The sequence below is a fragment of the Leminorella grimontii ATCC 33999 = DSM 5078 genome, from assembly GCF_000439085.1.
In the GTDB taxonomy this organism is placed as follows: domain Bacteria; phylum Pseudomonadota; class Gammaproteobacteria; order Enterobacterales; family Enterobacteriaceae; genus Leminorella; species Leminorella grimontii.
Window position 1 is genome coordinate 173015 of sequence record NZ_AUUA01000005.1, and the last position, 57409, is coordinate 230423.

Sequence of the window (57409 nt, forward strand, 5' to 3'; positions counted from 1 at the left end):
TGTTCGATGTGCTCCATAATGCCGCCGATAAGCACACGCTCACCGTCGCAGATGGCGTCGACGTCCACTTCGATGGCGTCGTCGAGGAAGCGGTCCAACAGCACCGGCGCATCGTTAGACACGCTGACGGCGGTTTGGAAGTAGCGGCGAAGGTCGCCCTCGTCGTAGACAATCTCCATCGCGCGCCCGCCTAATACGTAGGAGGGGCGAACCACCAGCGGATAACCGATGGTTGCTGCCTTGTCCACCGCCATCTCGATGGTCGATACGGTGGCGTTCGCCGGCTGGCGCAGCCCCAGACGGTTAACCGCCTGCTGGAAGCGCTCGCGGTCTTCGGCGCGGTCGATGGCGTCCGGCGAGGTGCCGATAATCGGTACGCCCGCGGCCTCAAGGGCACGCGCCAGCTTCAGCGGCGTCTGGCCGCCGTACTGAACGATAACGCCCTGCGGCTGCTCGACGCGCACGATTTCCAGCACGTCTTCCAGCGTAACCGGCTCAAAGTAGAGGCGATCGGATGTGTCGTAGTCGGTAGAGACGGTTTCCGGGTTACAGTTAACCATGATGGTTTCAAACCCGTCTTCCCGCAGCGCCATCGCCGCGTGCACGCAGCAGTAGTCAAACTCGATGCCCTGCCCTATGCGATTTGGCCCGCCGCCCAGCACCATCACCTTTGGCCGATCGCTGTTCGGATTGGCTTCACACTCATCTTCGTACGTGGAGTACATATAGGCGGTATCGGTAGCAAACTCGGCAGCGCAGGTGTCGACCCGCTTATAGACCGGGAACAGGTTGAATTTATGGCGCAGCTTACGCACTTCCGCCTCTGAAACGCCGGCAAGCTTGGCCAGACGCGCGTCGGCAAACCCCTTGCGCTTAAGCTGACGCAGGAAGACCTCATCCAGTCCGGTCACGCCAAGCTCCTCCACCTTCGCTTCCAGGTTGACCAGCTCTTCGATTTGAACCAGGAACCAGCGGTCAATGTTGGTCAGGTTGAATATGCCGTCGACCGACATACCGGCGCGGAAGGCGTCAGCGATGTACCAGATTCGCTCCGCGCCCGCCTCTTTCAGCTCGCGGCGAATGCGGGTCAGCGCATCGGCGTCGTCCAGATTCACCTTGGGGTCAAACCCGGCTGCGCCCACTTCCAAACCGCGAAGCGCCTTTTGCAGCGACTCCTGCTGGGTGCGGCCAATCGCCATCACCTCGCCGACCGACTTCATCTGGGTCGTCAGGCGGTCGTTAGCGCCAGCGAATTTTTCAAAGTTGAAGCGGGGAATTTTAGTCACGACGTAGTCGATAGAGGGCTCAAACGAGGCCGGCGTTCTGCCGCCGGTGATGTCGTTCATCAGTTCGTCAAGAGTGTAGCCAACCGCCAGCTTGGCCGCGATCTTGGCGATCGGGAAACCGGTCGCCTTAGAGGCCAGAGCAGAGGAGCGAGACACCCGCGGGTTCATCTCAATGACGATCAGACGTCCATTTTTCGGGTTAACGGCGAACTGGACGTTCGAGCCGCCGGTTTCAACGCCGATTTCGCGCAGCACCGCCATCGAGGCGTTGCGCATGATTTGGTACTCTTTGTCCGTCAGCGTCTGGGCAGGTGCTACGGTAATCGAGTCGCCGGTGTGAATGCCCATTGCGTCAAAGTTTTCGATAGAGCAAACGATGATGCAGTTGTCGTTTTTATCCCGCACCACTTCCATTTCATACTCTTTCCAGCCGATCAGCGATTCGTCAATCAGCAGCTCTTTAGTCGGCGACAGGTCCAGGCCACGCTCACAGATTTCTTCAAACTCTTCCCGGTTGTAGGCGATGCCGCCGCCGGTGCCGCCCATGGTGAACGAAGGGCGGATAATACAGGGGAAACCAACGTCGGCCGCAACGGCGTGCGCCTCTTCCATCGTGTGGGCTATGCCGGAACGGGCGGTTTCCAGCCCGATCTTTTTCATCGCCTTATCGAAGCGCTGGCGGTCTTCGGCTTTATCAATCGCGTCGGCGGTCGCGCCAATCATGGTCACGCCGAACTCGGCCAGCACGCCCTGACGCTCAAGCTCCAGCGCGCAGTTGAGGGCCGTTTGCCCTCCCATGGTGGGCAGCACGGCATCCGGACGCTCTTTTTCAATAATCTTGCGCACCACTTCCCAGTGAATGGGTTCAATATAGGTGGCGTCGGCCATCTCCGGGTCGGTCATGATGGTGGCCGGGTTGGAGTTAACCAGAACGACGCGGTAGCCCTCTTCTCTGAGGGCCTTGCACGCCTGCGCGCCGGAGTAGTCGAACTCGCAGGCCTGACCGATAACGATCGGGCCTGCGCCAAGGATCAGGATACTCTTAATGTCTGTACGTTTTGGCATAGTCAATGGCTCCCGATCTAGTTTGCTTTGTTCACACGGTAGGTCTGAATCAGTTCAATAAAATGGTCAAACAGCGGGGCGGCGTCGTGCGGCCCGGGGCTGGCTTCCGGGTGTCCCTGGAAGCTAAAGGCCGGTTTATCCGTCCTGTGAATCCCCTGCAGCGTTCCGTCAAACAGAGACTTGTGCGTCGGCCGAAGGTTGGCGGGCAGCGTTAACTCATCGACGGCAAAGCCGTGGTTCTGGGCGGTAATCATCACGCGGTTGCCGTCGAGATCCTTGACCGGGTGGTTGCCGCCGTGGTGGCCAAACTTCATCTTTTCGGTTTTAGCGCCGCTGGCAAGCGCCAACAGCTGGTGCCCCAGGCAGATGCCAAAGACCGGAACGTCGGTGGTCAGGAAGTGCGCGATGGCGCTGATGGCGTAGTCGCAGGGCGCCGGATCGCCGGGGCCGTTAGAAAGGAAGATGCCGTCAGGGTTCATCGCCAGCACGGTTTCTGCCGGCGTTTGGGCCGGAACCACCGTCAGGCGACAGCCTCGGTCGACCAGCATACGCAGGATGTTGCGCTTCACGCCGTAGTCGTAGGCCACAACGTGGTAAGGCAGCTCGCTTTCGCCCTTCGCCGTCGGCAAACCGCTCATCAGCGACCAGCTTCCCTGAGTCCAGCTATAGGCTTCTTTGGTTGTGACTTCTTTGGCCAGGTCCATCCCTTTCAGCCCAGGGAAGGCCAGCGCCTTTTCCAGCGCAAGCTTCGCGTCGGGCGAGTCGCCTGCGATAATGCAGCCGTTTTGAGCGCCCTTCTCGCGAAGCAGTCGGGTCAGCTTGCGGGTATCGATATCCGCAATGGCGACGATATTATGACGCTTTAGGTAGTCGGACAGGCTTTCTTGACTGCGAAAGTTGCTGGCTATAAGGGGAAGGTCGCGAATAATCAGCCCCTGCGCATGAACGGCAGAGGACTCCTCGTCGGACGAGTTAGTACCGACGTTGCCGATGTGGGGATAGGTAAGAGTAACGATTTGGCGAGAATAGGATGGGTCTGTCAGAATTTCTTGATAACCGGTCATGGAAGTATTGAATACCACTTCCCCAACCGCCGTGCCTACGGCCCCGATTGCGCGGCCATAAAATTGGGTTCCATCTTCCAGAACCAGTAGCGCAGCTTTACTCAAAGCGTCCTCCCAAATAGAATAAACAGTCACAAATAGTGCATATTAATGCATTTAACTATACCTTCTAAATAGGCACAAAAAAAGCCCCGTTGGCAAATTTTGAGCAAATTGGGCGCATTCTAAAGATCGAACCGCCTTTTGTCCACACAAACACGCATTTTATGTTGTTTTTTTGAGACCTCAACAAGAAATGACAGGATAATCTCAAAAAAAATAAAACAACATCACAATAGAAAACGTTTGGCTATGACTTATTGTGAAAAATAAAGTTAAAAAGAGGAATTAGGGCAAGATGGGGATAATTTAGTTATAAAAACGGGATAAAAAGGAAGATAAATATAAAAAACATCAGTTATATTAAAAAAATAATCCAAACACACATAAAATAAATAAACCAAAACAATTCAATGATATTTAATAAAAAATAAAAAAGGCGAGCACAATAAAATACTCACCTTTAAGTAAAAAAGACGTCAACAATCAGTCATTGAGGGACAAAACGTCTCTCATATTGTACAAACCTGACTTGTACTGACTTACCCACTCGGCGGCACGCACGGCGCCGTTAGCAAACGTCATTCTGCTTGAAGCCTTGTGGGTAATTTCTACGCGCTCGCCAATGTCGGCAAACATAGCCGTATGCTCACCCACGATATCGCCGGCGCGCAGCGTCGCAAAGCCGATAGTTTGTCGGTCCCGCTCGCCGGTATGGCCTTCACGCCCGTACACTGCGCACTTTTTCAGGTCTCTGCCGAGCGTATTGGCAATCGCTTCTCCCATTGCAAGCGCGGTCCCTGAAGGGGCGTCTACCTTATGGCGGTGATGGGCTTCAATAATCTCAATATCGGTATAGTCGCCCATCACTTTCGCCGCCTGCTCAAGCAGCTTCAGTACGAGGTTTACGCCTACGCTAAAGTTGGCGGCGAATACGACGGGGATCTCTTGCGATGCCTGTTCAATAGCGACCTTTCCCGCATCGTCAAAACCGGTCGTGCCGATAACCATTCCTTTACGATGCTGACGGCAAAAGGCCATGTGCGCCAACGTGCCCTCTGGGCGTGTAAAATCGATAAAAATATCAAAATCGTTGGCAACCGCCTCAAGACGGTCGTTAATCTTGACGCCTACGGCGCCGATACCGGCCAGTTCGCCCGCGTCTACGCCAACCAGCGACGATCCCTTGCGCTCCAGCGCTGCGCCCAAAACTACGCCTTCGGCCTGAGATACGGCCTGAATCAGTTGACGCCCCATGCGCCCGCCCGCACCGGCGATGGCAATCCTAACCTGTTTCGTTGACATGCTGTTCCTCTGAATAGTTAACGCCATAGTTATGCGTCAGATTAACGCCCTACCCTACGGCGTGACAAACACATTTATTTATTCTTCAGGCGGTTCGAACAGTTATTCTTATATTTGAACCGCAACGTGTAAAAAAACGGGCTGAAAATTCAGCCCGTCAGGATATCTGTCGTTAAAGCGCTATCGCCTTTCAGTCAACCTGCTTCACCCGCAGCTCTTTCGGCACTTCAAAAACGATGCTTTCTTCGCGCCCTTCCATTTCGACGGCGGGCTGGCCGCCCAGCGCGCGCAGCTTGTCTATCACGGCCTGAACCAGCACGTCAGGCGCCGATGCGCCGGCCGTTACGCCTACAGAAGCAGCGCCCTTAAGCCATGCTTCCTGAATATCGCTCGCCGTGTCGATTAGGTAGGCCGGCTTTCCGACCCTTTGCGCCAGCTCAGCCAGGCGGTTGGAGTTGGAAGAGTTTTTCGAGCCGACGACCAGCACCACGTCTGAACGCTGCGCCAGATTGCGCACCGCCTCTTGGCGGTTAGTGGTGGCATAGCAGATGTCGTCTTTGCGTGGCCCGATGATGTCCGGGAAGCGTTCGCGCAGAGCGTCAATCACATCGGAGGTGTCGTCAACGGAAAGCGTCGTCTGGGTCATAAAGCACAGGTTGTGCTCATTTTTAACGTTAAGCCGCCACACGTCCTCCGGCGACTCGACCAGGTACATACCGCCCTCTTCGTTGCTGTATTGCCCCATCGTGCCTTCTACTTCCGGGTGGCCAGCATGACCTATCAGTATTGCCTCGCGGCCTTTACGGCTGGCCCGAGCGACTTCCATATGCACTTTAGTCACCAGCGGACAGGTCGCGTCGAAAACGGTCAGATCGCGCGCTTTCGCCTCGGCGCGAACCGCCTGGGAAACGCCGTGCGCGGAGAAAATAAGGATCGCGCCGTCCGGTACTTCGCTAAGCTGCTCGATAAACACCGCGCCGCTTTCGCGCAGGCTGTCTACCACATAGCGATTGTGCACCACTTCGTGGCGCACGTAGATAGGCGCGCCGTAAATTTCCAGCGCACGCTCAACAATGCTGATTGCCCGGTCTACCCCGGCGCAAAAACCTCGGGGATTTGCCAACAAGATCTGCATGCCTATTCTCCAAACGGATAACAAAAGCGAGCGCTCAAACGAGGCGCCCGCAGCAAACGCTTCGACGCGGCCGAACGCTATTCGGCCGTTTTCTCTTTTTTAAAGATAAAGCCTTCCAGCACCACCATCACCGCGCCGATGCAAATAGCGCAGTCGGCTACGTTAAACGTCGGATAGTGCCAGTTGCCGATAAAGAAATCGAAAAAGTCGACAACGAATCCATGATACAGGCGGTCGAACAGATTGCCCAACGCGCCGCCAATGATTAACGCAAAAGCGCAGTTGCTCCATTTGGCCGACGCCTGCGAGCGGTACATCATCACGATAAGCACAATGGTTATCGTGACGGCGACCGCCGCCAGCGCCCAGCGCTGCCCCATAAAAGAGCTAAAGGCCGCGCCGTAGTTACGAGCATAGTAAAGATTGAAAAACGGCAGCAGGTCGACGGACTCCCCAAGCCTGAAACGGCTGATAACCACAAACTTGCTGACCAGATCGACAATCACTACGATGACCGCCAGCCAAAGCCAGCGGACTCCCGTCGATAAAAGCGGTGTCTTATTCATCAGGCAAACTTACGCTCTTCGCCCTGACCCACAACGTTGGTCACGCAGCGGCCGCAAAGTTCAGGCTGCTGTGCATTCTGACCGACGTCCTGAGTATAGTGCCAGCAGCGCGGGCACTTACAGCCGGGCGCCTTGGCCAACCCAATCTTAAGCCCCTTGATAACCTCGCTTTGCTGAGCGTCGGCAGAAGCATCCGCCAGCGGCGCGGTCTTAGCGCCGGAGGTCAGCAGCACAAAGCGCAGCTCGTCCTGCAGAGCGTTCAGCTGCCTCTCAAGCTCCGGTTCGACAAACAGCGTAACCGTCGCTTCCAAAGACCCGCCGATAAGCTTATCGCCGCGCGCCTGCTCCAGCACCTTGTTCACCTCACCGCGCACTTTTAACAGCGCATCCCAGTATTCGTCGTTCATCGACTCGCCGTCGGCCAGCCCGAACAGGCCCTGATACCATTCGCCGGTGAAGACGAAGGTATCGCGCTCGCCCGGCAGGTACTGCCAGATTTCATCGGCGGTGAAGGACATCACCGGCGCCATCCAGCGCACCAGCGCTTCGGCGATATGATAAAGCGCCGTTTGGCAGCTGCGACGCGCCAGGCTGTCGCCCTTGGCGGTATACTGTCTGTCTTTAATGATGTCGAGATAGAACGAACCCATTTCTACCGAGCAGAACTGCATCAGGCGCTGGATAACCACGTGAAAATCGTAGTTGTCGTAGCTATAGGCAATCTCTTGCTGCGCCTGCAGCGCCTTACCAACCGCCCAACGGTCCAGCACCACCATCTCTTCCGGCTTCACCATGTCGCGAGCCGGATCGAACCCGTTGAGGTTCGCCAGCAGGAAGCGAGCGGTGTTGCGGATGCGGCGGTAGGCGTCGGCGGAACGCTTGAGGATTTCGTCAGACACGGCGATTTCGCCGGTGTAGTCCGTCGACGCAACCCACAGGCGAAGGATGTCGCCGCCGAGCTTGTTCATCACGTCCTGCGGGCTGACGGTGTTGCCGATAGACTTGGACATCTTGCGCCCTTGGCCGTCGACGGTAAAGCCGTGGGTCAGCACTTCGCGATAGGGCGCTTTGCCCTTCATGGCGGTAGAGATCATCAGCGAAGACATAAACCAGCCGCGGTGCTGATCCGAACCTTCCAAATACATGTCGGCGCTGTGGCCGTGGAATTCAGGGCGTACGTCAACCACCGAGGAGTGCGTTGAACCGGAGTCGAACCAGACGTCCAGCGTGTCCGGCACTTTGACGTAGTCGGCGGCTTCATCGCCAAGCAGATCTTTAGGGTCGAGATCCCACCACGCCTGAATGCCGTGCTCTTCAACGCGCTCCGCTACCTGCTCCATCAGTTCCAGCGCGCGAGGATGCAGCTCATCGGTATCTTTATGGACGAACAGCGACATCGGCATGCCCCAGGTGCGCTGGCGGGAAATACACCAGTCTGGGCGGTTTTCCACCATGCTCTCGATGCGCGCCTGACCCCAGTCCGGGATCCAGCGTACTTTCTTGATCTCCGCCAGGGACTGCTTGCGCAGGCCGTTTTGATCCATGCTGACGAACCACTGCGGCGTCGCGCGGAAGATGATCGGCGACTTGTGGCGCCAGCAGCAGGGGTAGCTGTGCTGCAGTTTTTCAACGTGCAGCAGCGCGCCGCGGGTCTTGAGCAGCTCGACGATAACGTCGTTGGCCTTAAAGACGTTCAGCCCGTCCAGACCCTCGCCGGTGCCGGGCTGGTAGCAGCCGTCCGGCCCGACCGGGTTAGCGACTTCGAGCCCGTACTTCAGGCCGATGGTATAGTCGTCCGGGCCGTGGCCAGGCGCGGTGTGAACGGCGCCGGTACCGGCGTCCAGCGTAACGTGTTCGCCAAGCACGATCGGTACGTCGAAATCGAGGAACGGGTGCTTAAAGCGCATTAGTTCAAGATCCGCGCCCTTGGCGTCGCTTAAAACGATCCAACTGGTAATGCCGGCGCGCGCCATGACGCTCTCTACCAGTTCGGCGGCAAGGATAAGGTACTCGTCGCCGACCTGCACCAGCTGGTAGTCAAACGTTGGATGTAAAGAGATTGCGCGGTTAGCCGGCAGCGTCCACGGGGTTGTCGTCCAGATAACGGCATAAATAGGCCCCTTGACGTTATGAACGTCAAAGGCTTTGGCTACGGCGACCGGGTCTACGGCGGCAAAGCGCACGTCGATAGACGGAGAGGTTTTGTCGTAGTATTCAACCTCGGCTTCCGCCAGAGAAGAACGGCAGTCGATGCACCAGTGAACCGGCTTGGCGCCCTTGTGCAGATGGCCGTTAGAAATAATCTTACCCAGCGCGCGGATGATGTTGGCCTCGGTCTTGTAGGCCATCGTCAGATAGGGGTTATCCCAGTCGCCCAGCACGCCCAGGCGAATAAAGTCTTTCTTTTGCCCTTCTACCTGGCCGGCGGCATAGCTGCGGCAGGCTTTACGAAACTCGGCAGCGCTGATCTTCTCGCCGGGTTTGCCCACCAGCTGCTCGACCTTAAGCTCAATCGGCAGGCCGTGGCAGTCCCAGCCGGGGACGTAAGGCGCGTCGAAACCGGCGAGGCCCTTTGACTTAACGATAATGTCTTTAAGAATCTTGTTGACCGCGTGACCAATGTGAAGATCGCCGTTCGCGTAGGGAGGGCCATCGTGAAGAATAAACGTTTTTTTACCCTTCTTGGCCTGGCGAATCGCACCGTAAAGGTCCGCTTCATACCAACGCTTCAGCATATCCGGTTCGCGCTTGGCGAGATCGCCGCGCATCGGAAAACCGGTTTCCGGCAGGTTCAACGTGTTCTTATAGTCAGTCATTCGATTCTCTGTTCCATTAATCTCGACAAATGTATTAAGTCCGCACCGTCTGCCCAAAAAACCGACGGGCGGTGGCGACATCGTTTTCAATCTGTTGCTTCAACGCCTCCAGCGAGGCGAACCGCTGCTCGTTGCGCAGCTTTTCTCGTATTACGACATTAATATGGCGGCCGTAGAGGTCCATATTGACGTCCAGCAGGTGAACTTCAAGCTGCTGGCGGACGCCGGACACCGTCGGACGCGTGCCTATGTTGGCCACGCCGGGCAGCGGACGCTCCGAAAGGCCCATTACCTCAACGGCGTAAACGCCTTTTATGGGCGCGACCAGCCGCTTCATCGGCAGGTTGGCGGTGGGAAAACCTATCGTACGCCCCAGCTCGTCGCCGTGCACTACGCGGCCGCACATGCCGTAAGGCCTCCCCAGCAGGGATTCGGCCAAAGCCAAATCGTCATCCTGTAGCGCCTGACGAATCATCGTACTGCTGATGCGCTTGCCCGCTTCGCAAAAGCTTTGCGTATTGGCGACAGAAAAACCGCTTCGCTCCCCGGCCTTTTGCAGCAGGGCAAAATCCCCCTGACGACAAGCGCCGAAGCGAAAATCATCACCCACGGTCAAAAACTTAACACCTAGCCTTTCAACCAGCAACCGGGAAATAAAGTCCTCGGCGCTGACGGCGGCGAACGCGTCGTCAAACTTCACGCACAGCAGGTAGTCAATGCCCGCCTCCGCCAGATGAAGGCACTTGTCGCGCAGCCGGGTCAATCTTGCCGGCGCCTTCTCTGGCGCAAACAGTTCCAGAGGCTGCGGCTCAAAGATCATAACCATCGTGGGAAGCCCTAGGCGCTCCCCTTCCCGTTTCAACTGACGCAACAGCGCCTGATGGCCCAGATGGATGCCGTCAAAGTTTCCTATCGTCAGAACGCAGCCATGGTGGCGAGGTCGGACGTTGTGTATGCCGCGAATCAGCTCCATAAATCAGCTCAGGGATTCTGTACAAATCGAAGGCGCCGATTATAGCAACTGCCGCGGCGAAGGTTAACCGGCGATTGCGCGATCGGCTAAAATCTTCTTGTTGCCTGCGGCGACGAAAGCCATTGATAAATCCCATCCAGCGCTCAGTTATTCAGCACCTATGCAAAGAAAACGCGTTAATGACTGTATTCCGGCGCGCAAAGCTGTTAGAATTCTGCGCCATCGATAATCGCGGTGTCGCTCTTTCTTTATTCCTACAAGAATAAAAAAATGGCGGCGCTAATTTGCACAAATCCGTTGACAAAAGAAGGTCGAAAGGGCATATTCCTTCGCCTTTAGAATGTCCTCAAGAAACTATTTGGGAGTTGGACCTTGGCTAATATCAAATCAGCTAAGAAACGCGCCATCCAGTCTGAGAAGCGCCGCAAGCATAACGCAAGCCGCCGCTCTATGATGCGTACCTTCATCAAGAAAGTGCGTATGGCGATCGAATCAGGTGACAAAGCCGCCGCAGTAGCAGCTTTCAGTGAAATGCAACCGATTGTTGACCGTCAGGCAGCAAAAGGTCTGATTCACAAAAACAAAGCAGCGCGTCATAAGTCACACCTGACTGCACAAATCAGCGCAATGCAGTAATGCTCCGCGCTTTTTGAAAAAACCGGCTATGCCGGTTTTTTTATGCCTGAAAAACGGTCAACGGTTCAGCTCAAATTTTGGGCGGATATTCCCAGCGCTCGCTAAATGAAACGCTGGCGCCGTCGCTGAGCGTAACGTTAACCTGCACGCTGTCCCCTCGGCTGGCGCTAAACGTCATTTTCCCCATTTCCCGCTCTTGCCCAGCAGCCAGCGAAACGTTCTGCCGCTGAACGCTTAAACTTTCCCCCTGAGCGCCCCGACGCTTTACTTCGACGACCAGCCGACATTCGCAGGCATTATCAAGCTTGGCCATGGGAACAACCGTAAAGTTCGCGCCGTCCTGCTGGACGTTAAACCAAAGCGGCTGGCTTAGCGCTGCAACTAGCAGTAAAGACATTCTGACGCTCCTCTTAAGCAACGCACATAACAAAACAGGGCTTACGCCCTGTTTTTATACGCAATATGAAACTAGTGCTGGTTGGTATAAGCCACGTTGGCAGTACCAAATTGCTGTACGGTAATCAGGCCGCCGTCATAGGTTTGAGACGCGAAAGAGCGGTTGCCGTTTCCGTTTTGAGAAACGAACACCTGCGCTTTATTGGCGCTTTGGGCTACGCTGCTGCCGTTGTCATTACCAAACTGATCGACAACGATACGGCTATTGTCACCGAGCTGGTTAGTATAAGAGTAGTTGCGGTCTCCGCGCTGCTCTACGTCCGTTAGCGACTTATAGGCGCTGGACTGATTGGCGTCCGCCACGTTGCTATAGCCGCTTTGATAAATCCGAATTTCCGCCGATGCGTCCGTATATTGAGGAACGGCAGGCGGTGTTACGCTCGGCCCGGTGGTATGACGATCGCCGCTGTCGGCCATCGCGCTACTGGAAACAACTAATGCTGATACCGCCAGAATTTTCCACAGTTTCATAATGCTACCCCATCGTATGTAGATACCTTTACGTTGTCAGGAATATGAATTCTTAGTGCTGAGTAATGCGAATCGCCATTCCCGATGAATTTTGCACAATACCGGCGGACCGGTTTATGCCGTTTTGATAAATCTGCGCAACGTTGCCCTTGCCCTTTTGTACAACGTAGGCCGAGTTATCAAATTCTGTCTGTTCTACGGAGGCCACGTTTGCAACGCCCGCCTGCAGAACAACTGCCGTATTGCGTCCGTCAGACTGGCTGACCTCTGCGACGTTGGCCGCCCCCCTTTGGGCCACAATAGCCAAATTGCTTCCCTGTATTTGGTGAATGCGGGCCTGATTGCCCTGTCCCTGCTGTAAGACGACGGCCGCATTGTTGTAGCCGTCCTGAAAAACGTTGGCCCGATTTCCGCCACGAGAATAAAGGTCCCGCTGAGCAAACTCGGACCCGGCGCCAAATTCTGCGCCCGACATGTCGTACTGCGCTGCAACAGCGCAGGGAATAAGGCCCATCGCCAATAGAAATCTTAACTTTGTCATCCCGCTTCCCTCCCCATTTTGCAGCAAAATTCAACGCCGTTATAACAACGCTTTGGATAATGCCGCCAGTTATTCTGAGTATGTCGACCTCGGCGAATAATTAACTCACCTTCATTTCGTATTTTGATTTTTAGAACTAATAAAAATGCATGAAGCCAACATATAAAACTTTAGGCTGTTGATGAGGTTATCTTCAGTTAATAAAAAACAAAAAATAGAAATCCCCGCGAATTAATTCACTAAAAAGAGCGACAGCGTCTTGACCCAAAAGTATTTATGTCCATATAAAACGATTAACCTGTCATTTTTGCGGGGTGAAAAATTCACTTTCATTTCATAGGTGTATTTGTATCATAATGAAATAAATGATATTAATAAGCGAAATAGCACAGTAGAACATAGATGAAACGACACATTTTGCAACACAAATAACACTTGCTTTAGGTTACTCAAATACTAGATTGAATATGTGCCAGCCCAAATGGGAACTGTCTAAATTAATAAAAAACTAACGTTCGGTTATTTAACCAAATCAAAGAAGCTCTATTTATTACGGTATTATTACCGTGATGCATATTTTTATTATCAGGTGAGGACATCATGAATAATGAAGTCAATAATTTACTGTTGCTGGTTACCCAGCCATCGCTGCTCGCTACGGCGTTATTACACCAGCTGGAAACCTCATTTTCCGTTCACGTAAGGCTACAAAATAGTGACAAGCCGTTTGATGAATTTCCCCCACAGGCGGGAACGAGGTTTATCCTGTTCGACCTGCTTGGGCTGGACAAAAAGCGCACGCTTTATTGGCAGGAGGCGTTTAATCGACAACGCGCCAATATAAAAATCCTGCTGCTCAATACGCCGGAAAACTACCGTATTGAAGAAATAGAGCGCTGGCCCCACGTGTATGCCGTTTTTTACCTTTCGACCGACAGAAGCAAGCTGCTTGAAGGCATCAATAGCGTAATGGAAGGGGAATATTATTTTTCGCAACAGTTGACCAGCAGCCTGATTGAGCGTTCCAGACGCTATCACTTTAACCACGGCGACATCACCAGCGGCCTCACACAGCGAGAAAAAGAGATCCTCACCAAGCTCAGCATGGGGGCGTCCAACGTTGAGATAGCCAATCTGCTGTTTATTAGCGAAAACACGGTTAAAACGCACCTCTACAACCTGTTTCGCAAGATTTCCGTCAAAAACAGAACTCAGGCCGCCTCCTGGGCCAATGAACATCTGAGACGATAACCATGAAGCGACGAACTCTCTTCGCTGCTCTGGGCGCGGCGTGGATACTCTCGCCCAGCGTAAAAGGCGTTGAGGTCGAGATCCCCGGTCTGCTCACCGATCATACCGTGTCGTCGATCGGACACGGCTTCTATCGATCGTTCAGCGATAAATGGGATGTGAACTTTAAAGGCAACATCACCATCACCGAAAGGCCCAGCGCCCGTTGGGGAAGCTGGATAATGATAAAAATCGATCAGGACCTGTTGTACCAAACCTTCCTGTTTCCAACCCGCAGAGATTTTGAAAAAAACGTTCAGCTCGCCGTCAACGGCGTAGCGGAAAAGCTGCAAAGAAGACAGATAGACAAAGCGTTACTTAACACCGGCGATTTAACCAGCGATGAATTTTGAGGGGGTACTATGCGAGTCATCTATACGGCGTTGTTCCTATTGGCTTTCTCTCCGGTAGCCTGGAGCGGAAATCTGGTTTTTCAGTTCGTTAACCCCAACTTTGGCGGTAACCCTAACAACGGTTCCTACCTGCTGTCCCAAGCGAATGCTCAAAACTCCTATAAAGATCCTAACGGCTATGACTTTGAGTCTTCTACGCCCAGCGCGCTGGAGAACTTTACCTCTGCAGTTCAGTCGCAGCTTTTAGGCACGCTGATGGGCAACATTAGTCAGGGAAAGCCGGGGCGCTTAGTCACAAAGGACTTTATCGTTGACGTCACCAATACGGACGGACGGCTCCTGATGAACATTCTCGATCGCGCCAGCGGCAAGAGCTCAACGATCGAAGTTGACGGCATTTCCAGCATAAGCACTAACTAAAACGGAAAGACAACTATGCGCCATTACCTTGTACTCATAGGCATTTTTCTTTTAAGCGGCTGTCTGACCGCCCCCCCCAAAGAGGGTGCATCGCCGACGCTTTTACCGCACGCGCAAAGCTATCAGGACCTAACCCACCTTCCCTCCCCTGCGGGAAAAATATTTGTGTCGGTTTATAGCATTCAGGATGAAACCGGGCAGTTTAAAGCTTACCCGGCCAGCAACTTCTCTACCTCTGTGCCTCAAAGCGCCACGGCAATGCTGGTTTCCGCACTGAAGGACTCTAACTGGTTCATTCCTTTAGAAAGGCAGGGGCTGCAAAACCTGCTCAACGAACGAAAGATTATTCGAGCCGCGCAGGAAAACGGCAGGGCCGCTATTAACAACCAGGGGCAGCTCCCTTCGCTGGTAGCCGCCAACGTGATCGTTGAGGGCTCCATTATCGGCTATGAAAGCAACGTCAAGACGGGCGGCATCGGCGCTCGCTACTTCGGCATCGGCGGCAGCACTCAATACCAGCTGGACCAGATTGCGGTAAACCTGCGGGTGGTTAACGTCAACACTGGTGAGATCCTCTCTTCGGTCAACACCAGCAAGACAATCCTATCTTATGAAGTACAGGCCGGCGTTTTCCGCTTCATCGACTACCAGCGCCTGCTGGAGGGGGAAGCCGGGTATACGTCTAACGAGCCGGTTATGCTGTGCCTGATGTCAGCCATTGAAAGCGGCGTTATCTATCTGGTCAATGACGGACTGCGGCGCGGCCTGTGGGATTTGAAGAACAAAGGGGATATCGGCAACCCGATACTTAAACGCTACAACGAGATGAAGTCACCCAACGCGTAGCAAGGCGTTGGCAACGGCGCAAAATAACCATACGGCGGGCCGTGCCCGCCTAAGCCAATAAAAACAATCTACCAACGGCATTATCGGATATTCAAACGCGCTTTTTCGCGTCAGTTCGGCAAAGCGCTCGCTTCAACAGCGCATAGCCCAATACTGCCGCCAGCGTGGAGCCGATGAGGATCCCCAGCCTTGAGTAAGTCATATACTCCTCCCCCATTCCTTCAAATGCCAAAGAAGAAATGAAGATAGACATGGTGAAGCCGATGCCGCACAGCACTGAGACGGGGAAAATCAGCTTAAGGTTAACCGACGGCGGCAGCGAAACCAGCCTGGCCTTTAGCGCCAACCAGCAAAAGCCAAAAATGCCCAACGGCTTTCCTACCACCAAACCAACCATGATACCCAGAGGCAAAACGCCGCCCAGAGAAGAAAGCGTTACGCCGCTTAAAGAAACGCCCGCGTTGGCAAAGGCAAACAGAGGCAGGATCAAAAAGGTCACCCAGGGGTGAAGCTGGTGGATAAGGCTGTCCAACGGCCTGCTGTTTTCCTTACCGCTGAGCGGAATGAAGAACCCGGTAATAACGCCTGCAAGCGTCGCATGCACGCCTGACTTAAGCATAAAGACCCAAAGCACGGCGCCGGCTGCCATATAGGCAACCTTGTTGCCGACGCCGCGTCGGTTCATCAGCACCATTGCGACGATAGTTAGCGCAGCCCCGGCCAGAGCCGCGCCGGACAGCGTTTTAGTATAAAACAGCGCGATGATGACAATAGCGCCCAGGTCGTCAATAATCGCCAGCGCCATTAAAAAAGCCTTCAGGCTGGTAGGCACCCGGCTGCCCAAAAGCGCCATCACGCCCAGTGCGAAAGCGATGTCGGTTGCAGCAGGGATCGCCCAGCCGCTGCGGGTTACCTCATCTCCGGCGTTAAACGCTAAATACAGCAGCGCCGGTAATACCATGCCGCCGACGGCCGCCACAACGGGAAACATCGCTTTATCCCTACCGGCCAGAGAGCCTTCAATCAGCTCCTTTTTCACCTCAAGGCCAATAACCAAAAAGAAGACGGCCATCAGCCCATCGTTAATCCAATGCGCCAGAGAGTTGCTGAGATCTAAAGACGCCACCTCGACGACGACGGGAATATGAAGAAAACTTTCGTAAGCCATTCTCAGAGGCGAATTGGCCATCACCATTGCCACAATGGCGGCAAGAATAAGTAAAATGCCGCCGGAAGCTTCAAGCTTAAGAAATTGACGCAAATAGTGAGTCATTACTCGTAATTCTCCTACGCAGCAAGGCCGAAGCCCGCCAATCAATCGCAATAATCATAGGGATGAATAGTACAAAACAACGCATAAATGAGCAAAGCAGGCAGCTTAATTCAAAACTAACCGTGAAAATAGTGAAATAACTAACTACCATTAAAAATTAGTTTAATATTAGATAATTATGAAAGCAGATTGAAAAAAATGGCCATTATATAGAAGTATGGTAAGAGAAATATTTACACAACTTCACCAAGCGCAGATAAAAACGCCCGGCCAAAAGGCCGGGCGAATCAGGCAGGACACAGTCTAAAAAACGTTAACCGGTTAGATCGTCGAAAAACTTCTTCACGCCGTCGAAGAAAGACTTGGAACGCGGGCTGTTTCTTGAGCCCTTATCGCCGCCCAGAGATTCATCCAGCTCCTTCAGCAGCTCTTTTTGCTTCTCGTTCAGCTTCACCGGCGTTTCAACCACAACCCGGCACAGCAAATCGCCCTGGCTGCCGCCGCGAACGGACTTCACGCCCTTACCGCGCATGCGGAACAGCTTGCCGGTCTGGGTTTCCGCCGGGATCTTCAGGCTCACCCGACCATCGAGGGTCGGAACCTCAATCTCACCGCCCAGCGCGGCCATAGCGAAGCTGATTGGCACTTCACAGTACAGATTGTTGCCGTCCCGTTCAAAGATCGGATGCTGCTTAACCTGTACCTGAACGTACAAGTCTCCTGCTGGAGCGCCGTTCTCACCGGCCTGCCCCTCGCCGGAAAGCCGCACGCGGTCGCCGGTATCCACGCCCGCCGGAATTTTAACCGACAGCGTTTTGGTTTTCTCAACGCGCCCCTGACCGTGGCACTTGGTGCAGGGATCCTTGATTATCTTGCCGCGGCCATGACAGGTCGGACAGGTTTGCTGCACGGCAAAAAAGCCTTGGCGCATCTGCACCTGGCCGCTGCCGTGACAGGTAGAACAGGTCGTGGCCGAGGTTCCTGCCTTCGCGCCGCTGCCGTGGCAAACGTCGCACTCGGCCAGCGTCGGAATGCGGATCTCTTTGGCTACGCCGCGCACGGCCTCTTCCAGCGTCAGCGTCATTGTATACTGCAGGTCCGCTCCGCGGCTTGCGCGCTGACGACGGCCGCCAAAGATATCGCCGAAAACGTCGCCAAAGATATCGTTAAAGTCGGCGCCGCCGCCGAAGCCGCCGCCAAAGCCGCCTCCGCCCATACCGCCTTGCTCAAAGGCCGCGTGTCCGTACTGATCGTAAGCCGCTTTTTTCTGCGGATCGGTCAGAACCTCATAGGCCTCTTTGATTTCCTTGAATTTCTCTTCGGAATCCTTGTCGCCCTGATTTCGGTCGGGGTGATGCTTCATCGCAAGGCGCTTATAGGCCTTCTTGATTTCACGCTCATCCGCGTCGCGGCCTACGCCCAGGATCTCATAATAATCTTTCTTTGCCATCGGTGGACTTTACCCTATATATGCGTGCACGGGCGCAGAGTTTCCTCAACGCCCGTGCCAAGTTCCGTTAACGATCCCCGTTCAGGCATCGTTACCGTGCCCGCTTAGGGCGATTACTTCTTGTCTTTAACTTCTTCAAACTCGGCGTCGACGGCATCGTCATCTTTACCGGAAGCGCCCTGCTGAGCACCTGCGTCAGCAGACGCGCTTTCAGCGTGCTGCTGTTGCGCCATCTCCATCAGCTTGCCGGAAGCCTCTACCAGAGCCTGAATCTTGGCTTCGATGTCCGCCTTGTCTTCGCCCTTCAGAGAGGTTTCCAGTGCGCTTAACGCGCTTTCGATAGCGGCCTTGTCGCCCGCTTCCAGCTTATCGCCCGCTTCGGTTACCTGCTTACGGGTGCTGTGCAGCAGGTGGTCGCCCTGGTTACGAGTTTGAACCAGCTCTTCAAACTTACGGTCGGCGTCGGCGTTAGCTTCAGCTTCGCGCACCATCTTCTGGATTTCATCCTCGTTCAAACCGGAAGAAGCCTTGATGGTAATGTTCTGCTCGCGGCCGCTGTTCTTATCCTTCGCGGATACGTGCAGGATACCGTCAGCGTCGATGTCGAAGGTGACTTCGATTTGCGGCATGCCGCGCGGCGCCGGCTGGATGCCGTCAAGGTTAAACTGGCCCAGAGACTTGTTGTCCATTGCGCGCTTGCGCTCGCCCTGCAGCACGTGGATCGTTACCGCAGACTGGTTGTCTTCCGCCGTTGAGAACACCTGGCTGTGCTTGGTTGGGATGGTGGTGTTCTTGGCAATCAGAGACGTCATCACGCCGCCCATGGTTTCAATACCCAGAGACAGAGGCGTTACGTCCAGCAACAGTACGTCTTTCACGTCGCCGGCCAACACGCCGCCCTGAACCGCAGCGCCGATAGCGACGGCTTCGTCCGGGTTAACGTCTTTACGCGGCTCTTTGCCAAAGAAGTCAGCCACTTTCTTCTGTACCAGAGGCATACGGATCTGGCCGCCGACCAAAATGACGTCCTGTACGTCGCTGACGGACAGGCCTGCGTCTTGCAGAGCAACTTTTACCGGCTCCAGAGAGCGGTTAACCAGATCTTCAACCAGAGACTCAAGCTTTGCGCGAGTCACTTTAATGTTCATGTGCTTAGGACCGGTCGCGTCTGCAGTGATGTACGGCAGGTTAACGTCGGTCTGCTGCGCGGAAGAAAGCTCGATCTTGGCCTTCTCGGCCGCTTCCTTCAGGCGCTGCATCGCCAGCGGGTCATTGCGCAGGTCAAAGCCCTGCTCTTTCTTGAATTCATCGACCAGATAGTTAATCAGGCGCGTATCAAAGTCTTCGCCACCCAAGTGGGTATCACCGTTGGTCGCCAGAACTTCAAAGGTCTTCTCGCCGTCGACTTCGTCGATTTCGATAATAGAGATATCGAAGGTACCGCCGCCCAGGTCGTATACGGCGATAGTGCGGTTACCCACTTCTTTATCCAGACCGTAAGCCAGCGCCGCAGCGGTCGGTTCGTTGATGATGCGCTTAACGTCCAGACCCGCGATACGGCCAGCATCTTTGGTTGCCTGACGCTGGGAGTCGTTAAAGTACGCAGGTACGGTAATAACCGCTTCAGTTACCGGCTCGCCGAGGAAATCTTCCGCGGTCTTTTTCATCTTTTTCAACACTTCGGCTGAGATCTGGGGCGGAGCAATCTTTTGCCCTTTCACTTCAACCCAGGCGTCGCCGTTGTCTGCGCCGATAATGTTAAACGGCATAATGTCGCGGTCACGCTGAACTTCATCATCGCTAAAGCGACGGCCAATCAGGCGCTTAATGGCGAAAAGCGTGTTTTGCGGATTGGTTATCGCCTGACGCTTAGCCGGCTGGCCTACCAGAATTTCGCCGTCTTGGGTATAGGCGATAATTGACGGAGTAGTACGATCTCCTTCAGCGTTTTCAATGACGCGTACCTGCGAACCGTCCATCACGGCGACGCATGAGTTCGTTGTACCCAGGTCAATACCAATAATTTTACCCATTACATGTTCTCCACTTAAAAACTGTCTTCGTTCACATACTCACCTATATGGGGATGCCAAATAACTTTTCAACTGCCGTTTTTAAGTTATGCATCTATAGATGAGCCTTAACCGTTGTTCATAACATGGGGTCAACCCGGCGAGCATCAAGGGGGGAGAAATAAAAAATTTTCTACCTATTTCTGATCTAGACCATTGTTTAACGCTGACACGCTCATTATGATGCGTCGCCCACCCGCAAAGTCTGTGCTTTACGGGCGGCGACGTAAAAAATCACCGCAAGATGCGGGATAAAAAACAAGTTATTAAACAAACGTATTCGACTGAGTACAGAGGATATATGCACTCAATTAAATTAGCGAACCCGGGTCCGTTAGGATTAATGGGGTTTGGTATGACCACCATTTTATTAAACATCCATAACGCGGGATTCTTTCCAGTCATGTCGGCCATCGTTGCCATGGGAATTTTCTACGGCGGCATGGCGCAGGTTATCGCCGGCATTCTGGAGTTTAAGAAAGGGAACACCTTTGGCGTTACCGCCTTTACTTCTTACGGCTTTTTCTGGCTGACGCTGGTCGGCATCTGGTATCTTCCGAGCAACGACCACGTCGCGGCTACCGACGGCGTATTCCTCGGCATCTATCTGGCGCTGTGGGGCGTATTCACGCTGTTTATGTTCTTCGGCACCCTGAAGGGCAACCGCGTGCTGCAGTTCGTTTTCGCAAGCCTGACCGTGCTGTTCTTTATGCTGGCTATCGGCAACATTACCGGTAATAAAGGGCTTTTGAACATTGCCGGTTTCGAAGGCATCGTCTGCGGCGCCAGCGCCATTTATCTGGCCATGGCGGAAGTGCTGAACGAGCAGTTTGGCCGCACCGTACTGCCGATTGGCGCGCCTAAAGGTCAAGCGCACTAAGTCTGTTTCAAAATAAAAATAGAAACCGCTAAACAAAACCGCATTTCAAACGTTGGCCTTACGGCAAATGGAAATGCGGTTTTTTTATCTTCAAGCGCTCAACGGGCTATCTTTTTTCTAATCCGCCAAACAGCCGCTGGCAGTATTCCGTCAGGTATTCCACGCATACGCGCAGCTTGACGCTTTGATAAAGCGGCTCCTGATAGACCGCCCAGATATTGGCGCTTTGTGAATATTCAGGCAGGATCCGCACCAGTTCCCCCCGCTCGAGAAACGGCATAACGTCCCATTCGGAACGCAAAATGACGCCCTTTCCCTCCAGCGCCCAGCGCAAAACGATTTCACCGCTGTTGGAAGAGAGATGACCTGAAATCTTGACGGACTTTTTCTCGCCGCTCCTTTCCAGCTCCCAAATACCGGGCGTGACGTCGCGCTCTTTGGTAATCAGACAATCGTGGCCGGTCAGCTCGCCGAGCGATGCGGGCAACCCGTGTTTTTCAATATAGGCCGGAGAAGCGCACAGGATCCGCTTATTTTCCGCCAGCCGGCGGGCAATATAGTTTTCCGCAATGTCGTCGTTGATGCGGATATCGAGATCGATACCGTCCCGACTTAGGTCAATCTGCCGGTCAAACAGCTCAAAGTGGATTTGCAGCTCGGGGTATTGCCGCATCAGTTCCGTAATTGCCGGAGCAATATGCGTGCGGCCAAAACCGAAGCTGCAGCCTATACGGATCATCCCGGCCGGGCGGGTTTTCATTTGGGTAACGTCGTCTACCAGCGTCTGCATGTGATTGAGCACGTTCAGGGCATGATCGTAGCAGCGCTTGCCGCTTTCCGTCAGCGCAATGCCGTGGGCCGAGCGATTAAGCAGCGTCGTGTTTAACGCAGACTCAAGGATATGTATGCGTTTAGTGACGAAGGCCGGCGTCTGCCCTAGCCTCTCCGCCGCTCCGCTAAAGCTGCCGCTGTGCACAATCTCTACCAAAACCTGAAGATCTTTAGGAAGGGGATACTGATTTAACGCCATTGGCCTGTCCCTCAAATAAGAATCCATACTCGGCAAGGGAATAATGAACTTAACTTCACGCCTCTTCAATCTACATCCCGCCGGAATTTGCCAAGTGCGGCTCCAAAAACCCTTTTATTTATGTGGAATTGCCAGAATCCATCTAATTCCAAGGGTAAATTAACAAAACGCTAATCGATCATTCACGGCGCTAGAAAAAATAAAACCCTACTTTCCATGGTAGTTTCCTCATGACGTTTTCGTTCTTTTTCGTTTTACCCCCAATGAATTCAAGAGCTGGAGTAATGTCCATGAGTACACAAAACAAACAGGAAGCCGTCGGCAAACTGACGCAGATCGTCGCTGACTTTACCGCGATGATCTCAACGCGTATGCCGGATGACGTAGTCGATAAGCTGAAGGCGTTGCGAGACGCTGAAACCTCCCAAATGGGAAAAATCATCTACCACACCATGTTCGACAACATGGAAAAGGCGATAGAGCTCAATAGGCCAGCCTGCCAGGATACCGGCGAAATCATGTTTTTCGTCAAGGTCGGCAGCCGTTTTCCGCTGTTGGGTGAACTGCAGGCCGTATTAAAGCAGGCCGTCGAAGACGCCACGGTGAAAGCGCCGCTGCGCCACAACGCGGTGGAAATCTTTGACGAGGTGAACACTGGCAAAAACACCGGCAGCGGCGTCCCCTGGGTGACCTGGGACATCGTTCCGGACGGCGACGATGCGGAAATTGAAGTCTACATGGCCGGCGGCGGCTGTACCCTGCCCGGCCGCTCAAAAGTGCTTATGCCCTCCGAGGGGTATGAAGGCGTAGTGAAGTTCGTGTTTGAAAACATCTCTACGCTGGCGGTTAACGCCTGCCCTCCCGTGCTGGTCGGCGTTGGGATCGCCACCTCGGTTGAAACCGCCGCGGTGCTGTCGCGCAAAGCGGTTCTGCGCCCCATCGGCACCCGACACCCTAATCCTAAGGCGGCGGAACTCGAGCTGCGCCTGGAAGAAGGCCTCAACAAGATGGGGATTGGCCCGCAGGGACTGACCGGCAACAGCTCCGTGATGGGCGTACACATTGAGTCCGCCGCTCGCCACCCGTCGACGATCGGCGTCGCCGTTTCCACCGGCTGCTGGGCTCACCGCCGCGGAACCCTGCTTGTCCATCCAGACCTGTCGTTTGAAAACATTTCCCACACTCGGAGCACGCTATGAAAAAGATCCTGACTACGCCCATCAGCGCCGACGACCTGAAGGATATCCGCGCAGGAGACGTAATTTACCTGACCGGGACGCTGGTAACCTGCCGTGACGTCTGCCACCGCAGGCTTATCGAGCTCAAGCGCCCTATTCCTTACGATCTGCGCGGCAAGGCGATTTTCCACGCCGGCCCTATCGTGCGTAAAAAAGGCGACGGCTGGGAAATGGTCTCCATCGGCCCGACTACCAGCATGCGTATGGAAGCGTTTGAGAAAGAGTTTATCGAGCAGACCGGCGTGAAGCTTATCGTAGGTAAAGGCGGCATGGGGCCGCTGACCGAAGCCGGCTGTAAAGAGAACAAGGCGCTGCACGTCATTTTCCCTGCCGGATGCGCGGTCGTGGCCGCAACTCAGGTTGAAGAAATTGAAGAAGTGCACTGGACCGAGCTGGGCATGCCTGAATCACTGTGGGTTTGCCGCGTAAAAGAGTTCGGCCCGCTTATCGTCTCTATCGATACGCACGGCAATAACCTGATTTCCGACAATAAAAAGCTGTTCGCCGAGCGCCGCGAACCGATCGTCGAAGAGATCTGTGAGCACGTTCACTACATAAAATAACAACTCGATAAGACAGAAGTAGCGCCTATTTCCATTTCTCTGGGCGCTACGACTCTCTCCTTTTACAGGACACCACAATGGCTACGTTCCGCAACTACTGGCGGTATTTTGTGCCGCCTGTTGTCAGTATTCTTCTTGCCTTAATGCCGGCGCCCGCCGGTCTGGACGCTCACGCCTGGCTTTACTTCGCCGTATTTATGGGCGTGATTGCAGGCCTTATTCTTGAGCCTGTCCCCGGCGCGGTGGTCGCGATGATCGGCATTTCCGTTATCGCGATTTTATCCCCGTGGCTGCTGTTTAGCCCGGAACAGATGTCGCAGGGCGGATTCAAATTTACCTCTAAAGCTCTCTCCTGGGCGGTATCCGGGTTTTCCAACTCGGTTATTTGGCTTATCTTCGCCGCCTTTATGTTCGGCATCGGCTACGAAAAAACCGGCCTCGGCAGGCGCATTGCCCTGATGCTGGTAAAAAAGATGGGGCATAAAACCCTGTTTTTAGGCTACGCGGTGATGCTGTCCGAACTGGTGCTGGCTCCCGTCACTCCGTCCAACACGGCCCGAGGCGCAGGGATAATCTATCCCATCATCCGCAACCTTCCGCCGCTTTACGACTCCAAGCCCGACTCCGCGAGCGCCCGCAGCATCGGCTCTTACGTGATGTGGATGGGCATCAGCGCAGACTGCGTCACCAGCGCGATTTTCCTGACCGCAATGGCGCCGAACCTGCTCCTGGCCGGACTGATGAAGGGCGCGGCAGGCTCTGCGCTGAGCTGGGGCGACTGGTTTTTGGGCATGCTGCCGCTTAGCATCCTCCTGATTCTGCTGGTGCCTTGGCTTGCTTACGTGCTGTATCCGCCGACGCTTAAGGTAGGCGACCAGGAGCCTAAGTGGGCGGGAAAAGAGCTCGAATCGATGGGGCCGCTCTCTCGTCGCGAAAAGTGGATGCTGGCGCTAATGCTCGGCGCGCTGCTGCTGTGGATCTTTGGCGGAGAGTACGTCGACGCGGCAATGGTAGGCTACGGCATCGTCGCGCTGATGCTGGTGATGAAAATCATCAGTTGGGAGGACATCATCAGCAATAAGTCCGCCTGGAGCGTCTTCTTTTGGCTCGCGTCCCTCATTACGCTGGCGACCGGCCTGAACAACACCGGCTTTATCGCCTGGTTCGGCCAGCTTTTGGCTCGAGGGCTAGGCGGGTTCTCGCCGCTGGGAGTTATGGTAGCGCTGATCGCGGCGTTTTACCTGCTGCGCTACTTCTTCGCCAGCGCCACCGCCTATACCTCCGCGCTGGCGCCGATGATGATCGCCGCCGCCATGGCGATGCCGGACATGTCGCTGCCGGTCTTCTGCCTAATGGTAGGCGCAGCTATCGGCCTGGGAAGCATCCTTACGCCCTACGCTACCGGCCCCAGCCCGATTTACTACGGCAGCGGCTATCTGCCCACCGCTGACTACTGGCGGCTCGGCGCCATTTTCGGCGCCGTGTTCCTTGTGCTGCTGATAGCCACCGGCCTGCTCTGGATGCCGCTGGTGCTGGCATAAGGCGCAGTCCGATATCGAAAGCCGGCGTCAGGTCGGCTTTATTCATAACGAGGAGGCTACCGTGGAACTCAATCAACTCCGGTGTTTTATTGCCGTTGCCGACGAACTCCATTTCGGCCACGCGGCGCAAAAGCTGGATATGCTGCCGTCGGCACTGGGTCGCTACGTTAAGCTATTGGAAGAAGAGCTGGGCATCCGGCTTTTGACGCGTTCGACCCGCAACGTTTCCCTGACGCCCCACGGGCGGTTGTTTCTTGATGAAGTCAGAAGCATCGTCAGCGGGACCGACAGCCTGGTACAGCATTTTCAGAAGCTAGGCCGCCAGCAGGGAGGCCGGCTTCGCATCGGCACCATAGACAGCACGGCAGTAAGCCTGATCCCTCCAATTCTGCACGCGTTTCGCAGCGCTCATCCGGACGTCGACATCCAAATCGTAGAAGATAAAACATCAAGGCTACTGCCCAAGCTTCAGTCCGGGCATCTGGATCTTGCCTTCATTCGCCCGGCGGAGCGCCAGAACGAAGGGTTGGAGAGCCGCTTTCTGTTTTATGAAGACATCGTGTTGGCCATCTCCGACCGGCATCCGCTGGCGCGGCTTGACGAAGTTCGCGTTGAGGATCTGGCAGACATTCCGCTTATCGTGCCGCAGCGCAGGGTGCGCCCCCACAGCCACGACCTTACGCTAAACCTGTTCCAAAACGCGAGGCTCAAGCCGCTTCTGATACAAATCGGCGACGAAAAGCAGACCATTATAAACATGGTGGCGGCTGAGATAGGCGGCGCCGTGATGCCCCGCTGGGTAACCCGGATGTCCCTGCCTAACGTCAGCTTTGTCCCTCTGGCGAAGGAGTATGAGCACGTGCGGAAAATGCTGCCCGTCGCCGCCGTCTGGGTGAAGGGGATACGCGATGAAGCGCGGGACAACATGATGTCCATCGTTAGCCGAGAGCTGGAGAAAGTTTCAGCGCGATGCTAGAAGATAGAGAACGGCTAAGCCTTCCGGCCGGGCGAACTGCACCCGGCCGAAATAGCCTCAGCGAGACAGCACCGCCGACAGCGCAGACACCCTGTTCACTAGGCGGCCAATTTTATCAATTTCTACCTCGATGACGTCCCCTTCCTGCATAAACAGAGGCGGGTTGCGCTTTTTACCTACGCCGCCGGGCGAGCCGGTAATAATCACATCGCCGGCCACCAGCGGGCTAAAACGAGAAATGTACTCCACCAGGCAAGCAATAGAGTTAACCATATTGCCCGTTGAGTCGTTTTGAACCTGATTGCCGTTCAAAAACGTTTTGATGGTGAGATCCTGCGGATCGGTGATTTCGTCGCTGGTCACCAGCCACGGCCCGAACGCGCCGGTTTTTCGCCAGTTTTTACCTGAAGTAAACCAGGTAAACTGCATATCGCGCACCGAGCCGTCCATGAAGCAGCTGTAGCCCGCGATGTGTTCCAGCGCGTTTTCACGGGAGACGTTATCCGTATCTTTTCCAATAACGACGGCCAGCTCGCCCTCATAGTCAAACTCATTGCTTTCATCGGGCTTACAGAGCGCTCCGTCGTGAGCGGCAAGTGAATCGGGAAAGCGAATAAACAGCGTCGGCGCGTTGATGGTTTGCTCAAACTCAACGCGCTTTTCCATATAGTTCATGCCCGCGCAAAAGATCTTCTTCGGGTTTTCTATTACGGGTAAAAACTGAATGTCCTCCAGGTTAAAGTCAGCCTGTTCCAGCTTCATTTCTTTGAGTTCTTCTAAAATCCGCCCTGCAATGGCCGACTTAAGATCGGGAAAATAGGCGCTGTAGCGTTTTCCTAAATCATAAACCTGATTACCCTCAACCCGCCCCCAGGTTTTATTTCCCGTCGTCGGATTAATAAAGCTCAATAGCTTCATATTCGTGCCTCGTATAGCCTGTTTGTTAAAAATCTGACTCGTTAATTCATTATGTTTCTACAGTCAATTACCCGCGCACGTACTTGCACACAGCTGCGCATAAATAAGGCGTCGTCATTTTCTTTGAAGAAATAGTTAGCATCAATGTAAATGATTATTTATTTAAATTATTTAATTTGGTTAATTTTCAACATACCCGACACGCCGCTACGTTTGATAATGCCGACGTGCCGGACAGCGCCTCGGGTTTACTTGCTCAGCTCGGGAGAAAGAGACGCCCTCTTCTCCTGCCTTCTGCGGTTAAAATCAACCAGCAGGGTCAGCAGCGCAGATATCACCAGCATTCCGGCAACGCAGTAAAGCGCAGCGGAAAAATCCCCGGTCGTCTCCTTTAGCCAGCCGATAATGGTCGGTCCGGCAAACCCGCCCAGGTTGCCGATAGCGTTGATGGCAGCAAGCCCCGCAGCTGCCGCTGGCCCTGAGAGGAAGAGGGAGGGGATGCTCCAAAGCGGCGGCTTGCATGAAGAAATGCCGATATTCGCCATCACCAGCGCCACAATCGCGACCGGCAAGATCTGAGCCGAGCCCGTCAGGACAAATCCGGCACAGGCCAGCAGGCAGGCGCAAACCACGTGCCAGGTGCGCTCTTTGGTTTTATCCGAATGCCTTGCCCACAGGATCATGGAGATAGCCGCCAGCGCCGAAGGAATGGCGTTAACAAAGCCAATCTGTAGCGTCGTCAGCCCGAAGGACTTGATGAACTGGGGCGACCAGATGTTAAGAGAATAAAGCCCGGCCGAGGTGCCGAAATAAACCACGGCAAGCGTAAGCACGCGAATGTCCGTCAGTCCCTTCCAAACGCTGGTTTTTACCGCCGTTGCCTGATTTTGCTTTTCCGCCGCCAGAGTACCAATCAGCCACTGGGTTTCCTGCTCCGTCAGCCAGCGGTTTTTCTCCGGGCGGTCGTTCACGTAGAAGAGCGTAAACACGCCCATAACGCCGGCGGCAATGGTGCACAGTAAAAACATCAGTTGCCACCCTCGAAGCCCCAGCGCGCCGTCCATGCTGAGAATCGCCCCGGCCAGCGGAGAGCCCAGCATCGCCGACAGCGGCGCCGCCGCCATAAACAGCGCAATCACCTGCGCCCTGCGCTTAACGGGGAACCAGGTGCTCAAATAGAGGATAATGCCTGAGAAAGAGCCCGCTTCCGCAACGCCCAGCAGGAAACGCACAACGTAAAACCCGGTCGCCGTCTCTACATACATCATGCAAGCGGTAATAACGGACCAGCTGATAAGGATCCTCGCCAGCCAAATGCGCGGCCCGACCTTTTGCAAAATAATGTTGGAAGGAACGTCCGAAATAAAGTAGCCGAGAAAAAACAGCCCTGCCCCTAATCCAAAGACCGCGTCTGAAAAGCCGAGATCCTGATTCATGGTCAGCGCCGCAAAGCCAATGTTGATGCGATCGAAGAAGCCGATGAAATAAACCAGCATGACGTAGGGGACGATTCGCCACGTAATTTTCTTCAGCGTTATTTGTTCCATAGAGTTATTCATAGTCATTTCCCGGTGTGGTTGAGAACGCCTTAGTCGCTTTGTTTTTGCCTGTTACGAATAAGATTCAAAACACTGCTCACGGAAAATATGCGCCGCCGCGCCGGGATAATCATCCCATCGGAATTATATAAAAAATTAGAATTATCTATTTAATTAAATATAAGTACGGTAAATACTGAAGAAAAAATACTATCGCAATGAAATACATTGAATTAATTTGTCTACAAAAACGACTTCCTTACCCTTTTTCTCGTCTTTACGGGCCATAATTATCGTTAATAATTGTGATAAAAATCAACATTTGACAAATTTAATACGATAGCCGCCATTAATACTTTTTTTGATAGCGCAATAGAATGAATTTTAACAGGTTAATAATTATAAAAGGCCGAAAGCGGTTAGAGGATTTAAATAACGACCGCGCCCCGGGCAAAGCCCGAGGCGCAGCGTTGAGTAGTAAAATGACGAGAAGCTTAAAGCGAAAGCGCCTTTCTTTTTATCCCACGACGGTAGAGCCTTCCTCCACCTTTGGCGCCGCGCTGACGAGCGGGGCTTCCGTTTCGTTTAAATCGTTGCGCAGATAAACGCCTAACAGAAAGCCCATAATCGACAGCGCCAGAACGTAATAGGCCGGCGCCATCGGCGTGAGCTTCATAATGTAGGTCACGCATACCGGCGTAAGCCCGCCGAAGATAGCGTAAGAAACGTTATAAGAGAAAGAGAGCCCGGAGAAGCGAACCACCGCAGGGAAGGCCCGCACCATCACGAACGGCACCGCCCCAACGACGCCCACGCACAGCCCGGCGATGCCATAGGTGATAAACAGCAGGTCGACGTTGGTCGCCGAGTGGTAGAACACCCAGCTTGCCACCGCCAGCATCAGGCTGCCGCCGATAAAGGTTTTACTGGCGCCGAAGCGGTCCGCCGCCAGCCCTGAGAGCACGCAGCCCACGCACAGCGCGATAATCGCTACGCTGTTAGCCTTCAGAGCGATAACGCGATCGATGCCGAACTGCGTTTGCAGGTAGTTGGGCGTCATCAGAATCACAACCACGATCCCCGCCGACAGCAGCCAGGTCAGCAGCATGGATACTACTACCGCACGCGGATAGTTCATTACGACCGACTTCAGCGGCAGCTCGGCAGCCAGCGCTTTGCGCTGCTGCATTTCAACGAATACCGGCGTCTCTTTCAGCCAGCGGCGCAGATACATGGCCACCAGGCCAAAAATGCCGCCCATGAAGAACGGAATGCGCCAGCCGTATTGATGGATGGTTTCGATGCTCATTGACGAGTTAATCAGCGTGGCGATAAAAGAGCCCAGCAAAATGCCGATCGTAAGCCCAGCGGTCAAAACGCCGCAGGCGATGCCAATGCGCCGATTCGGCACGTGCTCCGCGACGAACACCCACGCGCCCGGCACCTCCCCGCCGATGGCGGCGCCCTGCAGGATGCGCATCAACAGCAGCAGCAGGGGCGCGGCAATGCCGATGGTTTCATAGGTCGGCAGCATGCCCATCGCCAGCGTTGGCAGCGCCATCAGAAGAATGCTCAAGGAAAACATCCGCTTGCGGCCAACCAAATCGCCAAAGTGCGCCATGATGATACCGCCTAGAGGGCGAGCCAGATAGCCAGCGGCAAAGATGCCGTAGGTCTGCATCAGCACCAGCCACTGCGGCATCTCGCTGGGAAAGAACAGCTGGCCGATAACCACGGCGAAGAAGACGAAAATGATGAAGTCGTAAAACTCCAGCGCCCCCCCCAGGGCGGCCAGCGTTAACGTCTTGTAATCCTGCTTGTTCAGAGGGCGATTTTTTTGCTGAATCATAAAAAACCATCTATTGCCATAGGGTGAATAAAAATAATATGAAAATTCATGTAAAATATTTTTTACTATATCGTAATCATAACAATACACCAGCAAAGAACGCAGCTATTTTGTAAAAACGTGAAGAAACCGAGTTAATATTTTGATGAGAAAAGAAAAATAGGTTTTCAGAGAAAAAAAAGCCCAACTGCGGGCTACGCAATCGGGCTTATTTAAAGAGAAGCGCTATGTTATTTAGCGCGAATGGCGCTCTTGGGGCGGAAGGCAGCAACGACGTCGGTATGAGTTTCCACGTAGGGGCCGTCCAGCAGCTGAATGCAGTAAGGAATGCTGGCGAAAATGCCCGATACCAGCACCTTCCCGCTTTCGTCCTTAACGCCTTCCAGCGTCTCTTTTATCGACTTCGGCTGCCCCGGCAGGTTAACGATCAGCGCCTGCTTGCGAATAACGCCGACCTGACGCGAAAGGATCGCCGTCGGCACATAGTGCAGGCTAATCTGACGCATCTGTTCGCCAAACCCCGGCATCAGGCGATCGGCCACCGCCAGCGTCGCGTCCGGCGTAACGTCGCGCCGCGCCGGGCCGGTTCCGCCGGTAGTCAACACCAGGTGACAGCCTCGCTCGTCCACCAGCTCGCAGAGCGCCTCTTCAATCATGGCCTGCTCATCGGGAATAAGGCGGCTTAGGGTTTCAAACTCGCTGCTGACGGCGGCCTGTAGCCACGACTCCAGCGCGGGGATCCCCTGATCCTGATAAATGCCGTTGGAAGCGCGGTCAGACACTGAAACCAGACCGATGCGTAGTTTATTCATAGTTACCTCTGTTGCTCGCTGAACCCTGTTGCTAAACCCTATTTATATGGCGCGTATCATACGCTGATTGTGGCGGTTTTTGCAGTGTTGAGCGGTGAAGGGCGTGATGAGGGGCGAAAAAATACCGGTCAAAAGACCGGTACAGCAATGTAACTGCGAGAAAATGGGATAAATAAAGCAGCCGTGCAATACAGCAATCACCGTCATTGGAATCGCTATCCCTCAAACGGATGACATGGTGCCCTAATGGCCTCCCGCTTTGAGGTAAATATCAACAATCGACGAAGGAATATCATCGGATATTTTCTCAACCCCAAAAACATCCGACTGAAAACCTGCCATATACATGATGACAAACGGCGTTCCAGGCTTCTTCTCGGTGAGATAATTTTGCGATTCAGACGAGACGCTATAAGTTTTATTTTTATCAGAAGGCATTAACAACCCCGCGCCCTTAATGATAACGGTACATTCGGGAAACGACTCCTCTCTGAGCTGCTCTTTTTCCGGCACAATGACAGGCATAAAGTTGGGCTGACGGTTTGCCGACTCAACCATCGCAAGGTAACTGCTATCGCTTTGCTTTTGGATATAAAGATCGGTCTGCCCCTCTATTTTATAACTCCCCTGAAGTTCCGGACAGGCATGAGCAAAAACTGACACCATCAGTAGGAATCCACCCAATATCGCTCTCGGTAGTCGCGTCATAAATTGTCCCTTTTATTAATGACCAGTCGGCAAATCAGAAGGCGTAGCCTCTAATCGTAAAAAAGACGCCCGCAGGCGTCTTCTTGTATTCGGCAGACCAAAGCCAGCACAGATTGTCGATTACATCAGCCCAACAATCATCTTCTCCAGCTTCTCCTGGTCGATAGCAAACTTGCGGATGCCGTCCGCCAGCTTTTCTACCGCCATCGGATCCTGGTTATGCTGCCAGTAGAACTCGGCTTCGGTAATCGCCTGAGGGCGCGCCTTGACTTCGCCCGCGTAGGACAGCTTGCGCTCAACTTCGCCTTGGCTTTCGGACAGCTCTTTAAGCAGCGCCGGTGCGATGGTCAGGCGGTCGCAGCCCGCCAGCTCAAGGATCTCGCCGGAGTTGCGGAAGCTTGCGCCCATCACGACGGTGCTGTAGCCGTGCTGCTTGTAGTATTCATAAATCGCGGCCACGGAAATTACGCCCGGATCTTCTGCCGGCGCGAACTCTTTCTTCTCGCCGTTGGCCTTGTACCAGTCGAGAATGCGGCCAACGAACGGAGAAATCAGGTAGACGCCCGCTTCGGCGCAGGCGCGCGCCTGAGCAAAGGAGAACAGCAGGGTCAGGTTACAGTTAATGCCCTCTTTTTCCAGCTGAGCGGCGGCGCGGATGCCCTGCCAGGTTGAAGCCAGCTTGATAAGAATGCGATCGTTAGTAATGCCCGCATCGTTGTAAAGCTTAATCAGGCGCTTGGCCTTAGCGATGCTAGCCTCGGTGTCGTAGGACAGGCGCGCGTCAACTTCCGTTGAAATACGGCCCGGGATAAGTTTGAGGATCTCAAGACCGATATTCACCGCCAGCTTGTCGGAGGCGTCGATAACCTGCTGCGCACGGTCGCTGCTTTGCCCCTTCGCCCAGGCGATTGCGTCGTCAATCAGCTTACGGTATTCCGGCAGCTGGGCCGCATTCAGAATCAGAGAAGGGTTGGTGGTGGCATCCTGCGGCTTGTACAGCTTCATTGCGGCGATATCGCCTGTGTCCGCTACTACCGTGGTGATTTTACGTAAAGAGGTAAGTTTATCAGTCATGATCGCTCTCGTATTAAGTCGGTGGGCCGTGGTTAATTATCACCGAATGATAATAACATGACTTATTTCGGGCGCAACGATGTCGCTTACGGCTTGCCAAACCAAAGCCTCTGCTAACCCACAGGCTTTGAATTAACTCACTGATAGTAAAAATAAAAAATCATTCACAATTCGGCCTCGCCAATTATCCTATTGAATCTATCGATTTTTTAACGATCGATTTCTGATAAAGTGGCGGATAATCGTATTCTCAGGAGCTGACAATGCTTATCGCTATCTCCCCTGCCAAAACGCTGGACTACACGAGCCCTCTGGTCACGGAGCGCTACACGCAACCCGAAATGCTGGACCAGTCTGAACGACTGATTAAACGCTGTCGTAAACTTACCCCTGCGCAGATCGCAAGCCTGATGGGGATAAGCGACAAGCTCTCCGGCCTTAACGCCGCCCGCTTTGCGGAATGGACGCCCGAATTTACACCAGAGAACGCCCGCCAGGCGCTGCTGGCGTTCAAAGGCGACGTCTATACCGGGCTGCACGTTGAAGACTTCAGCGAGCAGGACTTCGACTTCGCTCAAAGCCATCTGCGCATGCTCTCAGGCCTTTACGGCGTGCTGCGCCCGCTCGACCTGATGCAGGCCTATCGGCTGGAGATGGGAACCAAGCTTGAGAACGAGCGCGGTAAAGACCTCTACGCCTTCTGGGGCAAGCGCATTACTGATAAGCTTAATCAGGCGCTCGACGAACAGGGCGATCGCATATTCATCAATCTGGCCTCCGATGAATACTTTAAGGCGGTGCAGACCGACGCGCTAAATGCGACCCTCATTAAACCGGTGTTTCTCGATGAGAAAAACGGCAAGTACAAAATCATCAGCTTCTACGCCAAAAAGGCGCGGGGCCTGATGAGCCGCTTTATTATCAAAAATCGCCTTACGGATGCGCATCAGCTGATGGACTTTAATCTCGAGGGCTATCAGTTTGACGAAGGCGCCTCTTCCGGCAACGAGCTGGTGTTTAAGCGCCCAGAGCAGTACGCCTAAAAGCGTTTTCCAATAAGCCCTTCAAATGCAAAAGGCTCGCATTAAGCGGGCCTTTGAGATTGCAGACAAAGGTTTTAAAAAGCTAAACGGAGGGAGAGTCTTCCGTTGGGGTCGACTTGGCGCAAGCCAACGAAGCGCCCCTAGGAAGGCTATGCCCGACGCACTCCCATAGCTAATACAAGCGCTCTTCCGACCGGGCACATCGGTGATATCAGCACAATGTAATTACGGTCGGAATATCCACTGAAGCCAATTTAGAATATTTGCTAACACTCTAAAGCCCGCCGATTTCATGAACAAGCGGGCCCTTTGCTTAACAATGTCTTACTTCGGCAGCGCCATCAAAAAACCGCGCAGCGGAGAGAAATCCGCGGGCAGATAGTGAGACAGCAGCGGCAGCTCGGCTCTGTCCGCCAACGCTTTCGGCAGCGGCAGCTCGGTATCCAGAACCTCTTCAACCACTTCCTTAAACTTGGCCGGATGCGCCGTTCCCAAGAACAGGCCGTATTCGCCCTCTTTCAGGCTGTCACGCAGCGCACGATAGGCAATAGCGCCGTGCGGCTCGGAGGTATAGCCCTTCTTCGCCAGTTCACGCATCGTTTCGCGCGTAGTTTCATCACTGACCGCCTCATAGGCTAAAGCGCTTAACGGCCACTCTTTACGGCGGAACAGCTCTTCGATGCGCGGCCAGTTATTGGGCTGGCTGACGTCCATGGCGTTAGAAAGCGTCGCCACCGTCTTGTGCGGTTCCCACTTACCGCTGGAAAGATAGCGCGGCACCGTATCGTTGGCATTGGTCGCGGCGATAAAGCGCTTCACTGGCAGCCCCATCGACTTGGCCAGCAGACCCGCCGTCAGATCGCCGAAGTTGCCGCTGGGAACGGAGATCACCAGCTGATTGCGTTGATCTTGGCTAAGCTGCGCCGCGGCCTCAAAGTAATAACAAATCTGGGCCAGCAGGCGGCTGATGTTGATGGAGTTGGCGGAGTTCAGGCCCAGCGCCGCCTTCAGCTCTTCGTCGTCAAACGCCTGCTTCACCAGCGCCTGGCAGGCGTCGAAGTCGCCATCGATAGCGACGGTGTGGATATTATCGCCAAGCGTACAGAACAGCTTCTCCTGCAGCGGGCTGATTTTTCCGTTCGGGTACAGGATCACCACGCGAACGTTTTTCAGGCCGTAGAAGGCGTGAGCCACCGCTGCGCCGGTATCGCCCGACGTCGCGGTCAGAATGGTAACCGGCTTGTCGCCCGCGACCTCCGCCAGCATCTGCGCCATGATGCGCCCGCCGAAGTCTTTAAACGCCAGCGTCGGGCCATGGAACAGCTCCAGCGTGCCGACGTCCTCTTCAACGCTCACCACCGGAGCGGGGAACTGGAACGCCTTGGCTACGCGCTCGGCGACGGCCTTGGCCGCGATCTCATCGCCGATGTAGGCTGAAAGAATGCGGGCGCTGCGGCTAACGAGATCCATCTCCAGCAGCTCGTTGATTTCCGATGCGTCAAACGACGGCAGCTCCGCAGGGAAAAACAGCCCCTGCTGCTTTCCTAACCCCTGACGCACCGCTTGACCAAAGCTGACCTGTTCGTTGTGATCTTTTAAGTTATACAGTTTCATTGTGTTTGCTAATTTCCGTTAATTAGAGCCTATCTCAGTAGGCGTATATTGGCGCAGTCAGTTTGGGCGCGGACAGCGCGGAGAAACCGGAGCGTACACGTAGTACGTGAGGATTTCGAGCACTGCCCAAGCCAAAACTGGCAAGCAAAATAGCCTAATGGGATAGGCTCTTAATCCAGTCGGCGCGCGCCTGCGGTATCCAGACGACAAACGTGAACGAAGCCTTCTTCATTCTGCACATAGTTTTTCTCAAGCCAAACCTTAAGGCGCTGCGCCGTATCCAAGCGATCGGTGACGGTAAACAGCGTCGGGCCAGACCCGGAAATGCCGCACGCCAGTGCGCCGATGTCCTGAGCGGCCTTGCGCGCCTCGGCGAAGCCGGGCAACAGGCGGGTGCGGTAAGGTTCGGCGATAACGTCCTGCATAAGCTTGGCGGCCAGCAGCGGCTGCTGAGTGTGGCAGGCATGAATAAAGCCGGCCAGATAGCGTCCGTGACGAATGCAGTCCTGCCGCAGATACTGCGCCGGCAAAATGGCGCGCGCCTCGGCGGTAGACACTTTGATGCCCGGATAGGCCATCACCCAATACCATTCGTCAAAGCCCGGCACCGGCTGGCTGATAATGCCGTTTTCCTCCAGCATCAGCTGCATGCCGCCCAAATAGCAGGGCGCCACGTTGTCATAATGAACGCTGCCGGAAATTCTTCCCTCCAGCTCGCCCATCATCGCCAGCAGCGCCGTTTCATCAAACGGCCTGTCGCAGTATTCGTTCAGCGCCATCAGCCCCGCTACGACGGAGCAGGCGCTGGAGCCGAGGCCGGAGCCGATCGGCATGTTTTTCTCCAGCACCATCGCCACCGGCAGCTGGCGGCCGAGGCGTTCGCAAAACAGCTCCCAGCACTGATAAACGATGTTTTCTTTAGGTTCGCTGGGAAGCTTGCCGACGAAACGCCCCCTGTTGCTAAGGCTAAAACTTTCGGCGGCCTCAACGCTCACGCAGTCGCCTAAAAGCGTTCCGTCAACCGGCGATACCGCCGCGCCCAGTACGTCAAAACCGACGCTGACGTTGCCAATTGAGGCAGGCGCATAAATCTTAATCATGTCAAACTCCCAGTTTTCCCGACAGGGTACGCAGAAGGTCGGCGAATACGCCCGCCGCCGTTACGTCATTGCCTGCGCCATAGCCCCGCAGCACCAGCGGCAGAGGCTGATAGTAGCGGGTGTAAAACGCCAGCGCGTTTTCACCGTTTTTCACTTTAAACAGCGGATCGTTATCATCCACCGCGTCAATCTTCACCCGGCATTGGCCGTCTTCAATCATGCCGACGTAGCGCAGAACTTTACCCTCTTTGGCTGCGGCCTGTACGCGCTGGACGAACTCGGCGTCCAGCTGCGGCAGGCGCTGCATAAAGGTCGCGACGTCGCCGCTGGCGTCAAACGAGGCGGGCAGCACCGACTCTACGTCGATCTGGTCCAGCTCCAGCGTATAGCCAGCTTCGCGCGCCAGAATCAAAAGCTTGCGGGCGACGTCCATTCCAGAGAGGTCGTCACGCGGATCCGGCTCGGTGTAGCCCTTCTCCTTGGCCAGCTTGGTCGCGTCGGACAGGCTAAGCCCTTCGTCAAGCTTACCGAAGATAAACGACAGCGAGCCGGACAGGATACCGGAAAAACGCAACAGTTCATCGCCTGCGTTCAGCAGATTTTGCAGGTTTTCAATAACCGGCAGCCCCGCGCCGACGTTAGTATCGTACAGAAACTTGCGGTTGCCCGCACTGGCTGCCTGACGCAGCTGATGATAATAGTTCATCGAGCCGGTATTGGCCTTCTTGTTCGGCGTCACAACGTGGAAGCCGTCGGCCAGGAAGTCGGCATACTGTGAGGCCACCTCTTCGCTTGAGGTGCAGTCGACAATGACCGGATTGAGCAGATGATACTCCTTCACCAGGCGGATCAGTCGCCCGAGATTAAACGGCTCTTCTGCAGAGGCCAGCGCTTCACGCCAGTTTTCCAACGGGATGCCCAGCGTGCTGGTCACCATGCCGCGAGAGTTGGCGATGCCGCAAACGCGAAGGTCGATGTTTTTCTGCTTCAGCCACGGCTGCTGGCGCTGGATCTGATCCAGCAGCGCGCCGCCGACTCCGCCGACGCCAATGACGAAAACGTCCAGCACCTGGTTGGTTTCAAACAGCACCTGATGGCTGGCTCTGACCGCCGTGATCGCCGAGTCGTTGCTGACGACGGCGGAAATGGATCGCTCGGACGACCCTTGCGCAATGGCGACGATGTTGATATTCGCCCTGGCCAATGCGCTGAAAAAGCGTGCCGACATGCCGCGAAGCGTACGCATGTTGTCGCCGATAACCGAGATAATTGCCAGCCGCTCTACGACGTCCAGCGGATCCAGCAGGCCGTCTTTCAGCTCCAGATAGAACTCGTCTTCCAGCGCTCTTTGCGCATGCGCCAGCTCGCCCTGAGGAATACAGAAGCTGATGCTATATTCAGACGAAGACTGGGTGATCAGCACCACCGAAATGCCTGCGCGAGACATCACGGAAAACACGCGCGCCGCCATGCCGACCATGCCTTTCATTCCCGGGCCGGACACGTTTACCATCGCCATGTTGTTAAGGTTAGTAATGCCCTTGACCGGATAGCGGTCGTCGCCGCTTTCACGGCTAATCAGCGTCCCGGGGGCCTGAGGATTAGCGGTATTTTTTATCAGACAGGGAATTTGGAACTGGGCGATGGGAGCGATAGTGCGTGGGTGGAGGACTTTAGCGCCGAAATAGGATAGCTCCATCGCCTCCTGATAGGACATCGACTTAAGCAGCCTGGCGCTCGGTACCGATCTGGGATCACAGGTATAAACCCCGTCGACGTCGGTCCAGATCTCACAGCTGTCCGCGCGCAGGCAGGCGGCCAGCACCGCAGCGGAGTAGTCGGAACCGTTGCGTCCAAGCACGACAAGCTCGCCTTTCTCGTTACCCGCAGTAAAGCCGGCCATCAGGATGACGTGGTTTCCGGGGATCGCCATTTCCTTCAGGCGACGGCTGGACTCGGCGATATCGACGGTAGACTCCAGATAGTGGCCGTGCGCCAGCAGCATCGTCACCGGGTTGATAACCGTGACTTCATAGCCGCGAGCCTTAAATACGGCCTCCATGATGGCAATAGACAGCTTTTCACCGCGGCTAATGATCGAGGCGTTTACGCCGTCGGGACACTGGCCGAGTAGAGAGATACCGTGCAGCACGTGCTTTAGCTGAGCAAACTCCTGCTCGACCAAACGCTTGAGCTCGCCAGCCTCAAACCCAGGCTGGCTTTGCGCTAGGCCGCTCAGCAGTTCTGAAAAGATCTGTTCGGCGTCGCGCATGTTGGTGATGACGTCCTGACCGGCGACGGTTTTTTCAATCATCGCTACCAGGTGGTTGGTTATCTTTGCAGGAGCGGAAAGAACCGTAGCAACCTGGCCTTGACGCGCATTATTTTCGATGATGTCCGCTACGCGCATAAAGCGCTCGGAGTTTGCTACTGATGTACCGCCAAATTTCAGAACTCGCATTTTCGGCCTCTCCTGCCTGTTTAGTATTCGATTTTTTTACTGTGGCTTTTACCCTAGAAAAACCATTAAAAATCAGCCAAAAAAAAGCCCGCACTCGGTTCAACGGTGCGGGCTTTTTTAGATTCTCTTTACGCGTCAGCCCGCTCCGCTACCTGTGGTATCGGTTGTGGTGGTGGTAATAATAGCCAAGCTGATGCTGTACATAATATCGTTTATCTCTGTGATGTGTGCTTTAACTAGCGCCCTATATTGGTTAAAGCAAATGCTTACCAGAGTCAACTTTTTTTTCATTTTTCAACGAAAAAAGCCACTTATCTTAATGACTAGCGCGCTAAAATATCAATATATTACCGATAATAATCATACAATTAAGGATAAATACAATTATTTGTCCATAAAATTATCTTCATTTCAAATGATTACTAATTTATTTAACCAGTTAAATACGTTTTATTAGCATTATTTACTAGTTGGCTGCTGACAGGATTCAGTATCACTATGTTATTTAAATAATTATATTCCACTTTGCGGAAAATGTGGCTTATCGATTATGTGGCAAAAATGATAATGATATGTTAAAATAAAATCATTCTATAAACAAGAATGCAATAAACGGCTAACGGTACAAAAAGTACCAATTTCGCTATGAAAAACAGGGCTTATGTAGGAAAATCATGGCCCCAAAGCGAATGACACACGTTTTGAAATGAGAATAAAATGTGAGAAAAAGGTCAAAAAATAGCGATTCATATGCGCAAAATTTGTAGATTTTTCTCACAAATCGGCTAATGTGCTATAACTATTATTGACATATATCAACAAGCCCCAATTTTGTTGATTGGTAAAAGAGAGACTCCTGTTATATTACGCCGCATAAAACGGCTGCAGGCGATCGGTTTTAACAAATCACGGGTGTGTCAGGTAGTTACTTTTAGCCGAACCAGAGATTGTTGAAATTTGAAATATACCCTAAATAATTCAAGTTGAATGAAGGCGGCTTGAAGTATGACGGGAATAGCATTGGAGGGACTCGTCCCTTACTGTGTGCAGTGGTCTGGGTTAACGATCGCTATCGTACCCTGACGTTAATTCAGATCGCTGTAATATTACAATTTGATTTTGTTGGCAAACTTAGGTAACAGACATGCAAACCCCGCATATCCTGATCGTTGAAGACGAATTAGTAACTCGTAACACGTTAAAAAGCATTTTCGAGGCGGAAGGATACGTTGTCTTTGAAGCCAATGATGGTGCAGAAATGCATCGGATTTTGTCCGACCATAACATCAACCTGGTTATCATGGATATCAACCTACCCGGTAAAAACGGCCTGCTGTTAGCGAGGGAATTACGCGAACAGGCGGCGGTCGCCCTTATGTTCCTGACCGGCAGAGATAACGAAGTCGATAAGATCCTTGGTCTGGAAATTGGCGCTGACGACTATATCACTAAACCGTTTAACCCACGTGAACTGACCATCCGCGCAAGAAACCTGCTTTCTCGCACCATGAACCTTGGCGCGACCGGAAGCGAAGAGCGCCGGCAGGTAGAAAATTACCGCTTCAACGGTTGGACGCTGGACATCAACAGCCGTTCGCTGATTAATCCGGAAGGCGAGATGTTCAAGCTGCCGCGCAGCGAATTCCGTGCCATGCTGCACTTCTGCGAGAATCCGGGCAAAATCCAGTCTCGCGAAGAGCTGCTGAAGAAAATGACCGGCCGTGAGCTCAAGCCGCACGACCGTACGGTTGACGTAACCATTCGCCGCATCCGTAAGCATTTCGAATCCACGCCGGATACGCCGGAAATCATCGCGACGATCCACGGCGAAGGCTACCGTTTCTGCGGCGATCTGGAAGAATAAGCCGATTCGGCCATTGCCAACAAACGCTAAGAGCCTCCGCATTCGGAGGCTTTTTTATTTATCTCGAATGGCCTACTTCTCGCCCTGCGCCCAAGGGATGATCGGCACCGTGCTTAGCGCATTCTTCGGCGAACCGTCCACCAGCTTGTCGGAGTAAACCAGATAAACCAGCGTGTTGCGCTTATCGTCGTAGAAGCGTACGACCTGCATGGACTTAAATACGATAGACGTGCGCTTTTTAAACACCGTCTCGCCGTCAGCCTTGCGGCTTTTTATCTTATCGCTGAGCGCAATAGGACCAACCTGAATGCAGGAAAGCGCGCCGTCGGCGGTGTCCTCCGCAAGCCCAAGCCCTCCCTTGATGCCGCCAGTTTTCGCTCGGCTTAGATAGCAGGTTACGTTTGCAACGTCAGGATCGTCGAACGCTTCTATAACAATCTTATGATCCGGCCCTATCAATTTGAACACGGTGTCCACTGAGCCGATTTGCTCAGCGCTGGCGTAGCCAACGTAGGATAAAGCAAGCAGGCCCACGGCCAGAATCCCTTTCCTCATACGTTTCTCCGATAGATATGATGGTTGACGTTATTAGGAAAAATTATTTTCCAGATTTGAATAAAATCCTAAGCATCAGTATAGCAACACCTTGTTTCATGCCGGGTATTGCGTCAGCATCGCTAACTTGGTAAAAAGTGCTATTCCATATCGGCAACTGTGTCATTACCTAAATAGTTTCGGGAATAGCGACCTTCCCCCAAGCCGATCTGTCACTCTGTAGAACATGCTCTATATTATGAGGAAGTCTTTTTATGGAACAAGCCAGTATTATCCGCGATCTTTTGGACTGGCTGGAAAGTCATCTGGATCAACCTCTTGCACTGGATAACGTTGCAGCAAAGTCAGGTTACTCCAAATGGCACCTACAGAGAATGTTTAAAGACGTAACGGGTCAGGCCATCGGCGCCTACATCCGCGCCCGCCGCCTTTCAAAAGCGGCCGTAGCCCTTCGCCTGACGTCTCGCCCTATTCTGGACGTTGCCTTACAGTATCGCTTTGATTCCCAGCAGACGTTTACTCGCGCGTTCAAAAAGCAGTTTTCTCAAACGCCGGCATTCTATCGCCGTTCGGATACCTGGAGCGCCGTCGGCATTTGCCCGCCAATCAAGCTTTCGGGCAACAACCTGGTGCCGGTCGAATACGTCACTCAGCCGGAAAGGCGCCTGATCGGCATGACGCAGAGCTATACCTGTACGCTTGAAGACTTGATGAAATCCAGAGCGGAAATTCGCACTCAGTTCTGGAAACACTATTTGGGCGATCGACTGGTAGAAATTCCTCCCGTGCTTTACGGGCTGCACCATACTCAACCAAGCCAGGAAAAAGACGACGAGCAGGAGGTGTTCTACACGACCGCGCTTGAAGAACAGCACCTGCCGCCGAACGTTGAGGGCGAGCCGGTTATCATTCCTGAAGGAGAATACGCGCTGTTTCGCTACAACGGCGCGCCGGACGGCTTACAGCAGTTCATTCTCTCTCTTTACGGCACCTGCCTGCCGCTTTTGAAGCTAACCCGCCGCAAAGGGGCCGATATTGAGATCTTCTACCCTAAAAACTTGCGAGTCGTCGACAGAGAACCACCTTCAGTGATTACCGCTGCCTATATGATTCCGATCCAGCGCTAGCGCTGGATCTCATCAAGGCTATCTTCTACGAGGTGTTGGGTATCGCCGGCGAACTCGACTACCCACCCCGGCGCCAGCCACGGGCTGTTTTGGCTTTCCACCAGCGACAGCGAGCAGTTGCGCAGGCGCAGGCGCCGTTCGGCATAGGGCGGCAATCCAATCACGCAGCCAAGCAGGCTTCCTAGCGCGATACCGTGGCTGACCAGCAGCGGGCGGCTCCCCTGAGGTAGGCGGATACACTCATCCAGTGCGGACTTCATGCGTTCAGTAAGCTCGGTGAGAGATTCGCCCTGCGGGATTCGGCCAAGCGGATTTCCGTTCAGGATTTGCAGGCGATGCTGCTCCTCTTCGGCCGTCAGACTATCCACAAAGCGCTGCTCGAGGATCCCCATATTTAATTCACGAAGACGGGCGTCAAAAACCGGCTCAACGTTACAGAATTCGGCAATCAGGTTCGCCGTCTGTCGCGTGCGCCCGAGATCGCTTGCGATAATGTGCGTGATCCCTAAATGCTTCAGCCGCTTACCCGCCTGACGCGCCTGACGCACGCCCTGCGACGTAAGTGGGCTGTCGGTCTGGCCTTGAATTCTGCGAGCAACGTTCCATTCTGTCTCGCCATGTCGAATTAAGTATACCTGTGTCATGCCTCTTATCCGTTATACTGTGAAAATTGTCTTCTTACCGCTTCAAAAGTAATGAGTATGTACCACGTTATTGCAGCTACCACCAATCCAGCAAAAATTAATGCGATAGGCCTGGCCTTTACCGAACTGTTCGGCCCCGACAGCTATAGGCTTGAAAGCGTCGAGGTCGACAGCGGCGTGCCAAATCAGCCTATCGGCGACAAAGAGACGCGCACCGGAGCGCGCCACCGCGTGATGTCCGCCCGTCAGGTTCGCCCCGAAGCCGACTTTTGGATCGGCATTGAAGCCGGCATTGATGATGATATGACATTTGCCTGGATTGTCATCGAAAATAAGCTTTGCCGAGGCGAGGCCCGTTCAGCCAGCCTGAAGCTGCCGCCGATAGTGCTAAAAAGCCTGCAGGAAGGTAAAGAGCTGGGCGATGAAATGTCGCGGCTAAGCGGTATCGAAAACATTGGCCAACAGGGCGGAGCCATCGGCCTGTTCACCGGCGGAAAGCTGTCTCGCACCAGCGTTTATCACCAGGCGCTGCTGCTGGCCTTCGTTCCCTTCCATAATGATATCTATCAGGTATCGCTTGAGTAATGTGAAAAAACCGTCCGCACAGCGGACGGCCTGTCTCTTCGCTTTTATCTAACGGCCGGGAAGCAGCGTCTCTTCCAACCAGGCGCGAAACTCCGGCGCGGCGATTTTAAGGCTGTTCGAACCTCGAGTAATCGTTGCGATCCCCGCACCCAGCTCGCTTTTCAGCTCCCGTTGACTCATTTCGCCACGCATCAGCTCTTCTATAATCCTGACGCGCGTGCCCAGCGCTTCGCGTTCATCCGGCGTTAACAGCAACGTCAGCAAATCCTGCTGGTTACCCTTGGCAAACGACTTTTCCAACAGGTCGACGAACCCTTGCCATTCCTGCTGGCGCTGTGCCTGTGACATATTATGAACCTCTGCTAGTGAACCACATTGCTAGTACAATAGCATAAATGAGACTGAAAGACAGATTTTTACTCTTCCTTCATTGTCAGTACGCCCTGCTCCATTCTGCGTCGGTCATCACTATGCCCGGCTGGCTCATAAAGCTGCGATAAAACAGATCGTAGGCCAGCACGTTTTTAACGTAGCCCCGCGTTTCATTAAACGGAATGCTCTCTACAAAAGCCACAGCGTTAAGGCGGCCAGCGCTGTTATTAAGCCAGGCGCTAACCCGATTTGGCCCCGCGTTATAGGCCGCGGCCGCCAGTATGCGGTTCTGGCCGAACGTCTGGTAGGTATGCTCCAAGTAGGTGGTGCCCAATTGAATGTTGGTTTGCGGATCGAACAGCTGACTCACGTTACTGTAGGTGCTTATATCGTTCTGCTTCGCCGTATGCTTCGCGGTCGCGGGCATCAGCTGCATCAACCCACGAGCGCCTACCGGAGACTGCGCCTGAGGATTCCACGCGCTTTCCTGACGGGCAATCGCCATAGCGAAAGAAACGGATATGTCTTTATCGTTGGTTGAAGCCTTAAACAGCGTCGGATAGGCCAGCGGGAAGCGCTCCTGTAAGTGATCCCACAGCTTGGCGACGATGGTGGCCTGAACGCTCAGGTCAGCCCAGCCCTGATCGTAGGCATATCGGGCCAGCGCCTCCTGATCGGGCTTCGGCAGGCTTGAGATCAGATTGCTCCACTCGCTGCGGGCAAGGTTATCCATCCCCCAGTACATCAGCTCCCTCACACGGTTGACCTCTGGCCGCTGCGTTAGCGCCTTCGTCGGCTTCACTGCCGTTTCCAGCTTCACAACGTAGGGAACGCCAAGACGCTGCGCCGCCACCATGGGGTAAAAGCCGCGCTGGGTCATCAGATCGCGCAAAATAGCTTCGCCTTCGCTGCGCTTACCGCGCTCTATAAGCGCATCGGCACGCCAATAGCGCCATTCATCCTTCGCCGCGGTATCCGCCGACAGGCGATTAACCCACAGCGAGACGCCCTTTTTATCGCCTTCGCTAAGCGCAAGGCGAATGCGCCGCTCAATGAGATCCATGTCCTGACTGCGAGAAATGACGCCATCGCGCCAAACCGCCTGCTGAGCGCTGGCGGAGGTATTTATCAGCCGACCGGCGACGATCTCCTCTAACGCCTGTTTGCTCATCTTTTGCCGCTGGGCGATTTGCGGGATCATCGCCTGCGCCTTGTCGACGTCTTTCCGCGCCGCTCTGGCAAACGCCAGGCGCGTTTCCTCTCGGGTGAAATCAGTCGGGCCAAAATTACGGGCAAACGCGTCCACCGTCATGGGATCTTTTTGCAGTTTGTTGAGCCCTTCCGCTATCGATTTATAGCTGGCGGGGAGTTTTTTCGTCAATGCGCTTACCAGAGACGTATTATTTTCCCTGCTGGCCAGCCGAATGCGCTCCAGAACGCTTTCCGGCGTTTGCAGGCCCGCACTGCGCCAGGCGTCAAACAGCCCCTCACAGGAAGAAGGCAGCGATTTTCCACTTAGCCAGATAGCGCCAGCCTCTTTATACGCCTCTTGCTTAGCGCCGGTGGCCCACTTCGCATAGTAAAAGTTACAGCGAGCCGCGGTGGAGGTCGGCGCCTCCGTGACAAACTGCACGATGCCCTGCCAGTCCTGCCGACGCGCAAGCTCGTTAATAAAGTTGGTTTTCAGATTACGAGAAAGAGGCAGCGTCGGATAGCGCGTAATAAAGCCATTGGCCTGTTTAATCTCAAGCGCCGACAGATCCTGTGTCAGCTGGCGATACTCTAAATAGGGATAGAGCGGATATTCTCTGAGCGTAGGCAGCAGCCGGGCGACTTCATCCATCTGTTGTCCGTCCCAGGCGCTTTTAACCTGCTGATATCGCTCCCGCTGGGCGCTCAGCGAGTCCGCCCATGCGCTCTGCAGCGCCATCGCGGCCACCAGACCTACCGCTACGGAGCCATTTTTCATCAGTTTTTGCCAACTGTCCCTCATTACTACCCTCTCTTTCTTAACCGTTAAACGCGAATCAGTTAGGTCGTGCGTAAACGTATATAGTATAGGCTATCGCATACTCCATGTTTCGCTTTATCTGACGCAGGTTAGAGCGCTTTTTTATCATAGCGTTCAATGCGAAAGGCACTTTTACATTCGCTGCGGTTCCTCTTCTTCTAAGGTGTACCATAAGTTCGCGGATAAAATAGACTTCCCACCGGGAAGCGCTACAATAGGCGGCAATTCTGTACACCACTATTTTATTGGATACCAATAAGGCTATGGCACAATACGTCTATACCATGCACCGCGTTGGGAAGGTTGTTCCGCCCAAGCGGCATATACTAAAAAACATCTCCTTAAGCTTCTTCCCCGGCGCGAAAATCGGCGTACTCGGCCTTAACGGCGCGGGTAAATCTACGCTGCTGCGCATTATGGCCGGAATCGATACTGACATTGAAGGCGAAGCGCGTCCGCAGCCCGGCATCAAGGTCGGCTATCTGCCGCAAGAGCCGAAGCTTAATCCAGAGCAAACCGTACGCGAGGCGGTTGAAGAAGCGGTCAGCGAAGTGAAAAACGCCCTGACCCGTCTGGACGAAATTTACGCCGCCTACGCCGAGCCGGACGCCGACTTTGACAAGCTGGCCAAGCAGCAGGCCGAGATGGAAGCCATCATTCAGTCGCACGACGGCCACAACCTGGACAACCAGCTGGAGCGCGCCGCCGACGCGCTGCGCCTGCCGCAGTGGGATGCCACTATCGAACACCTTTCCGGCGGTGAGCGCCGCCGCGTCGCACTGTGCCGCCTGCTGCTGGAAAAGCCGGACATGCTGCTGCTCGACGAACCGACTAATCACCTTGACGCCGAATCCGTCGCTTGGCTGGAGCGATTCCTGCACGACTACGAAGGCACCGTGGTCGCTATTACCCACGACCGCTACTTCCTCGACAACGTCGCCGGCTGGATCCTGGAGCTGGACCGCGGCGAAGGCATTCCGTGGGAAGGCAACTACTCTTCCTGGCTCGAGCAAAAAGACCAGCGTCTTGCGCAGGAAGCTTCAGCTGAAGCCGCCCGCCGTAAGTCTATCGAGAAAGAATTGGAATGGGTCCGCCAAGGCGCTAAAGGCCGTCAGGCCAAGGGCAAGGCCCGCCTTGCCCGCTTTGAAGAACTTAACAGCGTCGAGTATCAAAAGCGTAACGAAACCAGCGAACTGTTTATTCCACCCGGACCTCGCTTAGGCGACAAGGTGCTGGAAGTGCAGAACCTGACTAAGTCCTACGGCGACCGGGTGCTTATCGACAACCTGTCGTTCTCTATTCCCAAAGGCGCTATCGTCGGGATCATCGGCCCCAACGGCGCGGGTAAATCCACGCTGTTTCGCATGATTAACGGCGCCGAACAGCCGGATTCCGGCACCATCACGCTTGGCGATACGGTAAAAATCGCCTCCGTGGACCAGTTCCGCGACGCGATGAACGACAAGAAAACGGTATGGGAAGAGGTTTCCGGCGGTTTGGACATCATGAAGATCGGTAACTTCGAACTTCCAAGCCGGGCCTACGTGGGGCGTTTCAACTTCAAGGGCACCGATCAGGGCAAGCGCGTCGGCGAGCTGTCCGGCGGTGAGCGCGGACGTCTGCACCTGGCCAAGCTGCTGCAAGTGGGCGGCAACATGCTGCTGCTCGACGAACCGACCAACGACCTTGACGTAGAAACGCTGCGCGCGCTGGAAAATGCCCTGCTGGAGTTCCCCGGCTGCGCAATGGTTATCTCGCACGACCGCTGGTTCCTTGACCGCATCGCGACCCACATTCTGGACTACGGCGATGAAGGCAAAGTGGAGTTCTTTGAAGGTAACTTTACCGAATACGAAGAGTGGAAGAAGCGCACTCTGGGCGCTGACGCCCTTGAACCTCACCGCATCAAGTACAAAAGAATGACAAAATAAGAGAAGCCCGCCGCATTTCTTTATTATGCCCCTGCCCGTCAGGGGCATTTTTTCTCCGGCTGTGCCACAATATGACAACAGTTTCCCCACGCCAAGGGCCGTTTATGCCGATAAACATTCTGCTTTTAGGCGCAACCGGACTTATCGGTAGCCATCTGCTGAAAATACTCACCGCCTCTGAAAACGTCGCGAACGTCTATGCGCCGACGCGCCGCCCTCTGCCCAGTACGGACAAGAAGGTCATAAATCCTTGCGGCAGCGATCTCAAAGCGCTTCTCGATGCGCTAGAGGCCCCGGTAAACGTCGCCTTCTGCTGTCTGGGTACTACCCAGAAAACGGCCGGCAGCAGAGCGGCATTTCGTCACGCCGACGTTACGTTACCGGTATATGGCGGCGCTACGGCGCTCAGATTGGGCGCGACTCACTATCTGGTCGTGAGCGCGCTGGGCGCTAACGCTAACTCATGGTTTTTCTACAACCGCACCAAAGGGGAAATGGAACAGCAGCTAATAGCTCAAGACTGGCCCCATTTAACCCTCGCTCGCCCCTCCATGCTGCTTGGCGAGCGCAAAGAACCAAGAACGACCGAGCTGCTGGCCGCTCCGCTGTTTCACTACTTTCCGGGCAAGTGGAAGTCCATTCCGGCAGGCGACGTCGCTAAAGCGCTTTGGCTTCAGGCACGTTCTTCATCGCCGGATGCCCTGACGATAATCGAATCGGACGCCCTGCGGGCCATCGCCGAACGCTGACGCAAAGCCTCGCTCAATAGGTTTCAGCGGGTTATCGAATGCGCGGCCACCAGAGGATGGCTCAAAATCATCTCTATCAGGCGTTCCAGCGCGGAGGTATTGAGCTTACGTTCCGGATACACCAAATACAGCTCGTTGCTTTGCGCCTGCCAGTCTTCCAAAACGGGAACCAGCGTTCCCTGCTCTATCGCTTCTGTCGCTAAAAAGGACGGCAGCAGCGCGATTCCTCCGCCGGAAATAGCGCACTGGCGCGCGTACAGCAGGTTGTCCGTCACGTGGCGAGAGGAGGCCGACCAAAGAAAAACCGACTTTCCTTTTCTCAGCGTACACTCTGACCACGCCCGATGCGTGATGCATCGATGCCGCTCCAACTCTGACGGATGCGCAATCTCCGCCTCGGTCGACAGGTAGCCGGGAGAAGCAACCAGACGGCGGGGATAGTTCCCTAAGAATCGCCCAATCAGGTTCGAGTCTTTCGGCTTTCCGGTTCTGATACCGATATCAAACCCGGCGGCAACCAGATCGGTCACGACATCAGAGACGTAAACCTCAACGGAGACCTCGGGATAGCGAGCTTGAAAATCCACCACGATTGGCGCCAGCAGCGTGACGGCCAACCCGGCCGGCGCAGTGATCCGCACGCGCCCGCTCACGGACGACTTCAGCTCCTCGACGGCCCGTTCGGCCCGTTCTGCAGCCTGCAGCATTTCACGACAGTGGATTAAATAGCGCTCCCCGGCAAACGTCAGGCTAAGCTGCCGAGTCGTCCTCATCAACAGGCGCAGCCCCAGCTGTTGTTCCAGATGGCTAATACGCTGGCTCACGCTGGACTTGGGCAGCCCCACGCGCTTGGCTGCTACCGTAAAACTTCCCGCCTCTACAACAACGGTAAACAGCGCCATATCCTGTAGTTGTTTAAACACAATTGTTCTCATTTAATGAACATTAAGTTCTTATAATAGCATCTTATCACACCCCATCTGGGCGGATAGACTGAGAAACATCGTCATTACGCTAAGGAATTACGCTATGTCCAGATTCGCTATCGCTGTCGATCCTAAAAATCCTCAGCAATTTATTCGCATTGACCAGCCGGAGCTTTCTCCCGGTCCTTTAGACCTGCTGGTTGAAATTAAAGCCATCGCCATGAACCCGGTCGATACCAAAGTCCATGCGGGATTGAAAAAAAATGGGCTGCCTCAGCCGCGCATTCTCGGCTGGGACGCTGCGGGCGTCGTTATCGGCGTCGGTTCACAGGTTCAAAACTTTACCGTGGGGGATGAAGTCTGGTACGCCGGCGACATCACCAAACCGGGCTGCAACGCGACGCATCAGCTGATTGACTCCCGGCTGGTGGCCCGCAAGCCGTCTTCCTTGAGCTGGGCGGAAGCGGCAGCCGTTCCGCTCACGGCGCTCACCGCTTGGGAAGGGCTGTTCGAACATCTGAAAATTCAGGACGCCGGCGCAGACAAAACGCTGCTCATCATCGGCGGTGCGGGCGGCGTTGGTTCACTGGCAATTCCGCTGGCGGCGCTTAAAAGTAAAGTCCGCATCGTGGCGACCGCTTCGCGCCCTGAATCCGCTCAGTGGTGCCTTGAGCGCGGCGCTTCGCTCACGGTCGACTACCGCGACCTGAAGCAAAATCTGCTCAGCCACGGCATTAAGCAGGTGGACTATATTTTCTGCCTGAACGACACCGACGCCTACTGGAACGCCATGGGCGACATCATTGCTCCCTTTGGCCACATTTGCTCTATCGTCGAAAGCCACAAGCCGCTAGAGCAGTCGCTCATCCGCTCTAAGGGCGTCGCGCTACATTGGGAGCTGATGTTCACCCGCAGCATGTACCAGACGCCGGATATGGCGGAGCAGGGACGGATCCTGGAGCGCGTCGCCGCACTGATTGACGAAGACAAGCTAAAGGGAAGCCTAAGTACGACGCTGCACGGCCTGAGCGTTGACAGCATTACGCAGGCGCACCAAAAGCAGCTTGAAGGGACAACCATCGGCAAGACGGTTATTGTCTATTAAGTTGGGCGCTTCTCTCCGGCCGACTGCGGCCCGAGAGAAGCGAAGCATCGCTCTACAGATCTTCCAAAACGGATAGCGCGTCAGAAAGCTTCTTCACACCGAAAACCTGCATATTGGGAATCGCCTTCTTCGGTGCGTTGGCAAACGGCACGATGGCGCGCTTAAAGCCGTGCTTGGCCGCCTCGATGATTCTTTCCTGCCCGCTGGGGACCGGGCGAATTTCCCCCGCCAGCCCTACTTCGCCAAATACCACCAGATCCTCCGGCAGCGGGCGGTCGCGCAGGCTGGAAACCAGTGACAGCAACAGCGCAAGGTCGGCGCTGGTCTCCATCACCTTTACGCCGCCAACGACGTTGACGAACACGTCCTGATCCGCCATTTGTAGGCCGCCGTGGCGATGCAGCACCGCTAGCAGCAGCGCCAGTCTGTTCTGTTCAAGGCCTACCGCTACCCGCCTTGGGTTCGACAGCATCGAGTGGTCTACCAGCGCCTGGATCTCAACCAGCAGGGGGCGAGAGCCTTCCCACAGCACCATCACCGAACTGCCGGAAGTGATCTCTTCGCCGCGGCTTAAAAAAATGGCCGACGGGTTGTTGATCTCTTTTAGCCCCTGTTCCGTCATGGCGAAGACGCCCAGCTCGTTCACCGCACCGAAACGGTTTTTGTGGCTGCGCAGCGTTCTGAAGCGGGAATCGGCGTCGCCGTCCAACAGTACGGAGCAGTCGATGCAGTGTTCCAAAACCTTGGGGCCGGCCAAAGAGCCGTCTTTCGTCACGTGCCCTACCATAATGATGGCTACGCCCTTGGTTTTGGCAAAACGCGTCAAATAGGCCGCCGTTTCCCGCACTTGCGCAACGCTGCCGGGAGAGGACTGCACGTCGGCCATGTGCATGACCTGTATGGAGTCGATGACCATGATCTTAGGCTGCTCTTGCTCGGCAATCAGGCAAATCTGCTCAATGCTGGTTTCAGACAGCATTTGAAGGTGCTCGGTGGGAAGCCCCAGGCGATGCGCCCTCATGGCAACCTGCTGTAGCGACTCTTCGCCGGTAACGTACAGCGTTTTCATCTGCCCGGCCAGTTTGCACATGGTCTGCAACAGCAGCGTACTTTTACCCGCGCCGGGATTGCCGCCGATAAGGATCGCGCTGCCCGGCACTACGCCGCCGCCGAGAACGCGGTCAAACTCCTTAAAGCCGGTAGAAAAACGAGGAAGCGCCTCCAGACTTATCTCTGACAGCTTCTGAACCTTAGAAGCGCCGGAATCTCCCGCATAGCCCGAGAAGCGGTCAAGTCGGGCCGACGCAGCGGCGGCCAGGCGGATCTCGGTAATGCTGTTCCAGGCCTGACAGGCGCTGCACTGCCCCTGCCAGCGCGGATAGTCCGCTCCGCATTCATTACAGACGAACGCGCGTTTAACCGGCTTTGCCATGACGACTCCCCATTAACTCAACGTCTCCTAACAGTGCTGTGTAACAAAAAAGCCAACTCTATTTACCTTCATGGTTTAAGCTGGAGGAAAGAATGCAGAGTACCCCAAGCAGGTTCGCCATACGAATCGCCACCTTGGATTTGGAATACACCTTCGGCTTTGCGTGATAGGCAATGCCCAATCCAGCCACCTTGATCATTTTCAGATCGTTCGCGCCGTCGCCGATAGCTACCGTTTGGCTCATGGGAATGGACAACTCTTCCGCCAGTTGTTGAAGCTTTTGCGCTTTAAATTTGGCGTCAACGATAGGCCCTACTACCTTACCGGTCAATTTACCCTGCTTTATACCGAGCTGGTTGGCCGATACGGAAATCAAATCCAGGCGCTCGCGCAGATAGTCGGCAAAGTAAGTAAATCCGCCGGAAACTATAGCAACCTGCCAACCGGCCTCGTGCAGACGCTCAACCAGCGTCGTCAGGCCCGGCATCAGGGGTAAACGCTCCCTTACCGAGTCAAGAATAGCGGCATCCGCATCCTTTAAGGTCGCCACCCTCTGACGCAGGCTGGCGGCGAAATCCAATTCTCCACGCATTGCCCGCTCGGTAACTTCAGCAACCTGTTCTCCCACGCCGGCCAGACGGGCGATTTCGTCAATACACTCAATCTCAATCGCCGTAGAATCCATGTCCATCACTAAAAGTCCAGGGGAGCGCAATGAGGGTAAATTCCCCATCTGCGCGACGTCCAGCCGATGCTCTTCCGCAATTTTTTTCGCCTTCACTGAAAGCACGCCGGCCAGGCGAACAACCCGGTATTCTTCCACGCTCCAAGCGGACACCACAACCAACGGCTCGTTCAGTCGACGCTGAAACTGGGAAAGCCGTTGCTTGTCCAATCCTTCCCCGTACAATAGCCAACCCGTGTGGCCGGCCCAGTAGTCAAGCGGCATAACCTCATCGCCGCTAAGCGACAGCGGTAGCCCGGGCCAGCAATCAATCTCCGCGGGCAAATCGCTATAGGTCAGACTAATAGGCATATAACAAACTCCTTCAAAAGACGGGGCAAATCGGCTAAATCACTTTTAGCCAGCAAACAGCGTTCAAAACTATCCTAACTAATAGAGTTCTGGCAACATAAAACATCTTCTACATATAGGGTGACGGCATGTCCAAGCGGCTTAAGATAAAATTTCAACTGCATCGGATCGTTATCGTTCTGTTTTGCCTGGCGTTGTTGGCCGCCCTTATGCAAGGAATCACCTATTTCAGCCTAAACGGTCAGGCGACACAAGCAAAACAGGCTCAGGCGCTGGCCAGAACGCTGGCTAAGCAGGTTACGTTCTCTCTTGTTTCTATGATGGATGAACCAACGGAAGAAAGCGATGAGCCGCAGATCCGCGCCATTTTACGGCACGTAACTGAAAATAGCCGCGTACTTGACGCCTCCGTTTATCGCGTCGGCGGCGCGCTTATCGCACAGGAAGGCGAGCAAACCGGCGCTCGCGAACGCTTGGCTATAGATAATAAAGGTTCAGTTAAACCGGAAAATCAGCAGATTGTGGAAATGATTGAGGGTAAAGACGGCCCCTTGGGTTTCGTTCGTCTGACTCTCGATACCCACGTATCTAAAGCAGAGACGGCGGAACAAAAAAAAGCGACCAATATGCTTCGGCTAATGCTCGTGCTGGCGGCAGCCGTTGGCTTTATACTGGCTCGAGCGCTGCTGGCCCGCAGGCTGGAGGATAAATCAACGGCCGCTCCGGCTCATCCCGAAAGCACATCGACAGAATCGAACAACCCGACGCAGCCGAAAAAGAAGCGCCCCCATAAGAAAAAACCCTATCGCTGACCGGGCCAGAAAAGAGCTAATGAGTTTAAATAGATCTGTTGGGCTATCTGCTCAGGCGGCTCTTCTCTCAGCAGGCAAAGCTGTTCAAAGACCTGCACTATCCGTTCCGGCCGATTAGGCTGCCCCTGAAATCCGGCCAGCGGCATATCTGGCGCATCGGTTTCCAACACAAGCCTCTCCAAAGGGAGCTTAGCGATAGCGCGCCGAGTTTTTTGCGCTCGCTCATAGGTAATAACGCCGCCGACGCCGATAAAATAGCCCAGCTTAATAAACGCCTGCGCCTGAGAAAGGCTGCCGGAGAACCCGTGAATAACGCCCGTTCTGCTCTGATTTGCTTCACGAAGCAGCTTGGCCAGACGATCATGAGTCCGCCGAGAGTGCAAAATGACGGGAAGATTGAATCGTTCTGCCAGCCTTAGCTGCTCGATAAGCAACTGCTCCTGGCGCGCCAGCTGCGGAGTTTCCATATAGTCGTCCAGCCCAATCTCCCCTACAGCAACAATGCGATGGTTTTTCTCAGAGAGGTATCGTTCCAATTCATCCACATCACTATTTTTGTGGCGGTCGATATAGAGCGGATGCAGGCCCAGTGCGCCATAAACGGAAGAAAAACGCCCGATAAGCCGCGTAATGTCATCGAACCTGTCTCGGGTTACTGCAGGGACAATCAGGCGCTCAACGCCGCTGTGCCCAGCCAGTTGAAGGCTTTCTTCCTCATGCTCCAGAAAAGGGGGAAAATCAAAATGGCAGTGAGTATCTATAAAAGCGGCTTTCACTCGCACTCCTCTGAAAATCAAAGCTGTCTATATCCGATCTGTCGTTGACTATAGCAGAGAGCGAGCTGCAGGCTGGAGGAAATGTGTACTTGCGAATAGTAAAGAAAGGTCACGATCGCTAAAAAACGACCGTGAAAGAAAAAATAGATAACCGTTAGTGCCTGACCTTGGTTTCCAGGTCAAGTCGCTTCTGTTCTTTGCCGTAGTCTTCCTGCAACAGGCCAGAAAGCCAGTCGCTGTTTCCAGCAAAGTATTCGTTTTCCATACCGGCAAATTCCGCCCACCATTCTCTAAAGCTGCCTTTCCACTGCTTTAGCCTACCTAGAATAATATCGCTATTCATCATGATGGCCTCCTCTGTTAGTCGGTAGCGGGTAAAGCTGTCGCTTTACCCTATTACTAGCTCTACGGTTTAATTTCTATGTCATTTTTTACGCTTTTCACGCCGTTCACCTCAGCGGCGACGCGTTCTGCCTGAGCACGCTGTTTTTCAGTTTTTACCGTACCGCTTAACAGTACCGTGCCTTCGCTGGTCTGTACCTTAACGGTGCGGGAGGGAACTATGCTGTCAGCCAACAGTTTTGCCTTAACTTCACTGGTAATGGCCGTGTCGTCCACATAAGCCCCAACCGAGCTTCCTTTGCCCTGTTGTACCTGAAGTTTATTACTAACAGATTTCACGCCTTCAACCTGCTTAGCTATGTTCTCTGCCTGAGCGCGCTGCGCCTCACTGCCGACAAAGCCTCTCAACGTTACGGCGCCAGCGCTGGTTTTAACTGAAATATCGGTGGATTGAATGGCCTTATCGTCTAACAGTGCGCTCTTTACCTTCGCTGTAATCGTACTGTCGTCCATAAAGCCGTCGACTTTCTTCATTGACTTGTCAATTTCTGTTCCGGCCTTATCTACCGAGCTTTCAATAGAAGTACCAAGCCCCTTAACCGCATTCTCCGTTTTAGCAGCAACGGTCTCTTCGGCAAGTGCGGCACCGCTGCCAAGCAAAGCAGCCAACACAACGGCCGTAGTGGAGCGAACAAGAAAAGTATTATTCATTGATAACCACCTCTATAGATAAAGTTGTTTAGCAATGTCTGGCGACTCGTCCCTGTTGAATATCATTGCAGTAAAGATCTTTCCGTAAAGTGCATCTTGCAAGTATTGGGCCACATTCATAATTCATTAATTATTCAATAGGTTATTAGAATCACCGTTTCTTATATTTGAGATAGCGTCTCTTATTGACGACATTATGCAAATTAAAAGAAACATTTCGGCAACAAACAAAATAACGTATTGAATTAACTAATAATTAACTGTCACCAATTGGCAACAGCCCACGATGAACACCATTATCCCCATGCAGAAATGCCAGACAGGTACTTTTTAACTATAGGATAAACGCGGGTAAAGTGTTGTATAGATCACAAAAAAAACGTCACTGAACTTATAGTTCTTATCGTAACTAATAAGAAAGTATGAAGGGAAAGATAAACGCAAAAAGGCCACTCTTTCGAGTGGCCTCTTCTAATTAAAAGCCTGGCAGTTCCCTACTCTCGCATGGGGAAGCCCCACACTACCATCGGCGCTACGGCGTTTCACTTCTGAGTTCGGCATGGGGTCAGGTGGGACCACCGCGCTGTCGCCGCCAGGCATATTCTGTTTTACTCCGCCGCTTCCGTATTCATCATACTTCCGCCACAGAGCTCCAATCCACAAACAAGCTAAATAACTCTTCGTCTCTAAAACGCCTTCGGCGTTGTAAGGTTAAGCCTCACGGTTCATTAGTACTGGTTAGCTCAATACATCGCTGCACTTACACACCCAGCCTATCTACGTCATCGTCTTTAACGTTCCTTTAGGGAACTCAAAGCCCCAGGGAAGACTCATCTTGGGGCAAGTTTCGCGCTTAGATGCTTTCAGCGCTTATCTTTTCCGCACGTAGCTACCGGGCAATGCAATTGGCATCACAACCCGTACACCAGCGGTGCGTTCACTCCGGTCCTCTCGTACTAGGAGCAACCC

The 57409-nt window shown here is 54.1% G+C and carries 51 protein-coding genes, 2 rRNA genes and 1 other annotated feature (1 of these 54 only partly in view); of the genes, 18 read left to right on the forward strand and 35 right to left on the reverse strand.

Features of this window, described 5'->3' with window-relative positions; genetic code table 11:
* The 7 genes from carB to ribF form a co-directional block, all read right to left on the reverse strand.
* Window positions 1-2351, reverse strand: the 5' portion of a protein-coding gene (gene carB / locus G544_RS0111400; RefSeq protein ID WP_027274727.1) for a carbamoyl-phosphate synthase large subunit. 871 nt of this gene lie to the left of the window's left edge; only the first 2351 of its 3222 coding nucleotides appear in the window; it begins with the start codon at window positions 2349-2351; the stop codon falls past the left edge of the window.
* A gap of 17 nt (window positions 2352-2368) precedes the next feature.
* On the reverse strand, window positions 2369-3520 hold the full coding sequence (gene carA, locus G544_RS0111405) for a glutamine-hydrolyzing carbamoyl-phosphate synthase small subunit (protein WP_027274728.1): 1152 nt from the start codon (window positions 3518-3520) through the stop codon (window positions 2369-2371).
* A 480-nt stretch (window positions 3521-4000) separates the two neighbouring features.
* Window positions 4001-4819 (reverse strand): 4-hydroxy-tetrahydrodipicolinate reductase, encoded by an 819-nt coding sequence (dapB, locus tag G544_RS0111410; RefSeq protein WP_027274729.1) that lies wholly within the window; start codon window positions 4817-4819, stop codon window positions 4001-4003.
* 190 nt (window positions 4820-5009) lie between these two features.
* Window positions 5010-5954 carry a 4-hydroxy-3-methylbut-2-enyl diphosphate reductase gene (gene ispH, locus G544_RS0111415; protein WP_027274730.1) on the reverse strand — a complete coding sequence of 315 codons (945 nt, stop codon included), beginning with the start codon at window positions 5952-5954 and terminating at the stop codon, window positions 5010-5012.
* A 77-nt stretch (window positions 5955-6031) separates the two neighbouring features.
* Window positions 6032-6520 (reverse strand): signal peptidase II, encoded by a 489-nt coding sequence (gene lspA / locus G544_RS0111420; protein ID WP_027274731.1) that lies wholly within the window; start codon window positions 6518-6520, stop codon window positions 6032-6034.
* Window positions 6520-9336 carry an isoleucine--tRNA ligase gene (gene ileS / locus G544_RS0111425; RefSeq protein ID WP_027274732.1) on the reverse strand — a complete coding sequence of 939 codons (2817 nt, stop codon included), beginning with the start codon at window positions 9334-9336 and terminating at the stop codon, window positions 6520-6522. Before ileS ends, lspA begins: the two co-directional genes overlap by 1 nt.
* A gap of 34 nt (window positions 9337-9370) precedes the next feature.
* Window positions 9371-10309, reverse strand: coding sequence for a bifunctional riboflavin kinase/FAD synthetase (gene ribF, locus G544_RS0111430; RefSeq protein ID WP_027274733.1), 939 nt, complete (start codon window positions 10307-10309; stop codon window positions 9371-9373).
* Window positions 10310-10681: 372 nt separating this feature from the next.
* Here ribF and rpsT point away from each other — a divergent pair, with 372 nt between their 5' ends.
* Window positions 10682-10945 (forward strand): 30S ribosomal protein S20, encoded by a 264-nt coding sequence (gene rpsT, locus G544_RS0111435; protein ID WP_027274734.1) that lies wholly within the window; start codon window positions 10682-10684, stop codon window positions 10943-10945.
* Window positions 10946-11015: 70 nt separating this feature from the next.
* On the opposite strand, the gene csgC is transcribed toward rpsT, so the two are convergent.
* The 3 genes from csgC to G544_RS0111450 form a co-directional block, all read right to left on the reverse strand.
* The gene (gene csgC / locus G544_RS0111440; protein ID WP_027274735.1) at window positions 11016-11342 is read right to left on the reverse strand and encodes a curli assembly chaperone CsgC; all 327 of its coding nucleotides are present in this window, start codon (window positions 11340-11342) and stop codon (window positions 11016-11018) included.
* A 71-nt stretch (window positions 11343-11413) separates the two neighbouring features.
* Window positions 11414-11872, reverse strand: coding sequence for a hypothetical protein (locus G544_RS0111445; RefSeq protein WP_027274736.1), 459 nt, complete (start codon window positions 11870-11872; stop codon window positions 11414-11416).
* A 52-nt stretch (window positions 11873-11924) separates the two neighbouring features.
* A complete protein-coding gene (locus G544_RS0111450; protein WP_027274737.1) occupies window positions 11925-12413 on the reverse strand; it encodes a hypothetical protein in 489 nt (162 codons plus the stop codon).
* Window positions 12414-13013: 600 nt separating this feature from the next.
* On the opposite strand from G544_RS0111450, the gene csgD reads away from it, so the two are divergent.
* The 4 genes from csgD to csgG are packed head-to-tail and all read left to right on the forward strand — an operon-like array spanning window position 13014 to window position 15322.
* A complete protein-coding gene (gene csgD / locus G544_RS0111455) occupies window positions 13014-13664 on the forward strand; it encodes a biofilm master transcriptional regulator CsgD (RefSeq protein WP_027274738.1) in 651 nt (216 codons plus the stop codon).
* 2 nt (window positions 13665-13666) lie between these two features.
* Window positions 13667-14056 (forward strand): curli production assembly/transport protein CsgE, encoded by a 390-nt coding sequence (csgE, locus tag G544_RS0111460; protein ID WP_036023894.1) that lies wholly within the window; start codon window positions 13667-13669, stop codon window positions 14054-14056.
* Between the two features lie 9 nt (window positions 14057-14065).
* Window positions 14066-14476 carry a curli production assembly/transport protein CsgF gene (gene csgF, locus G544_RS0111465; protein ID WP_027274740.1) on the forward strand — a complete coding sequence of 137 codons (411 nt, stop codon included), beginning with the start codon at window positions 14066-14068 and terminating at the stop codon, window positions 14474-14476.
* A 15-nt stretch (window positions 14477-14491) separates the two neighbouring features.
* Window positions 14492-15322, forward strand: coding sequence for a curli production assembly/transport protein CsgG (gene csgG / locus G544_RS0111470; RefSeq protein WP_027274741.1), 831 nt, complete (start codon window positions 14492-14494; stop codon window positions 15320-15322).
* 91 nt (window positions 15323-15413) lie between these two features.
* On the opposite strand, the gene nhaA is transcribed toward csgG, so the two are convergent.
* The 3 genes from nhaA to dnaK form a co-directional block, all read right to left on the reverse strand.
* Window positions 15414-16595 carry a Na+/H+ antiporter NhaA gene (gene nhaA / locus G544_RS0111475; protein WP_027274742.1) on the reverse strand — a complete coding sequence of 394 codons (1182 nt, stop codon included), beginning with the start codon at window positions 16593-16595 and terminating at the stop codon, window positions 15414-15416.
* 313 nt (window positions 16596-16908) lie between these two features.
* On the reverse strand, window positions 16909-18045 hold the full coding sequence (gene dnaJ / locus G544_RS0111480) for a molecular chaperone DnaJ (protein ID WP_027274743.1): 1137 nt from the start codon (window positions 18043-18045) through the stop codon (window positions 16909-16911).
* Window positions 18046-18158: 113 nt separating this feature from the next.
* Entirely contained in the window at window positions 18159-20078 is a 1920-nt protein-coding gene (gene dnaK / locus G544_RS0111485; protein ID WP_027274744.1) for a molecular chaperone DnaK, read from the reverse strand.
* A 340-nt stretch (window positions 20079-20418) separates the two neighbouring features.
* On the opposite strand from dnaK, the gene satP reads away from it, so the two are divergent.
* Entirely contained in the window at window positions 20419-20997 is a 579-nt protein-coding gene (gene satP, locus G544_RS0111490; protein WP_027274745.1) for an acetate uptake transporter, read from the forward strand.
* Between the two features lie 106 nt (window positions 20998-21103).
* On the opposite strand, the gene ttdR is transcribed toward satP, so the two are convergent.
* Window positions 21104-22027 (reverse strand): L-tartrate utilization transcriptional activator TtdR, encoded by a 924-nt coding sequence (ttdR, locus tag G544_RS0111495; protein WP_147654616.1) that lies wholly within the window; start codon window positions 22025-22027, stop codon window positions 21104-21106.
* A 290-nt stretch (window positions 22028-22317) separates the two neighbouring features.
* On the opposite strand from ttdR, the gene ttdA reads away from it, so the two are divergent.
* From ttdA to G544_RS0111515, 4 genes are all read left to right on the forward strand, one after another.
* Window positions 22318-23226, forward strand: a complete 909-nt coding sequence (gene ttdA / locus G544_RS0111500; protein WP_027274747.1) for a L(+)-tartrate dehydratase subunit alpha — start codon at window positions 22318-22320, stop codon at window positions 23224-23226.
* Window positions 23223-23828: a L(+)-tartrate dehydratase subunit beta gene (ttdB, locus tag G544_RS0111505; protein WP_027274748.1), complete on the forward strand. Its 606-nt coding sequence runs from the start codon at window positions 23223-23225 to the stop codon at window positions 23826-23828. The genes ttdA and ttdB overlap by 4 nt, the downstream gene beginning before the upstream one ends.
* Window positions 23829-23905: 77 nt before the next feature.
* Window positions 23906-25369, forward strand: a complete 1464-nt coding sequence (locus G544_RS0111510; protein WP_027274749.1) for an anion permease — start codon at window positions 23906-23908, stop codon at window positions 25367-25369.
* A 61-nt stretch (window positions 25370-25430) separates the two neighbouring features.
* Window positions 25431-26345 (forward strand): LysR family transcriptional regulator, encoded by a 915-nt coding sequence (locus tag G544_RS0111515; RefSeq protein ID WP_027274750.1) that lies wholly within the window; start codon window positions 25431-25433, stop codon window positions 26343-26345.
* Between the two features lie 57 nt (window positions 26346-26402).
* Here G544_RS0111515 and G544_RS0111520 read toward each other — a convergent pair whose 3' ends face one another.
* The 6 genes from G544_RS0111520 to tal all read right to left on the reverse strand — a co-directional run bounded on the left by G544_RS0111520 (window position 26403) and on the right by tal (window position 33244).
* Window positions 26403-27263 (reverse strand): fumarylacetoacetate hydrolase family protein, encoded by an 861-nt coding sequence (locus tag G544_RS0111520; protein WP_027274751.1) that lies wholly within the window; start codon window positions 27261-27263, stop codon window positions 26403-26405.
* Window positions 27264-27511: 248 nt separating this feature from the next.
* Window positions 27512-28822 carry an MFS transporter gene (locus tag G544_RS0111525; RefSeq protein WP_027274752.1) on the reverse strand — a complete coding sequence of 437 codons (1311 nt, stop codon included), beginning with the start codon at window positions 28820-28822 and terminating at the stop codon, window positions 27512-27514.
* Between the two features lie 496 nt (window positions 28823-29318).
* A complete protein-coding gene (locus tag G544_RS0111530) occupies window positions 29319-30650 on the reverse strand; it encodes an MFS transporter (RefSeq protein WP_027274753.1) in 1332 nt (443 codons plus the stop codon).
* A 230-nt stretch (window positions 30651-30880) separates the two neighbouring features.
* The gene (gene mog, locus G544_RS0111535; RefSeq protein WP_027274754.1) at window positions 30881-31462 is read right to left on the reverse strand and encodes a molybdopterin adenylyltransferase; all 582 of its coding nucleotides are present in this window, start codon (window positions 31460-31462) and stop codon (window positions 30881-30883) included.
* A 243-nt stretch (window positions 31463-31705) separates the two neighbouring features.
* Entirely contained in the window at window positions 31706-32170 is a 465-nt protein-coding gene (locus tag G544_RS0111540) for a hypothetical protein (RefSeq protein ID WP_027274755.1), read from the reverse strand.
* Window positions 32171-32290: 120 nt separating this feature from the next.
* On the reverse strand, window positions 32291-33244 hold the full coding sequence (gene tal, locus G544_RS0111545) for a transaldolase (RefSeq protein WP_027274756.1): 954 nt from the start codon (window positions 33242-33244) through the stop codon (window positions 32291-32293).
* A 263-nt stretch (window positions 33245-33507) separates the two neighbouring features.
* On the opposite strand from tal, the gene yaaA reads away from it, so the two are divergent.
* Window positions 33508-34287 carry a peroxide stress protein YaaA gene (yaaA, locus tag G544_RS0111550; RefSeq protein ID WP_027274757.1) on the forward strand — a complete coding sequence of 260 codons (780 nt, stop codon included), beginning with the start codon at window positions 33508-33510 and terminating at the stop codon, window positions 34285-34287.
* Between the two features lie 324 nt (window positions 34288-34611).
* Here the strand turns inward: yaaA and thrC are convergent, their stop codons facing one another.
* The 3 genes from thrC to thrA all read right to left on the reverse strand — a co-directional run bounded on the left by thrC (window position 34612) and on the right by thrA (window position 39462).
* Window positions 34612-35901: a threonine synthase gene (gene thrC, locus G544_RS0111555; RefSeq protein WP_027274758.1), complete on the reverse strand. Its 1290-nt coding sequence runs from the start codon at window positions 35899-35901 to the stop codon at window positions 34612-34614.
* Window positions 35902-36071: 170 nt separating this feature from the next.
* On the reverse strand, window positions 36072-37001 hold the full coding sequence (thrB, locus tag G544_RS0111560) for a homoserine kinase (protein ID WP_027274759.1): 930 nt from the start codon (window positions 36999-37001) through the stop codon (window positions 36072-36074).
* A gap of 1 nt (window position 37002) precedes the next feature.
* A complete protein-coding gene (gene thrA / locus G544_RS0111565; protein ID WP_027274760.1) occupies window positions 37003-39462 on the reverse strand; it encodes a bifunctional aspartate kinase/homoserine dehydrogenase I in 2460 nt (819 codons plus the stop codon).
* 77 nt (window positions 39463-39539) lie between these two features.
* Window positions 39540-39659, reverse strand: a sequence feature (Thr leader region).
* A gap of 947 nt (window positions 39660-40606) precedes the next feature.
* Here thrA and arcA point away from each other — a divergent pair.
* Window positions 40607-41326, forward strand: coding sequence for a two-component system response regulator ArcA (arcA, locus tag G544_RS0111575; protein ID WP_027274762.1), 720 nt, complete (start codon window positions 40607-40609; stop codon window positions 41324-41326).
* 72 nt (window positions 41327-41398) lie between these two features.
* On the opposite strand, the gene creA is transcribed toward arcA, so the two are convergent.
* A complete protein-coding gene (gene creA, locus G544_RS0111580) occupies window positions 41399-41881 on the reverse strand; it encodes a protein CreA (RefSeq protein WP_027274763.1) in 483 nt (160 codons plus the stop codon).
* A 254-nt stretch (window positions 41882-42135) separates the two neighbouring features.
* On the opposite strand from creA, the gene robA reads away from it, so the two are divergent.
* Window positions 42136-43008 (forward strand): MDR efflux pump AcrAB transcriptional activator RobA, encoded by an 873-nt coding sequence (robA, locus tag G544_RS0111585; RefSeq protein WP_027274764.1) that lies wholly within the window; start codon window positions 42136-42138, stop codon window positions 43006-43008.
* Here robA and gpmB read toward each other — a convergent pair.
* On the reverse strand, window positions 43005-43652 hold the full coding sequence (gene gpmB / locus G544_RS0111590; RefSeq protein ID WP_027274765.1) for a 2,3-diphosphoglycerate-dependent phosphoglycerate mutase GpmB: 648 nt from the start codon (window positions 43650-43652) through the stop codon (window positions 43005-43007). The genes robA and gpmB overlap by 4 nt on opposite strands.
* Window positions 43653-43709: 57 nt before the next feature.
* On the opposite strand from gpmB, the gene yjjX reads away from it, so the two are divergent.
* Window positions 43710-44237, forward strand: a complete 528-nt coding sequence (gene yjjX, locus G544_RS0111595) for an inosine/xanthosine triphosphatase (RefSeq protein WP_027274766.1) — start codon at window positions 43710-43712, stop codon at window positions 44235-44237.
* 48 nt (window positions 44238-44285) lie between these two features.
* Here the strand turns inward: yjjX and trpR are convergent, their stop codons facing one another.
* Together trpR and sltY are read right to left on the reverse strand one after the other, a co-directional pair.
* Entirely contained in the window at window positions 44286-44585 is a 300-nt protein-coding gene (gene trpR, locus G544_RS0111600; protein WP_027274767.1) for a trp operon repressor, read from the reverse strand.
* Between the two features lie 85 nt (window positions 44586-44670).
* A complete protein-coding gene (gene sltY / locus G544_RS0111605; RefSeq protein ID WP_428829222.1) occupies window positions 44671-46602 on the reverse strand; it encodes a murein transglycosylase in 1932 nt (643 codons plus the stop codon).
* A gap of 281 nt (window positions 46603-46883) precedes the next feature.
* On the opposite strand from sltY, the gene ettA reads away from it, so the two are divergent.
* Window positions 46884-48551: an energy-dependent translational throttle protein EttA gene (ettA, locus tag G544_RS0111610; RefSeq protein ID WP_027274769.1), complete on the forward strand. Its 1668-nt coding sequence runs from the start codon at window positions 46884-46886 to the stop codon at window positions 48549-48551.
* Between the two features lie 104 nt (window positions 48552-48655).
* Window positions 48656-49300, forward strand: coding sequence for a Rossmann-fold NAD(P)-binding domain-containing protein (locus tag G544_RS0111615; RefSeq protein WP_027274770.1), 645 nt, complete (start codon window positions 48656-48658; stop codon window positions 49298-49300).
* A 23-nt stretch (window positions 49301-49323) separates the two neighbouring features.
* Here the strand turns inward: G544_RS0111615 and G544_RS0111620 are convergent, their stop codons facing one another.
* Entirely contained in the window at window positions 49324-50223 is a 900-nt protein-coding gene (locus G544_RS0111620; RefSeq protein WP_027274771.1) for a LysR family transcriptional regulator, read from the reverse strand.
* A gap of 106 nt (window positions 50224-50329) precedes the next feature.
* Between G544_RS0111620 and G544_RS0111625 the strand changes: the two genes are divergently transcribed.
* Entirely contained in the window at window positions 50330-51331 is a 1002-nt protein-coding gene (locus G544_RS0111625; protein WP_027274772.1) for a zinc-binding alcohol dehydrogenase family protein, read from the forward strand.
* A 52-nt stretch (window positions 51332-51383) separates the two neighbouring features.
* On the opposite strand, the gene radA is transcribed toward G544_RS0111625, so the two are convergent.
* Together radA and serB are read right to left on the reverse strand one after the other, a co-directional pair.
* Entirely contained in the window at window positions 51384-52763 is a 1380-nt protein-coding gene (gene radA / locus G544_RS0111630; protein WP_027274773.1) for a DNA repair protein RadA, read from the reverse strand.
* Between the two features lie 58 nt (window positions 52764-52821).
* The gene (gene serB, locus G544_RS0111635; protein ID WP_027274774.1) at window positions 52822-53799 is read right to left on the reverse strand and encodes a phosphoserine phosphatase; all 978 of its coding nucleotides are present in this window, start codon (window positions 53797-53799) and stop codon (window positions 52822-52824) included.
* Window positions 53800-53927: 128 nt separating this feature from the next.
* On the opposite strand from serB, the gene G544_RS20400 reads away from it, so the two are divergent.
* Window positions 53928-54611, forward strand: coding sequence for an AhpA/YtjB family protein (locus tag G544_RS20400; RefSeq protein ID WP_051155707.1), 684 nt, complete (start codon window positions 53928-53930; stop codon window positions 54609-54611).
* Here the strand turns inward: G544_RS20400 and G544_RS0111645 are convergent.
* From G544_RS0111645 to G544_RS0111665, 5 genes are all read right to left on the reverse strand, one after another.
* Entirely contained in the window at window positions 54602-55387 is a 786-nt protein-coding gene (locus G544_RS0111645; protein ID WP_036023898.1) for a TatD family hydrolase, read from the reverse strand. The genes G544_RS20400 and G544_RS0111645 overlap by 10 nt on opposite strands.
* A 154-nt stretch (window positions 55388-55541) precedes the next feature.
* Window positions 55542-55733, reverse strand: coding sequence for a CsbD family protein (locus G544_RS0111650; protein ID WP_373876286.1), 192 nt, complete (start codon window positions 55731-55733; stop codon window positions 55542-55544).
* A 59-nt stretch (window positions 55734-55792) separates the two neighbouring features.
* Window positions 55793-56440: a molecular chaperone OsmY gene (osmY, locus tag G544_RS0111655; protein ID WP_027274777.1), complete on the reverse strand. Its 648-nt coding sequence runs from the start codon at window positions 56438-56440 to the stop codon at window positions 55793-55795.
* Window positions 56441-56921: 481 nt separating this feature from the next.
* Window positions 56922-57037 (reverse strand): 5S ribosomal RNA (rrf, locus tag G544_RS0111660).
* 110 nt (window positions 57038-57147) lie between these two features.
* Window positions 57148-57409, reverse strand: a 23S ribosomal RNA gene (locus G544_RS0111665); the annotation flags it as partial.

Coding starts and splice junctions, on each gene's coding strand:
- serB (WP_027274774.1), bottom strand. CDS start 53,799: ATGCCTATTAGTCTGACCTATAGCGATTTGCCCGCGGAGATTGATTGC.
- thrB (WP_027274759.1), bottom strand. CDS start 37,001: ATGATTAAGATTTATGCGCCTGCCTCAATTGGCAACGTCAGCGTCGGT.
- yaaA (WP_027274757.1), top strand. CDS start 33,508: ATGCTTATCGCTATCTCCCCTGCCAAAACGCTGGACTACACGAGCCCT.
- G544_RS0111525 (WP_027274752.1), bottom strand. CDS start 28,822: ATGAATAACTCTATGGAACAAATAACGCTGAAGAAAATTACGTGGCGA.
- mog (WP_027274754.1), bottom strand. CDS start 31,462: ATGAATAAACTACGCATCGGTCTGGTTTCAGTGTCTGACCGCGCTTCC.
- G544_RS0111520 (WP_027274751.1), bottom strand. CDS start 27,263: ATGAAGCTATTGAGCTTTATTAATCCGACGACGGGAAATAAAACCTGG.
- csgC (WP_027274735.1), bottom strand. CDS start 11,342: ATGTCTTTACTGCTAGTTGCAGCGCTAAGCCAGCCGCTTTGGTTTAAC.
- G544_RS0111530 (WP_027274753.1), bottom strand. CDS start 30,650: ATGATTCAGCAAAAAAATCGCCCTCTGAACAAGCAGGATTACAAGACG.
- G544_RS0111625 (WP_027274772.1), top strand. CDS start 50,330: ATGTCCAGATTCGCTATCGCTGTCGATCCTAAAAATCCTCAGCAATTT.
- arcA (WP_027274762.1), top strand. CDS start 40,607: ATGCAAACCCCGCATATCCTGATCGTTGAAGACGAATTAGTAACTCGT.
- G544_RS0111540 (WP_027274755.1), bottom strand. CDS start 32,170: ATGACGCGACTACCGAGAGCGATATTGGGTGGATTCCTACTGATGGTG.
- G544_RS0111445 (WP_027274736.1), bottom strand. CDS start 11,872: ATGAAACTGTGGAAAATTCTGGCGGTATCAGCATTAGTTGTTTCCAGT.
- G544_RS0111650 (WP_373876286.1), bottom strand. CDS start 55,733: ATGATGAATAGCGATATTATTCTAGGTAGGCTAAAGCAGTGGAAAGGC.
- ttdR (WP_147654616.1), bottom strand. CDS start 22,027: ATGGCGTTAAATCAGTATCCCCTTCCTAAAGATCTTCAGGTTTTGGTA.
- radA (WP_027274773.1), bottom strand. CDS start 52,763: ATGGCAAAGCCGGTTAAACGCGCGTTCGTCTGTAATGAATGCGGAGCG.
- G544_RS0111510 (WP_027274749.1), top strand. CDS start 23,906: ATGGCTACGTTCCGCAACTACTGGCGGTATTTTGTGCCGCCTGTTGTC.
- dapB (WP_027274729.1), bottom strand. CDS start 4,819: ATGTCAACGAAACAGGTTAGGATTGCCATCGCCGGTGCGGGCGGGCGC.
- ettA (WP_027274769.1), top strand. CDS start 46,884: ATGGCACAATACGTCTATACCATGCACCGCGTTGGGAAGGTTGTTCCG.
- csgG (WP_027274741.1), top strand. CDS start 14,492: ATGCGCCATTACCTTGTACTCATAGGCATTTTTCTTTTAAGCGGCTGT.
- robA (WP_027274764.1), top strand. CDS start 42,136: ATGGAACAAGCCAGTATTATCCGCGATCTTTTGGACTGGCTGGAAAGT.
- dnaK (WP_027274744.1), bottom strand. CDS start 20,078: ATGGGTAAAATTATTGGTATTGACCTGGGTACAACGAACTCATGCGTC.
- ttdA (WP_027274747.1), top strand. CDS start 22,318: ATGAGTACACAAAACAAACAGGAAGCCGTCGGCAAACTGACGCAGATC.
- ttdB (WP_027274748.1), top strand. CDS start 23,223: ATGAAAAAGATCCTGACTACGCCCATCAGCGCCGACGACCTGAAGGAT.
- thrA (WP_027274760.1), bottom strand. CDS start 39,462: ATGCGAGTTCTGAAATTTGGCGGTACATCAGTAGCAAACTCCGAGCGC.
- tal (WP_027274756.1), bottom strand. CDS start 33,244: ATGACTGATAAACTTACCTCTTTACGTAAAATCACCACGGTAGTAGCG.
- osmY (WP_027274777.1), bottom strand. CDS start 56,440: ATGAATAATACTTTTCTTGTTCGCTCCACTACGGCCGTTGTGTTGGCT.
- satP (WP_027274745.1), top strand. CDS start 20,419: ATGCACTCAATTAAATTAGCGAACCCGGGTCCGTTAGGATTAATGGGG.
- G544_RS0111615 (WP_027274770.1), top strand. CDS start 48,656: ATGCCGATAAACATTCTGCTTTTAGGCGCAACCGGACTTATCGGTAGC.
- nhaA (WP_027274742.1), bottom strand. CDS start 16,595: ATGACTCACTATTTGCGTCAATTTCTTAAGCTTGAAGCTTCCGGCGGC.
- csgD (WP_027274738.1), top strand. CDS start 13,014: ATGAATAATGAAGTCAATAATTTACTGTTGCTGGTTACCCAGCCATCG.
- thrC (WP_027274758.1), bottom strand. CDS start 35,901: ATGAAACTGTATAACTTAAAAGATCACAACGAACAGGTCAGCTTTGGT.
- ribF (WP_027274733.1), bottom strand. CDS start 10,309: ATGGAGCTGATTCGCGGCATACACAACGTCCGACCTCGCCACCATGGC.
- G544_RS20400 (WP_051155707.1), top strand. CDS start 53,928: ATGTCCAAGCGGCTTAAGATAAAATTTCAACTGCATCGGATCGTTATC.
- csgE (WP_036023894.1), top strand. CDS start 13,667: ATGAAGCGACGAACTCTCTTCGCTGCTCTGGGCGCGGCGTGGATACTC.
- G544_RS0111450 (WP_027274737.1), bottom strand. CDS start 12,413: ATGACAAAGTTAAGATTTCTATTGGCGATGGGCCTTATTCCCTGCGCT.
- gpmB (WP_027274765.1), bottom strand. CDS start 43,652: ATGACACAGGTATACTTAATTCGACATGGCGAGACAGAATGGAACGTT.
- lspA (WP_027274731.1), bottom strand. CDS start 6,520: ATGAATAAGACACCGCTTTTATCGACGGGAGTCCGCTGGCTTTGGCTG.
- creA (WP_027274763.1), bottom strand. CDS start 41,881: ATGAGGAAAGGGATTCTGGCCGTGGGCCTGCTTGCTTTATCCTACGTT.
- sltY (WP_428829222.1), bottom strand. CDS start 46,602: ATGAGGGACAGTTGGCAAAAACTGATGAAAAATGGCTCCGTAGCGGTA.
- trpR (WP_027274767.1), bottom strand. CDS start 44,585: ATGTCACAGGCACAGCGCCAGCAGGAATGGCAAGGGTTCGTCGACCTG.
- yjjX (WP_027274766.1), top strand. CDS start 43,710: ATGTACCACGTTATTGCAGCTACCACCAATCCAGCAAAAATTAATGCG.
- ileS (WP_027274732.1), bottom strand. CDS start 9,336: ATGACTGACTATAAGAACACGTTGAACCTGCCGGAAACCGGTTTTCCG.
- csgF (WP_027274740.1), top strand. CDS start 14,066: ATGCGAGTCATCTATACGGCGTTGTTCCTATTGGCTTTCTCTCCGGTA.
- ispH (WP_027274730.1), bottom strand. CDS start 5,954: ATGCAGATCTTGTTGGCAAATCCCCGAGGTTTTTGCGCCGGGGTAGAC.
- dnaJ (WP_027274743.1), bottom strand. CDS start 18,045: ATGGCAAAGAAAGATTATTATGAGATCCTGGGCGTAGGCCGCGACGCG.